The sequence below is a fragment of the Pseudoramibacter alactolyticus ATCC 23263 genome (assembly GCF_000185505.1).
GTDB lineage: Bacteria > Bacillota > Clostridia > Eubacteriales > Eubacteriaceae > Pseudoramibacter > Pseudoramibacter alactolyticus.
The window spans coordinates 1,332,100-1,376,459 of the sequence record NZ_GL622359.1; the positions used below are offsets into that span (position 1 = coordinate 1,332,100).

Annotated in this window: 38 protein-coding genes, 1 pseudogene and 1 riboswitch; of the genes and pseudogenes, 3 read left to right on the plus strand and 36 right to left on the minus strand. The window is 51.2% G+C overall.

The annotated features are described in order from the left end of the window. Positions 1-25 precede the first annotated feature (25 nt). The 6 genes from HMPREF0721_RS06360 to HMPREF0721_RS06385 all read right to left on the minus strand — a co-directional run bounded on the left by HMPREF0721_RS06360 (position 26) and on the right by HMPREF0721_RS06385 (position 5,472). A complete protein-coding gene (locus HMPREF0721_RS06360; protein WP_006598823.1) occupies positions 26-1,399 on the minus strand; it encodes a cation:proton antiporter in 1,374 nt (457 codons plus the stop codon). Positions 1,400-1,490: 91 nt separating this feature from the next. Further along, positions 1,491-2,345, minus strand: coding sequence for an ADP-ribosylglycohydrolase family protein (locus HMPREF0721_RS06365; protein ID WP_006598824.1), 855 nt, complete (start codon positions 2,343-2,345; stop codon positions 1,491-1,493). A gap of 211 nt (positions 2,346-2,556) precedes the next feature. Beyond that, a complete protein-coding gene (locus tag HMPREF0721_RS06370) occupies positions 2,557-4,140 on the minus strand; it encodes a ClC family H(+)/Cl(-) exchange transporter (RefSeq protein ID WP_050786972.1) in 1,584 nt (527 codons plus the stop codon). 49 nt (positions 4,141-4,189) lie between these two features. Beyond that, a complete protein-coding gene (locus tag HMPREF0721_RS06375) occupies positions 4,190-4,633 on the minus strand; it encodes a PaaI family thioesterase (protein ID WP_006598826.1) in 444 nt (147 codons plus the stop codon). Positions 4,634-4,799: 166 nt separating this feature from the next. Beyond that, on the minus strand, positions 4,800-5,033 hold the full coding sequence (locus HMPREF0721_RS06380; protein ID WP_040639961.1) for an SGNH/GDSL hydrolase family protein: 234 nt from the start codon (positions 5,031-5,033) through the stop codon (positions 4,800-4,802). Continuing rightward, positions 4,993-5,472: a GDSL-type esterase/lipase family protein gene (locus tag HMPREF0721_RS06385; RefSeq protein WP_006598828.1), complete on the minus strand. Its 480-nt coding sequence runs from the start codon at positions 5,470-5,472 to the stop codon at positions 4,993-4,995. The genes HMPREF0721_RS06380 and HMPREF0721_RS06385 overlap by 41 nt, the downstream gene beginning before the upstream one ends. Positions 5,473-5,551: 79 nt before the next feature. On the opposite strand from HMPREF0721_RS06385, the gene HMPREF0721_RS06390 reads away from it, so the two are divergent. After that, on the plus strand, positions 5,552-6,073 hold the full coding sequence (locus HMPREF0721_RS06390) for a flavodoxin family protein (RefSeq protein ID WP_006598829.1): 522 nt from the start codon (positions 5,552-5,554) through the stop codon (positions 6,071-6,073). Here HMPREF0721_RS06390 and HMPREF0721_RS06395 read toward each other — a convergent pair. The 26 genes and pseudogenes from HMPREF0721_RS06395 to HMPREF0721_RS06520 all read right to left on the minus strand — a co-directional run bounded on the left by HMPREF0721_RS06395 (position 6,070) and on the right by HMPREF0721_RS06520 (position 38,058). Next, positions 6,070-6,612, minus strand: coding sequence for an O-acetyl-ADP-ribose deacetylase (locus tag HMPREF0721_RS06395; protein ID WP_083798150.1), 543 nt, complete (start codon positions 6,610-6,612; stop codon positions 6,070-6,072). The genes HMPREF0721_RS06390 and HMPREF0721_RS06395 overlap by 4 nt on opposite strands. 646 nt (positions 6,613-7,258) lie before the next feature. Beyond that, positions 7,259-7,810 carry a 4'-phosphopantetheinyl transferase family protein gene (locus HMPREF0721_RS06400; RefSeq protein WP_207635240.1) on the minus strand — a complete coding sequence of 184 codons (552 nt, stop codon included), beginning with the start codon at positions 7,808-7,810 and terminating at the stop codon, positions 7,259-7,261. Positions 7,811-7,911: 101 nt separating this feature from the next. Continuing rightward, positions 7,912-8,679, minus strand: coding sequence for a thioesterase II family protein (locus HMPREF0721_RS06405; protein WP_006598834.1), 768 nt, complete (start codon positions 8,677-8,679; stop codon positions 7,912-7,914). Next, positions 8,676-8,906 carry an acyl carrier protein gene (locus HMPREF0721_RS06410; RefSeq protein WP_006598835.1) on the minus strand — a complete coding sequence of 77 codons (231 nt, stop codon included), beginning with the start codon at positions 8,904-8,906 and terminating at the stop codon, positions 8,676-8,678. Before HMPREF0721_RS06410 ends, HMPREF0721_RS06405 begins: the two co-directional genes overlap by 4 nt. A 14-nt stretch (positions 8,907-8,920) precedes the next feature. Beyond that, positions 8,921-10,165 (minus strand): condensation domain-containing protein, encoded by a 1,245-nt coding sequence (locus HMPREF0721_RS06415; RefSeq protein WP_006598836.1) that lies wholly within the window; start codon positions 10,163-10,165, stop codon positions 8,921-8,923. Between the two features lie 26 nt (positions 10,166-10,191). Next, positions 10,192-11,007: a thioesterase II family protein gene (locus HMPREF0721_RS06420; RefSeq protein WP_006598837.1), complete on the minus strand. Its 816-nt coding sequence runs from the start codon at positions 11,005-11,007 to the stop codon at positions 10,192-10,194. Then, positions 11,004-16,478: a non-ribosomal peptide synthetase gene (locus HMPREF0721_RS06425; protein WP_006598838.1), complete on the minus strand. Its 5,475-nt coding sequence runs from the start codon at positions 16,476-16,478 to the stop codon at positions 11,004-11,006. The genes HMPREF0721_RS06420 and HMPREF0721_RS06425 overlap by 4 nt, the downstream gene beginning before the upstream one ends. 64 nt (positions 16,479-16,542) lie before the next feature. Next, the gene (locus tag HMPREF0721_RS06430; RefSeq protein ID WP_006598839.1) at positions 16,543-16,965 is read right to left on the minus strand and encodes an AMP-binding protein; all 423 of its coding nucleotides are present in this window, start codon (positions 16,963-16,965) and stop codon (positions 16,543-16,545) included. Further along, complete coding sequence (locus HMPREF0721_RS06435) at positions 16,965-17,648, minus strand: class I adenylate-forming enzyme family protein (protein ID WP_006598840.1); 684 nt, start codon at positions 17,646-17,648, stop codon at positions 16,965-16,967. Before HMPREF0721_RS06435 ends, HMPREF0721_RS06430 begins: the two co-directional genes overlap by 1 nt. Positions 17,649-17,678: 30 nt before the next feature. After that, a complete protein-coding gene (locus tag HMPREF0721_RS06440; RefSeq protein ID WP_083798152.1) occupies positions 17,679-19,859 on the minus strand; it encodes a non-ribosomal peptide synthetase in 2,181 nt (726 codons plus the stop codon). Then, positions 19,805-20,452: a condensation domain-containing protein gene (locus tag HMPREF0721_RS06445; protein WP_006598842.1), complete on the minus strand. Its 648-nt coding sequence runs from the start codon at positions 20,450-20,452 to the stop codon at positions 19,805-19,807. Before HMPREF0721_RS06445 ends, HMPREF0721_RS06440 begins: the two co-directional genes overlap by 55 nt. 64 nt (positions 20,453-20,516) lie before the next feature. Continuing rightward, complete coding sequence (locus tag HMPREF0721_RS06450) at positions 20,517-20,951, minus strand: condensation domain-containing protein (protein WP_207635241.1); 435 nt, start codon at positions 20,949-20,951, stop codon at positions 20,517-20,519. A 51-nt stretch (positions 20,952-21,002) separates the two neighbouring features. Then, complete coding sequence (locus HMPREF0721_RS06455) at positions 21,003-21,503, minus strand: TubC N-terminal docking domain-related protein (RefSeq protein ID WP_006598844.1); 501 nt, start codon at positions 21,501-21,503, stop codon at positions 21,003-21,005. After that, complete coding sequence (locus HMPREF0721_RS06460) at positions 21,500-22,609, minus strand: Gfo/Idh/MocA family oxidoreductase (protein ID WP_006598845.1); 1,110 nt, start codon at positions 22,607-22,609, stop codon at positions 21,500-21,502. The genes HMPREF0721_RS06455 and HMPREF0721_RS06460 overlap by 4 nt, the downstream gene beginning before the upstream one ends. Beyond that, positions 22,606-23,643: a saccharopine dehydrogenase NADP-binding domain-containing protein gene (locus HMPREF0721_RS06465; protein WP_006598846.1), complete on the minus strand. Its 1,038-nt coding sequence runs from the start codon at positions 23,641-23,643 to the stop codon at positions 22,606-22,608. Before HMPREF0721_RS06465 ends, HMPREF0721_RS06460 begins: the two co-directional genes overlap by 4 nt. A gap of 6 nt (positions 23,644-23,649) precedes the next feature. After that, positions 23,650-26,301 (minus strand): amino acid adenylation domain-containing protein, encoded by a 2,652-nt coding sequence (locus tag HMPREF0721_RS06470; RefSeq protein ID WP_006598847.1) that lies wholly within the window; start codon positions 26,299-26,301, stop codon positions 23,650-23,652. A gap of 195 nt (positions 26,302-26,496) precedes the next feature. Beyond that, the gene (locus HMPREF0721_RS12420) at positions 26,497-28,230 is read right to left on the minus strand and encodes an ABC transporter ATP-binding protein (RefSeq protein ID WP_006598848.1); all 1,734 of its coding nucleotides are present in this window, start codon (positions 28,228-28,230) and stop codon (positions 26,497-26,499) included. After that, a complete protein-coding gene (locus HMPREF0721_RS06480) occupies positions 28,227-29,972 on the minus strand; it encodes an ABC transporter ATP-binding protein (protein ID WP_006598849.1) in 1,746 nt (581 codons plus the stop codon). Before HMPREF0721_RS06480 ends, HMPREF0721_RS12420 begins: the two co-directional genes overlap by 4 nt. A gap of 21 nt (positions 29,973-29,993) precedes the next feature. Next, positions 29,994-30,575 carry an MptD family putative ECF transporter S component gene (locus HMPREF0721_RS06485; protein ID WP_040639963.1) on the minus strand — a complete coding sequence of 194 codons (582 nt, stop codon included), beginning with the start codon at positions 30,573-30,575 and terminating at the stop codon, positions 29,994-29,996. Between the two features lie 13 nt (positions 30,576-30,588). Next, on the minus strand, positions 30,589-30,999 hold the full coding sequence (locus HMPREF0721_RS06490; protein ID WP_006598851.1) for an energy-coupling factor transporter transmembrane component T: 411 nt from the start codon (positions 30,997-30,999) through the stop codon (positions 30,589-30,591). Then, positions 30,989-32,218, minus strand: coding sequence for an ATP-binding cassette domain-containing protein (locus tag HMPREF0721_RS06495; protein ID WP_423219056.1), 1,230 nt, complete (start codon positions 32,216-32,218; stop codon positions 30,989-30,991). The genes HMPREF0721_RS06490 and HMPREF0721_RS06495 overlap by 11 nt, the downstream gene beginning before the upstream one ends. Then, positions 32,192-32,680 (minus strand): annotated as a pseudogene (locus HMPREF0721_RS12595) (ABC transporter ATP-binding protein); the annotation flags it as partial. The gene HMPREF0721_RS06495 and the pseudogene HMPREF0721_RS12595, both read right to left, overlap by 27 nt. Positions 32,681-33,107: 427 nt before the next feature. Beyond that, positions 33,108-34,421: a phosphomethylpyrimidine synthase ThiC gene (gene thiC / locus HMPREF0721_RS06500; protein ID WP_006598854.1), complete on the minus strand. Its 1,314-nt coding sequence runs from the start codon at positions 34,419-34,421 to the stop codon at positions 33,108-33,110. 206 nt (positions 34,422-34,627) lie between these two features. After that, positions 34,628-34,730, minus strand: a riboswitch (TPP riboswitch). A 43-nt stretch (positions 34,731-34,773) separates the two neighbouring features. After that, positions 34,774-37,062 carry an ABC transporter permease gene (locus HMPREF0721_RS06510; protein WP_006598855.1) on the minus strand — a complete coding sequence of 763 codons (2,289 nt, stop codon included), beginning with the start codon at positions 37,060-37,062 and terminating at the stop codon, positions 34,774-34,776. A 4-nt stretch (positions 37,063-37,066) separates the two neighbouring features. Next, complete coding sequence (locus tag HMPREF0721_RS06515; protein WP_006598856.1) at positions 37,067-37,774, minus strand: ABC transporter ATP-binding protein; 708 nt, start codon at positions 37,772-37,774, stop codon at positions 37,067-37,069. A 101-nt stretch (positions 37,775-37,875) separates the two neighbouring features. Further along, positions 37,876-38,058, minus strand: a complete 183-nt coding sequence (locus tag HMPREF0721_RS06520; RefSeq protein WP_006598857.1) for a hypothetical protein — start codon at positions 38,056-38,058, stop codon at positions 37,876-37,878. A gap of 129 nt (positions 38,059-38,187) precedes the next feature. Between HMPREF0721_RS06520 and HMPREF0721_RS06525 the strand changes: the two genes are divergently transcribed. Next, positions 38,188-38,427, plus strand: a complete 240-nt coding sequence (locus tag HMPREF0721_RS06525; protein WP_006598858.1) for a hypothetical protein — start codon at positions 38,188-38,190, stop codon at positions 38,425-38,427. A 245-nt stretch (positions 38,428-38,672) separates the two neighbouring features. Here HMPREF0721_RS06525 and HMPREF0721_RS11525 read toward each other — a convergent pair whose 3' ends face one another. From HMPREF0721_RS11525 to HMPREF0721_RS06545, 4 genes are all read right to left on the minus strand, one after another. Continuing rightward, positions 38,673-39,698 (minus strand): NUDIX domain-containing protein, encoded by a 1,026-nt coding sequence (locus HMPREF0721_RS11525; protein ID WP_006598859.1) that lies wholly within the window; start codon positions 39,696-39,698, stop codon positions 38,673-38,675. A 9-nt stretch (positions 39,699-39,707) separates the two neighbouring features. After that, on the minus strand, positions 39,708-40,811 hold the full coding sequence (mnmA, locus tag HMPREF0721_RS06535; RefSeq protein ID WP_006598860.1) for a tRNA 2-thiouridine(34) synthase MnmA: 1,104 nt from the start codon (positions 40,809-40,811) through the stop codon (positions 39,708-39,710). 57 nt (positions 40,812-40,868) lie between these two features. After that, positions 40,869-41,471, minus strand: a complete 603-nt coding sequence (locus HMPREF0721_RS06540; RefSeq protein ID WP_006598861.1) for an HdeD family acid-resistance protein — start codon at positions 41,469-41,471, stop codon at positions 40,869-40,871. A gap of 89 nt (positions 41,472-41,560) precedes the next feature. Continuing rightward, positions 41,561-42,748, minus strand: a complete 1,188-nt coding sequence (locus HMPREF0721_RS06545) for a YfhO family protein (protein WP_169310222.1) — start codon at positions 42,746-42,748, stop codon at positions 41,561-41,563. 115 nt (positions 42,749-42,863) lie between these two features. On the opposite strand from HMPREF0721_RS06545, the gene pepD reads away from it, so the two are divergent. Beyond that, positions 42,864-44,324 carry a beta-Ala-His dipeptidase gene (pepD, locus tag HMPREF0721_RS06550; RefSeq protein WP_006598863.1) on the plus strand — a complete coding sequence of 487 codons (1,461 nt, stop codon included), beginning with the start codon at positions 42,864-42,866 and terminating at the stop codon, positions 44,322-44,324. The last annotated feature ends 36 nt before the right edge of the window (positions 44,325-44,360 follow it).

Consider the following 44,360-nt stretch of genomic DNA (forward strand, 5'->3'; position numbering starts at 1 on the left):
GGGGGGAGCATATCTTCTGACAATCTCATGTTGATTTTTTCTTTGAATGCGGCGACACGTGATGTTCGTCCCTGAACATGCCGTTATCTTCCAGCTCTCCCACTTTTTCGTAGGTTTTCGCAAAGACATTTTCCCTGTCGACCGCGTCGGGATCCACCACACTGGGATCCACCGCCGCTTCTGCAGCCACTGCCCGGGCGCGCACCATCTGCGGCGTGTATTTCATCGTGCGCATAAACACGGTCTTGAGCATAATCGGCGTCACGATGGTCGTAATGATCACGACGAGCACCACCGGCCCGATAAAATGCGAGCTGATGAACCCGAGCGCCTGACCCTTGCTGGCCACAATCAAAGCCACCTCGCCGCGGGAAATCATCCCAACGCCGATGCGCAGGCTCTGATATTTGCGATAGCCGCAGACCAAAGCGCCCATCCCACAGCCGACAATCTTCGTTACGATGGCAACGAGCACCAATATCACCGAAAACCAAATAATCCGGCTGTCCATCCCGGGAAGCACTACCGAAAGGCCGATGCTGGCAAAGAAAATCGGTGACAAATACAGATTCGACAGGGTGTCAAAACGCGACGCAAGGTAGGCTCGCTTTTCAGTCATCGAGAGCACAAGCCCCGCGACAAACGCGCCGGTAATATCCGCCACGCCGAAAAACTGCTCCGCACAAAAAGAGAGCAACAGACAAAAGACGAAAGCGATAATACTGTGCCGGCGCAATCCCTTTTCTGAATGGCCTGTCCACCAACGATAAAATTTCAGGAACAAAAAACCCACCACGCCGGCAAAGATAAAGAATCCGACAATTTTGAGCATGACAATACCCAACGAAACTGAGGAATCGGCCATGCTGGTAACGATGGTCAGGGCGATAATTCCCAAAATATCGTCGATGATGGCCGCCCCCAAAATCGCATTGCCCGAATGGGTTTTGAGTTTGCCGATTTCCTTTAGGGTTTCAACGGTGATGCTCACTGAGGTTGCCGTTAAAATCACGCCGATGAAAATATTCTGCAGGAAAAGACTCGCGTGCAGCCCGGATGCCATTCCGCGATTGAAATAAGCCGCCACCAGATAACCGCCGATCAAAGGCACGATCACCCCGATTAAGGCGATTACAAACGACGCCTTTCCGCTTTTTTTAAGCTCATTGACATCCGTCTCCATGCCCGCGGTGAACATCAGCACAATCACGCCGATCTCTGCCGAATCCTTGATAAAATTCGTCTGAGAGATCACATTGAGCATTGCCGGCCCCAGAATGAGCCCCGCCAAAAGCGCACCCACTACCTGCGGCATTTGGATGCGCCGGGTAAGCAATCCCAATAATTTTGTCGATAATAATATCAGTGCTAAATCCAATAGAAATTTATAGCTTTCCATATTGAGCCTTCCTACTTTTTGTCTGTTTCAAACAGTTCCACTATATATCATTATACGACTGCCGTTATTTTTTTCAAGCGCCGTTAAAAATTTATCGCATGTTTCTGCCCTTCTGTCCACCAACAGGTGGGTGATCAGCCACGAAAACATCACACGCCCGGAGAATTTCTTTCAGATTGCCGTCCAGTGCGGAAAGCGCCTGCCGTTTAATGGCCTCCGGCATCGGGTAATAGGCTTCGGCGATGCTGCCGGCAATAGCCGCCAGCGTATCCGTGTCCCCGCCCAGCGAAACCGCCAGCCGAATGGTCGATTCAAAATCATCCGCCATCAAAAAACAATCGATGGCCTCGGGCACGGTCGCCTGACAGGATACATGCCCGCGATTGCTCTGGCGGATGGTCGCGTCGTCTCTCCCCAGCGCATAACCATAGTGAGCTTCAATATATTGTCGTATTTTGGCCTTCGCCTCCTGCTGGCGCGCCAGAAAAATCGCTGTCGCCGTGGCCTGTGCCCCTTTGATCCCCTCGGGATGGTCATGGCTGACCTTCGCTGAAATGGCCGCGTATTTTTCCACCAGTGCCAATGAATCGTAAAGCCAGGCCGCACCGGACACCCGCATGGCTGATCCGTTCCCATAACTCCCGTAGGGTTTGGGGTCATCGGCGAAAATCCAACGGATAAAGCGCCCGCCATAACCCACATTCGGATAGCGGCGCCCCAGATGCTGCATCGCCAAAATAATTTCCCGCTCACTGGCATCCGGATTGCCATAACCGCGCATCAACCCCTGAGCCACAGCCAAAGTCATCACCGAATCATCCGTAAAACGAGATCCCGTTCCAAAGATCGGAAAATCCACAGCGCTGTCGTTTCGCACCTGTCGGATAAAATTGCGATCAAATTCATACACAGAGCCAGCAATATCACCAATAATTGCGCCTAACATTTTTCCCCCTGTTCAGCGTTTTGCTTTTGTTTCGTTTCTCACAAACAACCACAAGATCTTGCTTAATGCCCCTTCTCTTAATTATTAATATAGCATTTTTTTGTCCTTTTGTTAATCTTTTTTGTCATTTTTATTCATGATGGTCATTAAAATCTATAGCTCTGTGAAAAACAAGCGCAATTAAAAAGGCGGCCATCGCCGCCCATTCAAATTAAATCCCCGCCGGCCCGTCGGTCATCGCCTTGAGGGCTTCCGCCGCCGGGATCCGCTGATCCTGATCGCAGATTAGAACCAGACGATCCCCCGCAACCAGCACGGTATCGCCATTGGGCGTCAGCTCCCGGTTGCCCCGCTGAACGCTGACCACAAGACTGCCGGGCGGCCAAGCCACCGAAGCAATGGCCGCCTGATCGAGCACCGATCCCAAACTGATACTGGCCATCACCAATACCTTGCTCTGCCCTTCTGATGTGCGGTGCTCTTCTGACCGCTGCTCCGCGATGAGCCGGCCCAGTCCCGCTTCAAACAGCGGCTCAGTTTTGATGAGCGCTGCCGTCAGTTCCGAAATGATCACCACCGCTCCGACATAAATCAAATGATTGAGGCTGCCCGTCAGCTCGCTGGCCAAAACCACCGCGGTCAAGGGCGCCCGCACAATCGCCGCAAAGTAGCCGGCCATTGCCAGAATCACAAAGTTGTTAATCAATCGGGGGGCCACGCTGAAATGCATAACCGCCAAATGTCCGTAGATGCCGCCGACAAAGCCGCCGAGCACCATCATCGGCGCCAGGGAACCGCCCGGCGCCCCCGAGGAAAAACAAAGCATGGAAAATAAAAATTTAACAGTAAAGAGCATCACGATCATCCGAAAGCCAAAGACACCGGCACCAAGATCTTCAAGCATGACATGGCCATCGCCAAGCACCTCGGGCAAAACAAAACCGATCATGCCGGCCAATAAAAAAGGGATCACCGGATGGTATTCCCGCGGCAGCCGGCGCAAATGACTGTAAAAACGGCCGCTCCCCTTTAAACATTGATGGAAAAGCGCCCCTGTCAGCCCGCAAAAAATCCCCAGCAGCAAAACCAGCCACACTTCAGACAGCCCTAACGTCCCCTGAACCGGGATGCGAAACACCGGATTCATCCCGAAGAAAACCTTTGAGACAAAGTCGGCGACGACGGCCGCCGTCATCACCGAAAACAGCATGTTCAGCGAATAATCTTTATAAAATGTTTCAAGAGCAAACATCACCCCGGACAGCGGGCAGTTAAATGCCGCCGATAAGCCCGCGCCCGCACCACAGGTTACCAGATAGCGCTCTTCAAGTTCATCCCGGCGAAACGTCCGGGAAAATCCCTTGCCCGCCATGGCACCCAGCTGCACCGACGGCCCTTCGCGCCCCAGGGATAACCCTCCGACGATCCCCAGCAGACTGCCCGCCAATTTCGCGACGAGCACCCGCCACCAGCACATATCCAAATAGCCCCGCAGCTCACCGCTGACTTCCGAAATTCCGGAGCCGCGAATCCAGGGCTCCCAGCGTATCAGCCTGGCCACCACCATTGCCATCCCTGCGAGCAATAAAGAAAAGACGGCCACTGTCCACCAGCTGTGCATATGGCGCAGCATGGCCATATGAAAGGACAAAGACCAATCCATGGCCCGGCGGTAGGCCACCGCTACCAAGCCGGCCACCACGCCCACCAGCGCGCCCTCTCCGGCCAGGCGCGCGGAAAAAATACGGTGATCTTCCACCATATGATGCAGGGTTTTCTGTGATTGTCTCTGCATGATGCGCCTCCTTTTGCACAAGCCGGCACCCGTTTTCAGGGATGCCGATTCATTTTTTCGCGTGCCTTTCATCGTCGTAGCGCCGCCGCATTTTCGAATAATCGAAAACGCCCATCGCGATCAAGCGATCGTGCTCATCGCTGATTCTCACCTCAACCACGATGATTTTCTTCCCGCTCTTGACGAGCTCCGCCGTGCCAATCAGTTTCTCGCAGTTCATGGCCGGGCGCAGAAAATCCAAGCTGCCCGAAAGCGTCACCACGCGATAACCGTCAGCCGAGGATACCGTTCCGCCGACATTATCGGCCAGGGTATAAATGCATCCGCCGTGCACCGATCCGTTGAGGTTTTTAATTTTATCCGTAATGGCTAATTCCGCCCGCGCCTTGCCCTCGGTCAGGGAGACGGTTTTGATACCCAGTTCATTCGCGAAAGTATTCTCTCTTCCGCGGATCATCAGGATCTTTTCCATTTCTTGTTGATGCCGATCCACTTTTTTCTCCGACTCTTAATTTTCGTTTTATATTTTATTATCATACCCTAACGACACCATCACGGTCAACCGCCGCACCGCGAACAAAAAATAAAAATCCACCTGAGGCAAACATGCTATAATCATGGCATCAGGTGGTGACTCTGCAGCACATCGCCGCTTTGGTTTATGTATTAAAAATGACCTCAACCTTTTTCGCCATCGCCTGCCCAAGGCACACGTGACTTTCCGGCGTTAAGTGCACATGGTCGACGCGGCCGGCGTGTGCATAAAGCCCCGCCTCGATGAACGCCGATCCGTATTTTTTCGCCAGCGCGCGATACATCGGAATCAGCGCCCGGCTCTTGCAATAATAATCGTTAAGCGTGGCTTCGGTCACCGTGTCGGAATACGCCTGCAAAAAAAGGCTCCGCCGGGGTCCGGCCGCCGGCCACTTCGACCGGCGCCGCCAGCAAAATCTGCGGCCCCTTCCGCCACCACGGGCCGGTCAGCGCCTTTTGAATCAGCGTCTCCATATGCGCGGCGATTTGTTCCGGACTGTCCGAGCGGATGCAGTCGTTGCTGCCAAGCATTAAAATCAGCAGGTCCACCGGCGCGCGGCCCGTCATGCTGGTGGTAAAAAAATCTTTGCCGCTGCCATAATAATTCGGATAAATCACCGTGGCAATGGTTCGCCCGTTAAAACCGGCGTTAATCACCTCAAAGCCATCGCCCAGAAGATCCTGCATCACCTCAGGCCAACGGTGCCCGCGATCGTAACGTCCGCCGTCCCGGGGATCAAAGCCAAAGGTGTTCGAATCCCCGTAGCACACAATGCGTTTGATCGTCTTCTCTGTCATTTTCGCTCCTCATGATCGTTTTACTGTTTGATGCCGCCCCACGAAATTGTATTCAGCCATCAACTCGGAAAGGAAGCCCATGTCTGTCATCGCACTTTATATCTCTTCGGTCACCGGCAACACCCGGCAAGTCGCCGACGCCATCCGGAAAGACTTGTTTCCGGCATACGAGGTCATCGTCTGCGACAGCCGCTCGCCGGCCGCTTATCCTAAAGCCGACCTCTGCCTGCTTTGCTTTTGGTGCCGGCGCGCCACACTGGATCCCAACAGCCAAAAGGTTCTGCATTTATATCGCCGCCAGCCGTTTTTGGCCATCGGCACCATGGGCGGTCATCCTAATAGTGCCTACGGCGAGCGTGTCCGCGAGAACGTGCGTCAGGCCGTCGATGCCAACAACCGGTGTCAGGGCATCTTTTTATGCCGGGGCAAAATTCCCGAAGCCCGCACCGAATACCGCCGCGCCTTGCCGAAGGATCACCGGCTTTATCTCGACGACGCCGGCTACGCAAGACATCTGTCGTCCCGCAGTCATCCGGACGCGGCTGATTTGACCCATGCCGTTGCTTTTGTCCGAAACGCACTCAGACGTCTCGATCTTTAAAAGGGATGCGCGTCAAGATACTTCCGGTACGCCTCGTCAATCGCCGCGGTCATCGCGACGAAAAACACCCGCATCGGCACCGCCGGATGCGCCCGAAACCAGGCGCGCACCGTTTCCACGGCGATGGGCACCGCCTTTTCAACCGGATAACCGTAAGCGCCGCAGGAAATCGCCGGAAATGCGATTTCTTCAATGTCATTGGCCGCCGCCAAATCAAGGCTGTTCTTATAACACGCGGCGAGCAGCGGTGCATCCCGCTCGTCATTGCTGTAAATCGGACCCACGGTGTGAATCACATAATCTGCGCCAAGACGGTATCCCCGAGTGATCACGGCCTGCCCGGTGGCACAGCCGCCGATTTTCGCACAGGCGGCTTTGAGTTGGGGCCCGGCCGCCCGATGAATGGCGCCGTCCACGCCACCGCCGCCCAGAAGGGTGGTATTCGCCGCATTGACAATGCAGGCAATCCTCAATGCTGTAATATCTCCCCGCCGGAGCATGGCCCGCCCCCGGGGCTGCCCCTTATCGTGATTGGCCATTTGCTTTTCCTTCTTCCTCAAACTTTCTCAAAAATTCATAACGGCTTTTCTTTAGTATAGCACGAAATCACTGACGGCACCTGTCAATTTTTTGCCATTATGAGAACGAATTCAAGCATAAAACCCAGCCGCGCGTCAAACGCATGGTTATCATCTGACAGACAAAACCCTCTGCCCTTAGCCAACACGTCAAGGGCGTAAACACAATTCGCCCAACGTTCCATCCTTCATCGTACCGCTTTTCCTTTTCAAATCCCCATGGATTTTAACACCCTTTCATTCGCATCGTTTTCTCGACATCTTGCCAATGGTTCGTTTTTCCTCTCGATAAAAAATCATGTGCCTATGTTTGGATGCAATATTTGCAGTTCCATAACATTGCCCACCGGCGGGGCAAAAGCGCGGTGTCAGACGAAAAGCATTTACGCAATAACCAAGAAAGATTTTTTGAAGTCAACATAACTAACCATAAAAGGAGCCGGTGCAAAGAATCGGCTCCTTTCAAATACACACGATATGGCAAAGAACATCCACATTTTTCGGTATTGCTTTTTCTGTGGGCATTCCGAACGATGCGATTCCCATTTTTATGCTTTCTGTCCTCTGAGAGCATCCTTTCTGCCTTTTGGCATCTCTCGGTTTTGTATCAGAACGAATTGATAAGTTCTGCAACGCTTATTGCTTTCATGATAACTTTTTTAGATGCACAAGTACTGATGCAGACATTTTTATACCATCGTGTTGTGACATAAAGCTCAGCGCCTTCAGCATCAAATGCCGTCGTATCGATCAGGAACAGATCGTCTCTGATGCCTGTTCCGAGCATTTTCAGATAAGCTTCTTTTTTTGTCCAAGCCTCGGTGAAAAACGAGCCGGGGTCTGGATGAACGCGATATAACGCTTTCTCGTTTTTAGATAGGACATGATCGGCCAGGTCCTCAAAATGCAAAACTTTCATTTCCGCATCCGCACCAATACTTCCAAAAGCTGTCACGCCGCCGCAAACCGCATCGCGACAATGCGAGACGCTGAAATCAATCCCGGGATCTTCAAGCACGGGTTTTCCATATTTATTGAAGACCGGTCTTTCGGGAAGGGTTGCCGAAAAATATTTTTTCAAAACATACCCCACCAGGAAATACGCCGTGACGCAGTTTATCCGATCGGCACGCCGGCGGTATCTTTCCGCTTTTTCCACGCGATATTTCGGTATCTTTGAGCCCATGAACGCCAGATCGTTATCCGTGATATCCTGTGCGTCAAAAACTGAAAAGAGTATCGTTTTTTCGCCAAATGACGTCATGCGTTCTTTAAAATAAACGCCGAGATCGCGCGGCTGATTTCTTCGACATGGTCGTTGATGAAATAGTGTTTGCCGCTGAATTCCGCAAATTCGATGCGGCTGCCTATATATTCCCGCCATTTCCTCGAGCGCTCTGCAGACACCATTTTATCTTCCGTTCCGTTCATCACCAGTGCAGGGATCTCCATTTTTTTATTGCTGTCGTAAATATAATTCCTGAACATTTCCAAATCGGCTCTGTATATGGGAAAGAAATACCGCTTGAAATCTTCATCCTTCACCAGATCCGCATCTACAAGGTCAAAAAGCAGCAGGTCGTTCAAGATATCCCCATCGGTTATCTGTGAAAAATCAGAGGAGAGCATCAATCTGTCCAGTGCCGATGCCGGCGATTCACAACCGCTGACGATAAAAAACGATGCGGGATTTCCGCTGTCTTTCAGCGCGTATGCCGTCTCGAATCCAATGAGCGCACCCGAACAGTGCCCCCATACTCCCCACGGTTTTGCGGAGAGCATCTTCTTATTTTCGTTTATAAACGTGCGGACAAGTTCATCAACGGTCTTGGGCATCGGCTCGCCCATTCTCTTTTCACGGAAAGGATAAATGACAGGCAAAACATTGATCTCGTCGGAAAAAACATTTTTCCACGAAGAAAAAAATGTGGGGCTGCCTCCCGCGAAAACAAAGCAGAAAAGATTGATCTTTGCGTTTTCGTTGTGCTTATAGTGCGAAAACCACTTGCCCACGCTTCGTTTGATCACTTTGACGCCTCCTGTTTTTTTACTGCCGCGGCAACGATATCCGCGAATCTGTCGCTGATATAAAAATCAGCGATACTGATGGTAAAGCCAAGCTCTTCTTCAAGATCCTGACAAATATATTTTGCGGTTATGGAATTTCCGCCGAGATCAAAAAACGAATCATCCGCTTTCGGCACTATATCAAGTTCAAGTTCCTCCATCCAAAGCTGTGACATCAGTTCTTCCATTTTCACTTTTCCTTTTATTTTACTTTTTTCGTCAGCTGCCCATACGTCATATCCTCGCCGAGCAAAACTTCCATCCCAAGCGCAAAATACGCCTTAAATCTGCGGATCATCTGCTCATCGAATACTTCTTCGTCGTAGCCCACTTTGTAGATGATTTCATCCTGTCCCTCAAAGATCAGCATACTGAAAATATTCCACACTTTGGCTTCGAGAGTGCCCATATAGCTTTCAATGGGCGCTTCGCCCAATTTCATTCCCTCGCTGCCCTTGCCGATAAAATTTTCGTAGGAGAAAATGAACGGCGTCTTCCTTGGCGCGATGACTCTGGAATGATCAAAATTTTCACTGAGTTTTGAAAAAGAATCTGCAAGTGCCTGATAAAGTCCCGTATCTTCCGTGAACCTGACGCGATGAAAAAGGCTTATGGCAAACGTCCCCACCGTTTGGCGGTATTTTCTCAAACGGTTCTGTTCCGCGACATTGATAGCGATGTCATGGTGATTCAGGGCCGCGGAATACGCCAGATGACAAAGAAAAAGATTGACCGAAGCCATACTGACGGAAAACTTTGAAGCGATCTTGCGAACAGATGCCGTCTCTATTTTCTGGAGGATCTTTGCGGCGTATTTCTTACGCCCGCCCGTTGGAAAAACCACCTTGTCTTCGTAACCTTCGCATTCCTTTTCCCAGTATCTTCTCTGGGCCTGAAGCGCTCCGCTCCCGGCAAGCGCGAGAGACTCCTCGATATAATCGATATATGTGTGTTTCTCTTTCTTATTATCGATACCGTTGTAATTGGCTATGATCTTTTTAACGATGATGCTGTTGGACGTTCCGTCGCTGATGATATGGTTGACACAGGAGACGAAAAGGTATTCCTGTGCCGCCATTCGGAACAGGGTAAAATTGAACATAAAGCCGCCGTCAAAATGCGTGTGGTCGTCGATCACGGTGAACATCTGCTTCGCCAGTTCTTTCTGCGGATCTTCGGCGGATGCTACATCGCGAAGATCAAGGGCATAGTTATACCCGTCGCCAAGATGCTGATAAACGTCACCGCTTTCGTCTGTTTCAAAGACCAGGCGAAGGGCGGGATTGTTATCGATAGTTTTTTGAACGGCCGCTTCCAACCTTGCAGCATCTATCTCCCCATGTATCTTGAACATGGCCAGGCAATTCGCGCAGGAGTCCTTTCCCCCCATCATGCCGCGGAGAAGCTGCTGTTCGGTTATGAGTTTATATTTTTTTGTTTCTGACATTTTAATCTCTTCCTTATATCGTATATTTATATCGTTCCCGTTTCACACACCATTTCGGCCGGCATGCGGGAAATCGGCATTTTTAGATCTTTGCAGCAGCAAAGCATGTCCTTCACCACTTGATCGGCCACATTGTTTTTTTGATCAAAAAGATAAAAATGATCGCCGTCAAACTGTCTTATTCTGAATTTCTTTGAAGTCACCTCCTCCCAATGCTGCATGACGTCAACATCCGCATCCCTGTCCTTACTGCCCGAATACGCATAGATCGGTATATCCAGCATCTGGTTCTCATACACAAAGCTTTCGCCGAGCGCGTAATCACTGAATATGGTCGGAATGATAAAATCCAAAAATTCCCGATTCTCCAGAAGTTCGGACGGCGTATGGCCAAGTTTCTTTATCTCCTCAATCAGAGGGGCTATGCCCATGCTTGTTCTGTACGGCGAAGGGTCTTCGTCCTGGGGCGCGTGTCTGCCCGATATCTGAAGACAGCAGGGATGCAGCCTATATTTTTTTCTCAGGATGCAGGCCACGCCAAAGGCGATAATTGCCCCGAGACTATGGCCAAAAAGTGAGAACTCCACAAATTTTTCACCCTGCCCAATTTCGTGAAAGATACACGCTGCGGTCTCCCGACAGATCGACTTGATATCGCTCGAAAGCCGTTCTTTCAGTCTGATGCCACGTCCGGGAAGTTCAACGGGAACGGCATCCACCATTTTGGAATTGATCCAGTGATTAAACACCCTGGCATTTTCGCCGGCATGGTGAAAACAAAAAATAACGGGACGGTCGCCCTTTATCCTGTCAAGGAATATCGACTCTTCTCTGCCTATCATAATTTCTCCCAGTCGTCCGTCACCGCGAGGGTTCTGACCCGCTCAGTGTAATCACTGAACATCTGCTCCAGCATCTTCTCGTCAAAAGCCTGCCTGACATAATCCATGCCAAGAACAAGCTTCCCTCCGCTGTAATAAAGCTGGTGATCAAGAAGCACCTGCGGCGTTCTTGTCTGTGCAAAGATCTCGGTAAATCCTGCCCTGGACAGCATCTCGTGACCCATATCATTATCAACATCGATGAGACTGGTAAAAACATAGGGGACTGCAATCTCATCATCGTATTTCTTGGCAAGTATGCCCAGCATATTGATCACGTTGCAGCTTCGGTACTCAATGGCATTCCACAGCTGACGGCCGATCTTTTTAGTATGGGCCAGGAAGGAGCATTCCTTATGTTTATAACCGATCAGGGCGATATTTGTGAAATCACCCAGCACCTGCTGCACATCGGAATGTACAGGCTGCCGGTTAAACATCGTCAAATTAAGGGTGACATCGGGATTTTCGCTCCATTTAGAAAGACTCATCATATAGGCTGTGCAAAGCACCAAAGAAGGTGTAAGATCATACCTTCTGATCTTCTCCCAAAGCTTCGCACTGAGTTGATCCTCCAAAGTATCGGTCATTCTGGAAAACTCAGGCTTTCTGATCTGTGTCAGCGGCGTCTTCATTGGCAGATGCGGTGCAGGAGGCAGTTTGTTGATCTGCTCCTCCCAGTACTTTCTCGCAAGGCTATAGTACTGCTTTTCTTTCAGCCACTTCTGCTCATCCGCCAGATACTGACGGAAGCTATAATCGGTGGTCACTGCCTCTTTGCCCATATAAGCGGAAAGCAGCTGCGACAGAAACGACCTGATGCTCCAGCCGTCCAGAATCAGGCAATCGATGTCCACATGAACAATTCCCCTGTCCTTATCAAGCATTTTGACTTTGATATCAAACATCGGCCATTGCCCCAGTTCAAACGTATAGGATACCATTTCTTCTCTGAGGTCCCGGCTGCTGTCATCGGGAACCATCTCTATGTGATATCCCGGATTTTCAGCCAGAGCCTTCGCCGTCCCATTGGCATAGATCACCGTCCTCAGTATTTCGTTTTTCCTGACGACTTCATTCAATGCTCTTTCCAAAGCCCTGACATCAAGATTCTCAACTTGATATTCAACATAGTAATTGGCGGTTATATCACCGAGAGCATAACGGTTTTGCCGGCCCACCACATAAGCCGTCTGCAAAGCTGTGAGTTCATTGACCACAATGCCATCCATACTGTCAAGGTACTTTATGAGTTTCTCCCGCGATTCGGACAATCGCTTTTTCAACTCAGAAGTAAGAGCCCCCTTAGGTGCTTTGAATTTAAGCTTGCCGTCTTCCGCCCAGATTGTAATATTCAACGAACGACATTGATTCACAAGCTCCTTCACAGCGGAATCGCAGTCCGTTTCTTCCGTGATCGGCTGTGCATCACCATAGAAATCAATGAGCTGCCGGGCGGTTTCAACCCCGGAAATCTCCTGCACAGAGGGTCTGAAGCCATAGATCAGATCCAACCGGTTGGCAGTTCTGATAACGGCGATGGACGAAAGCCCCACCTCTTTCAGAAGATCCTTTGAACACAGATCCGGTAATTCAAGTTCGTCCCTGAGGACCTCCATAACTGGATGCGCATCGTAAGGATCATCCAAAGATGAAGAAGAAACGTGCGCTTCTTTTTCACAACTGTTTTCCTCGTTGTCGTAGAACGCCAGAAAATCTCTGACATTTTTATATCTGATGATATCGTTGATCCTGGCGCGGCAACCCATTTCGCTTTCAAGCCTATTGGCGAGTTTAATCAGGCTGAGAGAAGTCAGACCAAGCTCGGAAACCGTATCCTCCGGGGATAGATCCGCCATTTTCAGTTCACTGCCGATTATGGATAGTACCTTTCTGTCCTGTTCGCTAAGTCTAACCCCTGCATGCTTCGTATGTCTGCGCCCGACCTTTAGATCCGCCAACAATTTCTTGCGGTCTATCTTGCCGTTGGCCGTCATTGGGAATGCTTTCACCGCCACGACTCTTTTAGGAACAAAATAGTGCGGAAGCAATTCTGTCAGAGCTTTTTTGCACTCGGCTTCAGAAAAAACCTTCGAGCTGCGCACAAAAGCAATCATTTGCTTGGGACTTCCGGCATTGCCGGAAACAACGATGACATTCTCCGGATGACCGAGCTTTTCAAGCGCATTCTGTATCTCTCCAAGTTCAATCCGATATCCGTTGACCTTGATCTGGGCATCCTTTCTGCCCAGAAATACCACACAGCCGTTTTTGTCATACCGCCCATAGTCACCGGTATCATAGAGTCTTTCTCCCCCTATATCTCTGAAGACCTCTGCCGTCAGTTCAGGCTCGTTATAATAGCCCTGCGCGAGACCCTTTCCGCCTATATTGAGCCTGCCCCTGACGCCGCAGGGCAGGAATCTTCCAAAGTCGTCAAGAATGTGGAAGAACTGATTCGGCAGAGGATATCCATAGGGTATCGAACGCCATGTTTCTTCAACCTTCTCCACGGGAAAGTAATTTGACCAAATGGACGCTTCCGTTGCGCCGCCCATGCTTGTAAGCTTTGCAGACGGGATAAACTTTTGCAGCCTGTCAAAAAGATCCATCGGAATCCAGTCCCCAGAAAGAATCACGTCTCTGATTCTCAGTCCGCTTCCATCTGCGGCCTTGAGATTATCAAGAAAAATATCCATAAGCGCGGGAACCGTATTCCACACGGTGACTTTCTGCGCTTTGCACATCGCAAGCCAAGCCGCAGGATCGATGCACTCGGCCTCGGTGGGAACCGCCAAAGACGCCCCTGCGGATAGGGCGCCGAACACGTCATAAACAGAAAGATCGAAGCTGACAGACGAAAGCCCGATCAGGGTATCCGTCCCGTCAAGATCAAGGTAGCGGTTGACCGCCGCAATGGTATTCATCGCCGCGGCATGCGTGATCGCCACTCCTTTCGGTGCCCCTGCGGAACCCGAGGTGAAGATGATATAAGCAAGATCATCGCCCGAAATCTCAGCATCGACAATCTTTCCCTCGAATTGACGAACGGTTTCCGCAGAAAAACGCGGAATAGAGTTATGTGTGGCCACACTGCCGTCAGCAATGATGCCTTTTGCCGAACATTTTCCAAATATCTCCAGTTGGCGGCTCTCCGGCTGATCGAAGGGCATAGGCACATAAACCCCGCCGATGCGGACGATAGCCAGGATAGCCGCAATGAGTTCAAAGGACTTGGGCATCTGAACCATCACCCTGTCCCTTTTCCCCACGCCTGCGCGCATCAACATCTCCCCGTATCGCGCAGAATGCTTTTCAAGCTGCGCATAGGAATACTCGGCTCCCCGATATACCACGGCAATACGATCCCCGTCACCGGAAAAACGGATGAATCCCTCGGTCAGCGACCGCTCCGGAATCGAAGCGGCCGTGTCGTTTGCGGCGTGCTGCACAGCTTTGTCCTCATCGCTTCGGATATCAGTGATCCGACTATGCCAGAAGGGTTCTTCCAAGGCCCGTGTCATCAGCTTTTTATACGCCTCGAACATTGACCGGGCAATCCCGTCTTCAAAAGCTTCTTCAGCGATATCCCAATTCAGTATGACGCCCTCCTCCGACGGGAGCAGCTGATGATCCAGAAGCACCTGCGGCGTACTGGACGCGGAAAAGTCTCTGCTGCTGAAGATGCTTCTTTCACCTGTCAGCTTTTCAAGTCCCAGAAGACTTGTAAAAACAATCGGATATACCACATCCTGATCCGAATGTTCAGCGATCTTTCTCGCGACATCTGCCCCCTTCACCGAAAGGTGAGACATATCTCTGCGAAGATCATCCTGTATCCGTAGCGCGTTATCCAATACCGTGGTGTCACGGCGATGCGCCGCAAAAAGCAATAGCCTGGTAAACTCTCCCGCATCGAACGATCCTGCCGCGTCGCCGATCTTCCTGCCCATAACCGTCACATTCAGTGCCGGTTCACGGCCGGCGCCGTAAGCGGAAAGCAGCTCAACAAACAGCGCCATAAACGCGGCAGAGGGCGTCAGACCCAGTTTTCGCATCAGTGTTTCAAATGCTTTAAACCGGTCTTTTTCAATCAGATACTGATAACGTCTGATCTTTCCGCAAAGGGTTTTCTCACAGAGAGTATTGTAAGGAAGCTGAGGCATAGGCGGAAAATCCGCTGCCTTCTTATCCCAGTATTCAATGTCCTCCAAAAGAGCGGTATCATCAGACGCCGCCACCGATGCAATCTCCGGCAGGGTTTCACCGCTGTAAATGTTTCGCAGATCGTTCCAGAAAACAAGCATACTCATGGCGTCACAGCAGATCATATCTATCCGCAGCTGTATTCTCCAGAGATCTTTCTTCAATTCATGCAGCGCGATTTCAAACAAAGGGGCGTCAAGAGGCAATGCGGTGGATGTCATCCGACCACGCGTTTGTTCAGCGATCTCCGCTATGTTTTCACAAAAATGTTCTGCAGAAACAGGAACGGAAAACACATCTAACGTCTCCATATACGCATTGTCTCTGACAACGCTTCTCAGCATCGGGTGACGTTCCATCAGGGCCTTGACAGCCGCGGTAAAACGGCGTGCATCAAGACCTTTCACATCCCTTTCCGTATAGTACTGACAAGGTACGCCGCCCCAGTCGACTTCATCGCTGCGGCCTGTAATATAGGCGCGCTGGACCGCATTTAACGGGAATTTCTTTTCAATCCCCGAATGCCCGTCATCCCCTGCAGTATCTCCGGCTTTTTCAATCAATTCTTCCAAGGTCTTCGCAGAAAATATATCCGTTATCTTTAGCCCGGTCCTCGCGGCAAGTAGCTGTGCCTGCAGGGAGTTGAGCCAGAGCGTACCGAGCTCGGCGTCGAAAGACACGTCATCCTTCCCCGCAAATGCTTTCAGAAACGAAACGATGCTCTCGCGGGTATCGGTTTTATCCGAAAGAAATTTAAAAACCGGTATGAAAGTTTCGCCGAAAGATTCCCCCAATGCGATCTTTTTCCGTACCTCTTTACGCATCAGCTTGCCCATTTGTGTTCTCGGCAATGATGCCTCTTTCACAAAAACCGCTTTTTTTACTTCGATGGGCAGGCGCTTGATAACGGCTTCATTGATTTTGTCCGCCAGCCGCTGGCTGCCCTTTCCGCTGCATTCGGCAATGATCACAAGTTCTTCGGTGTTTTCTCCCAAAACCGACAGCGCAACGGCTTTGATGATTCTGTCATCAACGTTCTCCACAATCTCCTCCAGCATAAAAGGCGAATACAGCTCGCCTTTTATGTTGAGAATATCCTTGCTTCTCCCGCAGATATAAATTTCCTGCGCTCCGCTGTCGCCGTCAAGTACAAAGCCCACATCGCCGGTCTTATAACAAATATTTCCATCTGCTTCCGCGCTGTCCAGACCCGTGAATTTTTTCATAACAGGATCTACCGTCACGCAGATATTGCCGATGCTGCCGTTCGGCACGGGCAGATCGTTGTCATCAAGGCAGAAAACCTTCCGGCCGCCTGTGACCTCTCCTGCGCAGAATATATCCCGGGTCCGGTACTCGCTGTCCCTTTGAGCCGCGTCGGCTTTTTTTCAGGCCTGAAAAATAGGGTGTGTTCGCGAGGATCATCAGTTCGGTCATTCCGTAACAGACACTGAAACAGCGCGGATCAAAGCCGTGAGGTTTGGCAAGGGAAGCAAATCTGCTGACAGTGTCTGCCTGAATATACTCGCCGCCTATCGTCAGGGCTCTGAGCGAACTGAGATCGCTGCCGGCGACATCGCCGGGGGATCTTTCCATCAAATCCGACAGGACGGAAAGCGTGTAATTCAGAGTCGCCATATGGGTGACTTTATATTTCGTCACAAGTTCAAACCATTTCTTCGGGTCATTTATAAACGTATCGGGCCTGACCACTATGGAAGGTCCGCCGCCCCACAACTGGGGGAAAAGGTGCAGCCGTTGCCGAAAGCATGGTGAATTGGCAAAGCAACGATGGCCGCGGAACTCGGATCACGGTGGAATTTTTTACTGTAAAGTTCCGCGAAACTGCCGATCATCGCATGAGTGTAGATAACCGCCTTCGGCTCACCTGTCGAGCCCGAGGTATACAGCAGCATAAACTCGTCCCCGGGAGAATCGCAAAACTCAGGCTCCCTTTTCGGCCGATAGGACAGGCAGTCGCTCATCTTCACCACTTGTTTGTCCGGGAAAAGCCTTCTCATATCCTCACAGGAACTTTCGGCGAGAATGGTATCCGCCCCTGAATTCTCGGCAATATATTTGCATCTGTTGAACTTATCCGCGACCACATCCGCCTGAACCGGCACTGCCGCCGCGCCTGCCGCCGTCACAGCGAAGAACAATACAATCACGCGGAGCATATCGTCGTCGGATACCACAAGACAGCGACTGCCTTTTCCCGCAAGACCGTTTTCCCTGAGGTACGCACCGGCCCGCATGATACTGTCATAAAATGCCTTGTAGGTCAGGCGCTGTTCGCAGCCGTTTCCGTCAAAACTTATCAGCGCCGTCTTTGAAGACATTTCACTCTCCGAAAAACGTCTGAATCTTGCGGTCAGCGTTTCTTTCTGATCCATTATGATTACTCCTTTGAAGGTCTTATTTATCTATTTATCCAGCATGAAGTCTGCCGCGGCCGCGTCGTCATGGCACCCGGTCACCGTCACATCCCCCATACAGAGCTCTTCCATGATATTTTTTATCTCATCCGCTTCACTGATATCCGACACCGTCAAACCGAAGCGAATATCCCCGGCGTACATTGAACTGAAGTCCGCATCACTTTCCGTTTCGGACTCCAATATATTGACATGTTCCGGTATCACCCCTTTTTCCACCAACGACGAAGCCAGCTCAAGTATTTCTTTAAGACTGCTGTCATAAGCACCGAGCGAAACCGCGCCGTACTTCTTTGCTTTCGCCAAAAGTTCCTTCACATCGGCATCGCGCCCGGCCAAAGCAAGGTCGTCATCAGTACTTTCAAGCCGACTCATCATGTCCGTCGGAACAGCTTCCGTGAAAATGATATTCAACTTGTCCGAACCGTTTTTTTGATACCTTACCGAACGGCCTGCCGTGCTTTCGGCCTTTGCTCCCCCCGCATCTTTGCCGAAATTGTCTATGAACGCAGATACTGCCCTGACATTCGGGGTATTGAGCAAATGCACAAGATAATCATCAAAGGTTATCTGCGGATTGATATTTGAACGCAGCCTGCCTGCTGCCCTTGCGAGAACCAGAGAGTTTGCGCCCTCTTCATACAGATCCCTGTCGGGAGCGATCGAAGATATATCCAATGCATCGCAGATAATCAGGCCGACTTTTTTCTCTGTTTCGCTCAGATCCTCATGGTCCGAAGACAGACTGCCGTTTCTTTCAATGTGTTTATCTACAAGAATACGGACGGCTTTATTGTCGATCTTACCGTTTGCGGTCAAGGGGATATGATCCGCTCTGACAATAACGGTAGGAATCATATAATCGGGCAGCCATGGCGCCAGTCTAACTGCGGCTTCGCCCTCACTTATATCCGTCTTCGATACGACGACAGCGGAAAGCTTTTTGTCATTGGCGCTGCCATGAATCAGGCAGCTAATATTTTCAAGCCCGAAGACTTTCTTCATAACGGTTTCCACTTCTCCAAGCTCGATTCTGTGTCCGCGAAGCTTTACCTGATCGTCGTTTCTGCCCATGAACTCAATATTACCGTCAGGGTGATAGCAGCCTGTGTCACCTGTTTTATACATGCTTATGCCCTTATGAACGATAAACGCCTTTTCAGTCGACTCTTTTTCACCGTAATATCCCTCGGCAAGGCTGTCGCCACTGATATAAAGCTCCCCTCGAACAAAATCAGGACAATCCTGCATCAGCTCGTCTTTGATCATAAAGCCCTGATTCGGAAGCAGCTTTCCGTAGGGAATGCTGGAAAGCGCTCTGTCCGCGGGCGCATACTCATGATAGATCGACCAGATGCCGCCTTCGGTCGCGCCGCCCAGGCTGACGACTTTTATGCCCGCAAAGATTCTTTTGATTTCATCGGGCAGATCGACAGGTATCCAATCCCCTGAAAGCATGGCCAGTCGCAGCGGGCTTAAAACGGCAGACTCGTTATACTGCTTATAGATCACCAGCATCTGCATCAAAGCAGGCACCGTGTTCCAAATTGTCACATTGTAGCGACGCATCATCTCAGCCCAGTGCGCAGGATTCTTATACTGCTCATGATCGGGAATAACAACTGCACCGCCTCTTGCAATAACGCCGAACATGTCATAAACCGACAGATCGAAATTAAGCTGCGAAATGCCGAATATTCTGTCGTTATGATTAACTCCGTACAAATCATTTACCGCTTCGATGGTGTTCACCGCCGCGCGATGGCTGATCTCAACGCCCTTCGGTTCGCCGGTGGACCCTGAGGTGAAGATGATATACGCCGTGTCGCTGTCGGACATCTTTGTTTCAGGCAGACTGCGAATATCATTTTCAAGCTTATCGACGCGAATGATCCTGTGCTCACCCGAAACGGCGATCCTGTACTCGGAATGACACAAAACACAGCTTTCATTGACCTTGTCAAGAATCTTCTCACAGCGTTTTTCGCCGTAGCCCACGTCGACAGGAACATACGCAGCGCCGAGTGAAAGCACAGCCAGGCAGGCGGCGAGCTGCCACCTTGATTTGGGCAGCGCGATAACCACACGGTCCCCCTTTTCAGTCCCATTCTCTTTCAAAGCCGCCGCGATTCTACAGATCTGCTCATAAAGAGCCCGGCACCGCTCCACTCCGCCTGTGCATCCGCCACCGCGAGCGCTTCGGGTGCCGTTTTTATCGCGCCGAGAACGCTTTCGTGGAGAAGATATCGGGGTTGCTTTTTCTGCGTGCTGTTTGCTTCACTGCGTTTTGCCCGCTGATAGGCCGGCAGGGGTATCTCAAAGCCAGGTTCGGTCCAACGCTCTTTATCGGAGGAAAGTTCTGCAAGAAGCCTTTTTAGGGCAAAGCTTATGTCTCTGACGACATTTTCCTTAAACACACCGTCTCTTGTATCGAGATTGATGTTCAGACCCTCAGCGGAATCCATCGCCTGACAATCCATAAAAACCTGCGCGGTCTGGCTGATTCCGTTTGATGTCATGCGTCCGACGAGAGCGCTGCGCTCCGCGGGTATCAGACCGATGGCGCCCGTGAACACATAGGGCATCAGACTGCCCTTGCCGCCGTTTTTCTTTTGAAGCTCGCGAAGAACATTCACGCCTGTAAAAAGCCTGTGATCCAAATCGTCAAAAAGTCTGCGATTTGTTCTGAGCGCCATATCAAGAAAAGAGCCGCCTTGATCCATATTCATTTCCAGGAGACTGCCGGCAGTAAAATCACCCACGATATCATTGACCTCCTCGTGCAAAGGCAGTCTGTTCAGAATGCTCAGATTCAAACAGAACGACTTATTTCTGCTCCACCGGGCAAGAACAATAGGCGGTCATGACAGCCGTTGAAGACGTCACACCAAGGCTCCTGGCGATTTCACAAAAGTGATCCCATTGCGGTTTTAAAAGCTTTATATTCTCACGGGAGAACCTGACATTTTCAGTTACAATGCTTTTGTTTACCGGCAGCTCCGGGGCTTTCGGAAGGGTGTCGATCCGCTTAAGCCAATATTCTCTGTCGCGAAAGAACCCGCTCCCACGGCAGAGCTTTTTATGTGCGATCAGATAATCCCTGAACGTGATGCCCGGCTGTTTCAGCTCCTTCTCAGGGTGAAAATAAATCTGTTCAAATTCATAGAGCAGATGCCAGATACTGGTCCAGTCGGCAACGGCGAATTCCATCGAGAAATGCATGATATCGCCGCTCTCCCTGCTGATCGCAACAGCATACATGGGCCAGCGCCTCGTGTCATAAACACGGTGGTCCATGGCAAGCTTGATATCTCAGCGGCCGTCGGCAATCTCCTCTTCGCTTCTGTCGCGCAGATCGAAGACTTTAACCTGAAATTCAGGGACCGTCTCGGCCACCTGCTGATAACCATCGGTATCCATCGTAACCCGAAGCATGGGGTGGCGCCTGATCAGCCTGTTCCAGGCCGCCTGCGCCTTAACAGGATCAAGCTCGTCATACGCATATTCAAGATAGATATGACAGGCGGTTCCGCCGTATTCAAAGGCCTTGTTTCTGCCAAGAACATAGGCCTGCTGTATTTCCGTCAGGGCAAAAGGATCGTACTGATGTTCTTCATCGTGCTCAATCCTGATCACATCATTTAACAGGCAGTCGATGACCGCCTCCTTGTTTTCTTTCAGGAAAGCCTTATCCTCAGAGGTCAGCGCACCTGCGGCGGCTTTGAATTTAAGCTTGCCCGCCTCCGTCCACAAACGTATATTCTTTCCCCTGAGCGCCGAGAGCTTTTGGGCAATGGGATTTATCTTGTTCATTTTCTTTCCTCCGGCAGCAATGCCTCTTGTTTAAGATTAAGCGCAAGGATCGGCGACTGTTCCAATGTTTCGTTTAACAGTGCATAACCGAACTGCTTTGAAAGATCATTCCAGATCTTTGCGTATTTCTGCTCCTGCTGCGCCTTGCTCATCAAAGCGCGGCGGTCGTCTTTCATGCTTTTCAGTTTTTCAAGGTCGATGGCTATACTGCTGACCCAATCATTTTCCAGCGATATATAATATGGTTTTTCAAATTCCGACTGATCGGGGGTAAGCATGATGACATTCGATTTTCTCACGTGCTCGGGGTAGCCTTCGGGCGTCCCGGGAAAACCACCGTTGTCAAAAACATGCCAGGGTATATTCAAGCGGGGATACCAGATAAGCGGCCCCCGAGAATCAACCAGCTCCAGCCTGCCGGAATCATAGCAGCAGGAAAACGTGTGAAGGATTTGCATATGATTATCCGGATCCCTGGGGTTCATATCGTTGTTAAACTGGAATGAGAAAGGAATGCCGCCGATCTCGCCCATGACCCGCTTGAAACACCCCCGCTGCTGATCCGCCAAAAGAATTTCGGGCCTTCCGCCGTCGGTCAGCCGTCCCAGGATTTCAACAAAGGGATAGAAGGCCTGCACGCTGCTTCCGCAGCGGATATACAAAAGTTTGCTGCCGGCGGCAACCAGTTTTTCGGACACCTGGAGAAAACGCCTGACCTCTTTGAGATTCGCATAGAGATTTCCCGTCATATACGCGCATCTGTTTTTCAGCGCTTCCTTGAAAAGTTTTTTCAGATCTTCATGATGAACAGGTTGCTCAAGAATAACGCTCATACCTCTTTGAAGGCATTGCAGTGCCATATCTGTGCCCCGTCCGCCAAGCATGCTGCTCCTGATGACGACACATACCATATCGATGTCATCCGGCAGCTCGTCAACCCCGGTATAAAGAGGAACGCCGTACTTTTCGGCGCATTTCACGGAACGCACGCTGCCCCTTGCCACAATGGCGGAAAGCTCAAGCTCTACGCTGCGCTTTGCGGCTTCGGCATAGAAGATGCCGAAGCCCGTTCCGCATACGGCGACTTTCCGTTTCCTGCCGCTCATATCTCCCCCGACTCCTCTTCGGACATGGCCGCCAGTGAATAGGGATAGACCTCAAACAATCTGAACGCTTCGGTCTTTTCGACATATTCCCAAATTTTTTCATCGTTTTGCAGCATTGCCAGTCTGACGGGAACATTCTCGGCAATCTCTCCCCGCAGCAGCGCGAGTGCCGCTGCCGCAGCGACTCTGCCCGACACCACGGAGCCAGAGATGCCGTTCAAATATGCGGATACGGTTTTAGGGCGGTTATCTTTCATCCCTTCCATTTCGATAACGAATTTCAGGTAATCCTCCCTGCCGGCCATTGAGATCCGGTAAAGACGGCAAAGTCTTTCAGCCATTTCATCCTTGTCCTTATAGGTGCTGCTGAAAAGTTTCTCGTAATCGTCGGTGTCTCTGACCATATACCAGGAGCTGCTTCTTACATGAAGAAGCGTATCGATGGCCGCGCTTTCCTCGTCGCTGAACTGATAACGGTAAACCTCATCCCCGATCAGCGGGATATTCTCGGTCTTTGCTTTTATCCCCGACGCTTTTCCGTCGGGAAGCTGTGATGCGGTTACCAAATCCCTGGCAGCCGTCAGGGTAAGCATTTCCCGAAGGGCGATATTAACATTCAGAGAATAAATATGATCAAAATCTTCCGCCAGTTTTCTTGGAATAAAACCGATAATCCCCGGCACCGCGCCGCAGGCATAAATCATCCTTTGCCCCTTATTCAACCGGGTTGTCTTCGCATAACAGCGGCTGTGTCCCACATCTATCAGTGAAACCCCGCATTCCAACGCCGCTTCCATCACCTTTTGGCTATAGCGTTCAGATGGGCCGGCGGTATTGATCACGAGCGCGCAGCCTTCCATAAACGCCTTGATATCATTCCTGTCGTCGATGTCCACACAGACCCACTGATTGCCGTCGCTTCTTCTGTTTGAATGATAGCCGCATCTAAGCTGTTCCTGAGGCGCCTTAACGTTCAGTGTCTTTATTATTTCGGAGCCTATTTTTCCGCTCGCTCCTATTATTCCTATCATCATTACCCTTTATAATTCTCCCTCTTCAAATTCATCATCTCTGTTCTTTGAAGCGACGACCTCCGCCATATCGGAAAGAACCGGCGTGTCGAATATCTCTTTCATACTGCATTCGACAGAGAACCTTGCCTTTATGGCCGATATGAGTCTTGTGGAGAGCAGACTGTCTCCACCTGTTTCAAAAAAATTGTCTTCTTGATAAACCTCACCGATGCCAAGTATCTCTTTCCAGATGTTCGCCAGCGCTTTTGCAGTCTCTCCGACAGGGGGTGTCCTTCTGCGGGGGGATGCATGACTGAACATCGCCGTTAACGCGCCGCGGTCTATCTTTCCATTTGCCGTAAGGGGAAATGACAAACAATAGACAAAGCTGTCCGGCACCATATAATAAACAAGCTTGTCGGCGCAGGACGCTTTCAGTTCGTTTGAATTTTTCAGTTCCTTTCCGCTAAAACTGCCGCTGTACATAAACATCTCTGTGCATTTACAAAGAGAAACTTTTATGTCGCTGAACCCTGCCGCGGTCAACTCGCGCTTCCACTCGTCAGGGAGCAGCATGAGCTTGCAAAGCCCCTTGCGTCTATCGGTGTATCTCGAAAAGCCCCGTTCCACCACCGCCGAAGAAATATATCCTGCCGCGGAAAGATAAGCCGGCTCGGTCATGAACAGCCTGCTGTCGCGTTTCATCAGCAGCTTCAGCCAGTCAAGTCCTGCGCCGATGTTCGTAAAGAGATGCAGTCCGTTCAAGGAAATCACGCTGTCTGCACAAGCCGCAAAATCTCCGCTCAGGAAACTGCCGTCCGTGTTGATATAAACCGTCTCGATTCCGCAGTCCTCCAGCTTTTTCCTGGCCGCCGCAAGGATGCCCATGCCATTCTCAAAATAAAGAATCCTGCGGATAGCGGTTTTTTCCTTCAGCTTCTCAATCAGTTTTGCCGCGAGTATGCCTTCTCTGCCGGAGACAAATGCGATCACGTCGCTCTTTTTACTCGCCGCGATCAATTCAGCCATATTCTCAAGATCGTCATCAAGGTCAAGCATGGCCATAAGCTTCTCAGGAGCAAGCATTTCATCACTCAGCAGTTCAATGGGCTGACGCCTTCCGGTAAAAATATCAGCCATAAGCGCTTTCTTTTCCGCAAGAGCAGAGCCAAAATTCTCCGCCTGCGGGTCCGTCTCCGGAAAAGGAGGCATACCGGCAAGCTTTTTCTTCCAAAGCGCCATAACGGGTTTCATTTCATCCGTGATATTTTCTTCAAAGACCGTTTCAGCTACTTCTTTCATAAAACGGAAAATAACACCGTCAAAAGCTGTTCCCTCTTTGACCTCAAAACCTGTGGATACGGCCTCTTCCGCCGACTGCAGAAGAACAGGTTCCATGGCTGCGCAGATCTTCTTTCTTCCATTTCGTTTGTCCGCCAGAGCAACTGCCCTCCGGATACCATCGAGGCCGTTGAGCTGATGCTCGATCTCCCCCAGCTCAATCCGGAAGCCGTTGACCTTGACCTGATTATCCAACCTGCCGAGAAAAATGATATTTCCGTCACCGCGGTAATAGCCCATATCGCCTGTTCTGTACCAACGCTTTCCGTCCTCGTCATAAACAAAAGCAGCCGCCGTTTTTTCAGGATCCCCGGTATAACCCTTCGCAAGACCCTTTCCGCCGATCCACAGCTCGCCTGTCTGCCCCTGCTCTGCGTCTTTTCCGTCTTTAATGATGCGGAACTGCTGATTTGCCAGGGGCTTGCCATAGGGGATATTGGTGTTGGGATCTTCCCCTCCGTTAACAACATAGCAATTTGACCAGATTGCCGCCTCGGTGGCACCGCCCAGAGCAATGAGCCTGCAGGCCGCATTATGCTCTTTGAGCATGGAAAACAGCTCTGGCATAACATAATCCCCGGACAGCAGCACATTCCTCAAAGAATGTATATCATCTGTCTGCTCAAGAGACTGCATGAACATCTCAAACAGCGCGGGAGCACTATTCCAGAGCGTGACATCCTCAGCCGCAATAAGCTTCTTCCACGCTGCGGGATCCTTATAACTGTCATCAGAAAGAAGGATGATTCTGCCGCCGCAGGACAGCATCGCGAAAAGATCAAAAACACTCAGGTCAAAATCCAGTGACGAAACATTCAAACAACAGTCGCTTTCATCTATGCCCAGACGATCCATTACATCCTCGATTGTGTTCCATGCGGCGCCATGGGCAATCTCAACCCCCTTCGGTTCGCCCGTTGAGCCTGAAGTAAAAATGATATAAGCCGTATTTTCTGCGGATACCTCCGCCGGGATGAATTTTTCTGCAATTTCCGATATCTCTTCCGCAAGGATTAACGCCGCCCCGTTGTTTTCCGCTGCGGCAGTGCCTTTGGCGGTGATGCAACATCTAATATCCGCTTTTTTATATATATTTTGCCTGCGCTCTGCAGGCTGCGCATGATTTAGGGGAACATAAACACCCCCTGTCAGCAGCACGCCAAGAACGGCGCAGACCATATCGATACTTCTCGGCAGGCTGATCGCCACCCTGTCGCCTTTTCGGACACCCTTTGCCGCCAGGGCCTCTGCAAAAGCGCAGGCCCTGCTGTAAATCTGCTGATACGATCTTTTTTCATCGTTCCATACCAGCGCCGTCTTATCTTGATATCTCTTCACGTTTTCCAGAAAGCTTTCGTGCAGGGGCTTTTCTGCGATCGCTTTATCTGTCCTATTTTCCTATCTTTGCCATTTCCTATATGCGTTTCCCATTCCTATACCTCTATGATGGCCAGCGACCGCCAACCGCATCTGATACGGCGCTCTCGTACCAGATTCTGCGGCGGCTCGTATTATTCATGCGGGCCGCCCTGTTTATCTTATCGTCCACTCTCTTGCTTTTTCACGGTTCGAGATGAACCTTCTGTAAAGTCCGCTTTCTTTTATGAGCTGCTCGTGGGCGCCCTCCTGAACGATTCTGCCTTTTTCCAATGCCAGGATCTTGTCGGCACTGCGAACCGTCTTCATGCGGTGGGCGATCATAATGACCGTCTTGTTTCTGGTAAGTCTGCTGACCGCTTCAATCACCGACTTTTCGTTTTCCGCATCGAGAGCATTGGTTGCTTCGTCAAGGATGACGATAGGAGCATCTTTAAGCATGGCTCTTGCAATGGAGATCCTTTGCTTTTCACCCCCCGAGAGGCTCCCGCCTCCTTCGGCGACCACGGTATCGTATCCCTCGGGCAGTTGCGAGATAAACTCATCACAACTTGCCGCCGTCGCGGCTGCAACGATTTCTTCATGGGAAGCATCCGGCCGGCCTATCCGGATATTGTTTTCGATGGTATCTTCAAAAAGGTAGACTTTCTGAAACACCATGCTTATATTGGCCATCAGCTCGGTATCGTCAATATGCCTGATATCCGTTCCGCCGATTGAGATGCTGCCGGAATCCACGTTCCAAAATCTTGCAATCAGCTGACACAGCGTTGATTTGCCCGAACCCGAAGGTCCGATGATCGCCGTTGTGGTATGCGGCTTTATGTCAAGATTGATATCGTGGAGAACTTCATTATCGTCATAGGAGAAGTGCATATCTCTGAAGACAATTTCCTGATCTTTCATGTGCCCCTCCGGCTGCATGATTGCCAGTTGTTCGGTATTCTCCAGCTCATTCACTTCGTCAATGGCGGTTTCAAGAAGGCCGATCATGGAAAGGCTTATCCCTGCCTGATTCATTGAAGAGAAGACAAAAAAACTGATGACGAGAATCACAATCGCTTTATCTACAGATATACTGCCAAATTTCATATAAAGCAGAAGATCTGCAATGATTATCAATATCTCGAAAAGGGCGATGCAGATATTTCCGGCAAACTGCGACGGCATAGCCACATCGGTCAGCCGGCGATTGGCTTTACAGGAAGCTTCAATCCCTTCCCTTATTGATTTATCGCCATCCTGAACATTAAAGGCCTTGGTCACCTTTATGCCCTGCACAAAAGTAATCGTCGCACGAATCAGCCGGTTCATCGCTTCGTGCTGTGCAGGTACGTTTTTCTTTGAAACGCGCATCTGCCAGCTGATGACGCCATAATAAGCCAGCATGCCCGCCGAAGCGATGCCGGCAATCCGCAAATCGTAGAAAACCAGCATCGTCAGGGTCACGGCGGTGGAAATAAAACCCCCAAGTATGCCGGATATTGTATAAGCGGCAGAAAGTTCAACCGAAGAAAGCGTTGACGTAAGCGTTGCGCTGATATTTTCCGCTTTGTTGCCGCTGAAAATACCAAGCGGCACCCTTTTAAGAATGTTGCCAATACCGATACGCTTATCCTCCACCATTTTGAAATCCGTTGTCAGAATGGCCACCTGTTCGGCATAGGCCGTCGCAAACGAACCGATCATACAGATCAGGGTCAGCGTCGCAAGTTTTATGATCGTTATGTCCTTAGGGGCGTCGTTCATCAGGGCATCCATCAGGATAATAATGCCGCAGATCTGTATGATGCCAAAACAATGCTTCAGCAGCGTGAAGATGAGCGACTTAAGAAAAGTCTTCTTATTGTCGCCGCAAAAATTGAATATTTTTTTCAGTGATCTTATCATTTTACTGCCTCCCCATTGCCCGACATTTCCCACATTTTTCTGTATTCAGGAACGTTGTTCAGCAGTTCCTTGTGCGTACCCCGGGCGATTACACAGCCCTTATCAATCACCGCGATTTGATCCGCATGAACGATAGTATTAAGCCGATGGGCAACAACGATAAGCGTTTTCCCTTTTGTGGAAACAGACATGGCCTGCTGTATGGCAGCTTCATTTTCGGGGTCGGCGCTTGAGGTGGCTTCGTCCATAATCATAATGGGCGCATTCTTGACCATGGCCCTGATGATGGCTATTCTCTGACGTTCACCGCCCGACAGCATCTCTCCTGCCATTCCCGCCTGGGTCTGATACCCCTCCGGCAGCGCCCGTATGAAATCATCGCAGCCCGCAGCCTTTGCGGCTTCAATGATCTCTTCATCGGTCGCATCTCTTCTGCCCACACGAATATTTTCCATAATCGAAGTGTTGTAGAGAAATGTTTCCTGATCCACATAGGCGATGAGCTTATTGAGTTCATCCTGGGCGTATTCATTGATGTCCCTGCCGCCGATATCGATCCGGCCGGCCTGCTTGTCCCAGTATCCCACCATCAGCTTTGCGATCGTGGATTTACCGCTTCCCGAAGCGCCGACCAGGGCAAGCATGGTACCCGATTGCACATGAAACGAAACATCGTTTAACGCCGCGGGGCTCTCTTCCGAGTAGGAAAAGCTCACGTGCTCGAGCCTGATATCGGGAGCCCCCGATATTTTTTCACCCCCTCTGACAAGTTCCTTACTGTCAAGTATTTCGCGGATCTCCTGCGCTACCGTTCCCATCGACGCGAAGGAATCCATATAGCTCACGGCCTTGTAAACAGGAGAAAACACGCCCAGCGCAAGCAGTATAAGCAGAAACAGCGAGGAAAGTTCAAGGCTGCCGTCGCTGACAAAGAGAAAACCCGAGACAAGTACGGGAAAGACCGAAAAAGGCGCTACAGAAAGCGTTAAAGTTGAATAAAGCAGCGTATCCTTCTGCCAGCTCAGGCTGTTTTTCCTATGCTCGATAACAGCGTCTTCCAATCTGCGGAAAGACGACGCTGTTCGGTTGAAGTTCTTGATCACTTCAATGCCGCCCACATACTCGACAATGGCCTGATTCATATTTTTTTCAGCGTTCGTGTAGCTTTTGAAACGTTCCTCATAATCCTTCATCATTCCGCCTGAAAGCGCGAGTCCGAGAGCGAACCAGATCAGCATACAAAGCGTGACCCGCCAGTCAATGACGAAAGACCAGATGATCATCGCCGCCGGTATGAGGATATTGGCCGTCATCTCGGGGAGCAGATGCGCAAGAGTCTTCTCCACTGATTCAACACGGTCTACCAGCGTCGTCTTCAGACGGCCTGTGCCGTTTTCTTCAAAGTAACCCAAAGGGAGCTTCAACATTTTATCGCTCAGTGCAAACCGAATATCTTTCAGGGTCTTAAAAGCCGCACCGTGCGATACCCATGTGGATACGTTGATCAATATGCCGTAAAGTATTTTGAGAATCGCAGCGGCCATCACCATCGCGATTACGTTCGACAGCTCTTTCTCCCCGGCAAAAATTTCGCCAGCAATCTTGCCCACCGTCGCATAGGACAGCATGTTGCAGAGAACGCCCGTCATGCTGATGATCACGGACATGGCATACCCCGTTCTGTACGGTACGATAAACTCCTTTAGATCACTAAAAAATGAACCTGATTTCTTTTGATTCATAGGGTATACAGCCTCCGTTTGTTATCTGTTTACGACGTGTTTTTTCATCATTTTGCTTCCAATGAAAGCGCCGAGAAGTACGGCCGCACCCGTTGCCGCAAGGATCAGCGCAATCGGAGCGCCTGCGAGCATCTGACTGGCCTTTTCATAAAGCGCAATATCCGCGCCTGTTTTCGCAATCATTTCTTTCGTAGACTCGAAAGCGATGGCATAGGGGTAAACCGTGCTGGTGAAAGCATTGATCACCTGCATGATCACGTAGATAATGCCAAGGGTTTTCATTTTTCCATAGCCTGTTTTAGCCAGCAGCACCTCGCCGATGATGCCTGCAGCAATCGATCCCAAGGCATAGATAAGATTCATCCCCGCGACACCCGAAATGATCGCATAAAGAAGGATCGCGCCTTTTTTGGGGACTTTAATCCCGATCATCATAAAGAATATTCCCTGAACAAGCGAAACAAAAACGGAAAAAAGCAGGATAAACACAGGAATTACATATAGGAAACTAAACGCAAAAAAGATCACCGCGCTGCACAGCGATAACAGGGTAACCGTTATGATGTCTCTGACTTTCATGTTGCCGATTTTTGAATTTTCCATAATCATTTCTCCTTTATTTTATAATTTGATAAACCGCCATAAGAACAGGAAGAATTATGATAAGAACGTAATCCCGGGCTGTCATTTTGCAGTCTATATACGAATGTTTTCTGCATTCCAGCGATATTCCCCTCGTTCCCGCAGAAGCCGATAAAAACTCTGCTATTCTGATAACTCTGAACATCATCGGAACCACCAACATCTCCACGTAAGCTGGGATCCTTTTTATTTTGTCCGAAGGCTTCGGGAAAAAACTCCGAGTCCTCAACGCCTGCATGGCTATCTTCATATCATTCCGGATCACCGGAAAGAACCGGAAGATCACCGACAGGATCAGAATCGCTTTCTCCGATACCCGCATTTTTCTCATGGCAGCAATCAGTTTTGATGCGCCGTCCCCCGCAAACAACATATCAATTGCCATCCCCACAGGGATGAAGCGCAGAAAAAAAATTAGAGATGATATTAAGCAGAAGCGCCTTTGTGATCCACGGAACCGCTGCCAAGAGAATAAAGACCGGAACATACGTCACAATCTGCCTGAACTGCCGGTTCACCAACGCAAGAATCAGCAGACCGGTCGTGATCGCCCCATGAATGAGCGTGTTCCCCGCAAAGCAAAACACCAGGGAAACGATCAAATAGGCAAGATAAACGCGTATATCCGTAAAAACCCTTGCGGCCTGTTTCGCAACTTTTCTCACGTTATCTCCAAGACTGAAAGAACGCTTCATATAGTCCCGCAGACGGGCGAATGCGCCGTCGCCGCCAAGGACAAAGCGATGGTTTATTTCCCCTTCCCGGATAGATATACAGTCCGTGCACACCCTGGCGATCAATTCTATATCGTGGGTGATTATGAAGATCATCCTCGTCTTCGCCATTTCCTTTATCAACGCGGCGCAGGCCTTTAAGCTCCGGCGATCCATCCCCGCCGTAGGCTCGTCCAGCACGACGATCTTTTTTCGGGAAAAATACGCCAGTATCAGCGTCAGTTTTTGCATCTGGCCGCCGGAGAGGGAAAAAGGATGTCGGTTTCTGCACGCCCACAGATTCATTTTTTTCAGGATCTGCTCTACCTGCAGCTCCATAGACGCATCATTCTTCCATACGTTCTTTATTTCATTCATGACAGAATTCGAGAAAAACTGAAACTCCGATTCCTGCATGACCAACATTGACTTTTCTGTCATCTCCTGTTGTTTTATCGGCACGCCGTTAAAGGAATATTCCCCTTTCCCGGCTTTCAGCAGTCCGCTGATGCACTTGCCGAAAGTTGTTTTTCCGCTTCCGTTAGCGCCGATCACCCCGGTGACGCTGCCTGTACGGCATTTATATGAAACATCGGACAATATAGCGTTATCGGAATCGTATCCAAAGGACAATCCTCTGATTTCAAAAACATCTTCAACTGTATGGTCTTGATTTTGTTGTGATCTTTGGGGAAGGATGTCATCGAGATCCGTGCTTCTCAGGCCAAGTTCATCCAGTTCTTTTTCTGAGAGCCTGCCGAATTCCGCCGCACTATACTTGCGGCGTATTTCTCCGTTTTTCATATACCAGTATTCATCCGTCAGATCTTTCAGAAAATAGAGTCTGTGTTCGCTGATCACAAGGGTCTTTCCTGTTTCCTTGATGTCCATCAGTAGCCGGGAAAGCCGCTTAATTGCAGCGGTGTCAAGATTCGCCGTCGGTTCGTCAAGCAGAATCGTATCCGTATCCATAACCATCGCCGAGAGAATGGCAATCAGCTGTCTTTCTCCGCTCGAAAGCATGAAAACAGAACAGCCTCGCAGTTTTTCAAGACCGAATCTTCTGAAAACTTCATCTGTCTTTCGAACAATCTCAGCATGAGACAAGCCGGTGTTTTCCAATCCGAAAGCTACCTCTGTCGTGCTGTTCACCGTAAAGAACTGACTTCTCGGATCCTGAAATACCGAAGACACCTTTTTGCTCACCTCACCGATGGAACACTTTGAAATATCTTCCCCGCCAACCCAGACAACACCTGTAAGCTTGCCCTCATAAAATTCCGGAACCAGGTGAATGATGCATCTGAGCAAGGTTGATTTCCCACAGCCGCTCTCGCCACAGAAGCATGTACATCTGCCTTTTTTATATTTCCGTCAACGCCGTTCAACGTGTTTTTTTCGTCATTTGAATATTTAAAACCTATGTTGAACTCCACTGAATTTTCATCCATTATCGCCTTTCCTCTGATATTAGGTATATCTAATTTATGTTTTAAAAAAAAGAAGGGCCGACATTCCCTTATATATTTTTTAACATTTGAACTGCAAAATGTCAATGTCAACCACAGACCTGAAATGTTCAAAGACCGTGTTTCTCATAACGCCCCTCCTAAAATGATCTTTTGGCAAATAATCATTTTGGAAGATTCTCCCTACCACCTATCTTTTACCGCACCCTATTTCTTTAAGATCGCTGGAGCCCGCATTTAACGCATCGTTTTCTTCATACAAAAAACACCGGCATCAAAATGTCGGTGTTTTTACGGATCGGTCACGGGCATTACAAAATATCGATGATCTCCCCGGAAAGGGCTTTGTTCATGCTGCGCACGGCACAGAATTTACCGCACATGCTGCAGGCCTCGCTGTGATCGTCCTCCGGCGCGCGGCTGTCGCGAATGGCCCGGGCCGTTTCGGGATCCAGGGCCTCAGCAAACTGTGCCTCCCAATCTAGAGCCCGTCTGGCATCTCCCATGCGGTCATCCTGATCGCGGGCGCCGGGCACGCCCTTGGCAATGTCCGCCGCGTGAGCCGCGATGCGGCTGGCAATAATGCCCTGGCGCACATCCTCCCGATTGGGCAGCGCCAAATGCTCCGCCGGCGTCACATAACACAGAAACGCCGCGCCGTTCATGGCGGCTGCCGCGCCGCCGATGGCCGCCGTAATGTGATCGTATCCCGGAGCAATATCCGTCACCAGAGGCCCAAGCACGTAAAAAGGTGCCCCCAGGCAAAGCGTCTGCTGAATTTGCATATTGGCCGCCACCTGGTTCAGCGGCACGTGGCCCGGCCCTTCCACCATCACCTGCACATCCTTGGCCCAGGCGCGGCGCGTCAGCTCGCCCAAGCGCACCAGTTCGTCAATCTGACAGATATCGGAAGCGTCCGCCAGACACCCCGGCCGGCACGCATCTCCGAGACTCACCGTCACATCGTGTTCCCGGCAGATGTCCAAAATTTCGTCGTAATATTCGTAAAAGGGATTTTCTTCACCGGTCATGCTCATCCAGGCAAACACCAGGCTGCCGCCCCGGCTGACGATGTTCATCTTGCGGGCGTTGCCCTTGATCTGCGCGATGGTATTGCGGGTGATGCCGCAGTGCAACGTCACAAAATCCACGCCGTCCTCCGCGTGCAGGCGCACCACGTCGATAAAATCCCGGGCCGTGAGCGTGCCGAGATCACGCTGATAATGAATCACCGCGTCATAAACCGGCACGGTGCCGATCATCGCCGGACATTCCGTGCAGAGCTTGCGCCGGAAAGGCTGGGTATTTCCGTGACTCGACAGATCCATAATGGCATGGGTCCCAAGATTCACCGCATCCATCACCTTGTCCATCTCTGCGTCATAATCCGCCACGTCGCGGCTGACGCCCAGATTCACGTTGATCTTAGTGGTCAGCATGCTGCCGATGCCATTGGGATCAAGCCCCCGGTGACCTGGATTGGCCGGGATTACCACTTTGCCTGCCGCCATCAGCGCCAAAAGTTCCTCGACCGTGCGCTTTTCTTTTTGAGCCACGGCCTCAAGCTCCGGCGTCACCACGCCGAGCCGCGCCGCTTCCATTTGTGTGTGATACATTTTTGCCATGATTGCCTCCTGCTTCTCGTGCTTAACCGTTAACGATTGAAGGCCCCGGAAGCAGCGGCCGGGAGCGATCCCCCGCAGATTGCGTTTCCGGCGCCTGGCCGAGATCCGGCCTGCCGCGCGCGCTGCGCACGGTTTTTTGCGGCCAAAAGTGGTGCCCCCGGTTGACCGCGCACAGCAAAAAAGGATACACCTGAACAGGCATATCCTCAAAGTTCCACGATGGTCCCTCCGTTGGCATTATCCAAATCAGGTGTATGGGTCGAAGCGAATGCTTCCTCTCAGCCGTTGCCAGCTCCCCTTTTTCTGTATTTACCGATTTTATTGTAACCCTTCTAATCCCGGATATCAAGCCTCAATCCATATTTTTAAGCGCGGTATCCATCGGAATTTTGCGGATACGCCTGAAATCGAGCACGGTCACGGCGGCATAGCCCGCAAAAACAGCGATGAACATTTTAATTTGCGCGCTCGACGGCATATAAAAACTGAACCAGCCATCCATCGTGTTGATATAAGCCACCCAGATCAGCCGGATCAAAAATCCGGCAACCAAAAGACCGATCAGCTCTGCCAGCACGATGACCCAGGTCGTCGCAATCAGATACAAAGCGGCAATTTCCCGATCCTTATAGCCTAAGATCTTAACCATGGAGATGGCACTGGTGTTGCGCTCAATAATAAGCTTGGTCAGCAGATAAATGAGCAGCGCCGCAGCCACGACGCAGGCGTATTGGAAATAGAGCATATAATTGCCCATGGAGTGATTGAGCTGACGACTGATTTTCGTCACGCCGCCGCGGTCAATGGTCGTCGCAATAAGGCGGCTGTCGATGTCTTTAACCTTTCGATTGGAAAAGTAGCCGTTAAAATGGTTCGTGTCGTAACCGAAAACGGTGTTAAAGCGCCGGTTCGGCATGAAGACCGCCATGGTGCTCCCGCCCTTGGTAAAGCCCGCAACCTTAAAATGGTAGCGCTTGTGCTCATATTTTGCCGAAAGCGTCACGCGATCGCCCTTGCGATAGCCGAACTTTTTCCGAAAGCCTTCGGACAGATAGACCTCGCGGCCCTTCAGGCGGCCGATCGCAGAGACATAATGCGAATGGGGAGCGATGCCGTACGCCGTGATCGTTTCCCCCTTGCGCACGCCGGACACCGTCTCCAATTCCGTCATCGAGAAAACTTCCGCCCCTTTGGTTGCCGTCAGCACCGGCGCTTTTAAAATCGTCTGGTAATCGGCGATCATCGTCCCGGGGGCCTCCTGCTGATAATGCCTCAGCGTCGAGGGAAAGCCCGTCGCAAGATACAGGAGCAGCATCACAAAGGTAATGCCCAAAACAAGCACCAGATAGCCTGGCAGGTTCTGCAAAATGATGCGCAGCCGAAAGCGGCGGATAAACCGAATGCGCGGCAGCCGTATGGCGCGTTTTTTCTGTTTTCGGGTCAGATCGCCGCGGAGAAAAGCCAGAGGGGAAAAGCTGAGCTTCTGTGCCAGCACCGCCACGTTGATGAGCATCATCAAAATAATGGGCACCACCGTCGTCATCACGAAAGCGTCGCTGCTGATGAGCGGCACAAAGGTCGGCAGGCTGTAACTATTGTAATACATCCCTTCGATAACGCCCTTGAGCACCGTGTAGCCCAACGCGTTACCGACCGCCGCCGCCGCCAGGGTGACGATCAGCGGCATGGTCAGGTAATGGCGCAATAGCTCTCCCCGGCTATAGCCCGAGGCGCGCAGGGTGCCGATGGCCGCCGATTCCTTGGTTACCGTATTGCTGATGGTCACCGCGAAGATAAACGCCAGCACCACCACCAGGATATCGAGCATGATGCCGGCCATCGTCCGGTCGCTGCCCATGTCGTCGATGGTAAAATTGATCGCCTGGTTTAAATAACGGGGCACAAAATCCGTCAGACGGTTCCCCGAAAGTGCCGCTTCCTTAGCGATGGTATTCATCAGCTTGTCGGCGCGCACTTTTTCCTTGTTATCGTTTTTCGGCGCGCCGCGGTAAATCCAGGCATAATTATAGTGCGTGCTCTGGGGCAGGGCGTCAAAGGTTTCGGCCGTGACCACGGCCACGTCAAAATTGATGGCGTCGAACATCGGATCCGTGTTGTTTTCAAAGAGCGCGGAATAATCGCTGTGGGCCACCAGTCCGGTGACCTTCATCTTTCTGCCGCCGATTCGGATGCGATCCCCCACGGCAATGCCGTTGTTATTTGCGTGCATTCGGTCGATGGCAATTTCGTCGGTTTTTTTGGGCAGACGGCCGGCCATCACATCGGCCTTATTCACCTGACGCCGGACCGCATAAACGCGCACGCGGCCCTGGCGACGTCCGTTTTTCTCGCTGAGCATTTTATAAAAATCAGGATAGAGCCTGATCCTCTGATTTCGCAAGGTTGAAAGCAAGCCGCCATCCGCCGCGTGATCGAGCGCGAAGTGTCCGCTCTCGATGCGATAACGCGAAAAGCTTTCTTTCGATGTCTTGAGCATGCTCCCATTGGCCACATACACCCCCGAGACGAAACCGATGGTGATCACCAGAAAGGCGAAAATCACAAAATATTTTCCAAAATCCGTTTTCAGCTCTCGAAGCAGCCGTTTGCGCAGAGGGTTCGAAATGGTACGTTTTCTCATGGCACTACCAGCTCAGATCGGCAGCGGCCACACGGCTGGCGTTGCGCGTATCTTTTCGAATCCGTCCGTCGAGCAGCGTCACCACGTGATCCGCCATATGCCGGATGGCTTCGTTGTGGGTCACCATGATGACCGTACTGCCAAAACGCCGATTCACGTTCTCGATCAGACCCAAAATTTCCTTGGATGTTTTATAATCGAGGGCGCCCGTGGGCTCGTCGCAAAGCAAAATATCCGGATTTTTAACCACGGCCCGGCCGATGGCCGTGCGCTGCTGCTGTCCGCCGGAGAGCTGGCTCGGCAGCTTGTGCCGATGCTCGGTGAGGCCGAGGGTCTCAAGCAATGCTTCGAGGGGCAATGGATCATCGGCAAGATAAGCGCCGACCTCAATGTTTTCCTCCACATTCAAATTGGAGATCAAATTATACATTTGAAACACATAGCCCAGATGTCTGCGCCGATACTGCGTCAACGCCTTTTCGTTCATCGCGACGGTGCGCTCGCCGTCGATGCCCACAAAACCGCTGTCTGCCGTATCGATGCCGCCGATCACATTGAGCAGCGTCGATTTGCCGGAACCCGACGGTCCAAGCAGCACGCAAAATTCCCCCCGGGCCACCGAAAAATTCAAATCGTGGAGCACTTCGGTCCGCATATCGCCTTCACCGAAGCTTTTACTCAAATGCGCGATATTCAAAAAATCCTTTTCCATTTTCTGTCTCCCGTCTGTTAGCTTTATCTCACTTCATTATACCGTAAAAAAATGATTTCGCAAATCAAATTGTCGTTCCAATAAATGAATAACAGACTACCCTATATTAAGCCTTCTTTTTTAATCAATGCCGCATTGACAGCACGGCAAAAAATCCGGCCACCCCTTTGGGCGCGACCAGATGCTTTAATTCGCAATTGCTCGGCAATCAATCCTTTCATCCGCCTTTTATCTTTTTCAATACGCACATAATTCAAGACCGCGGCGCATTTTCGCCCTTTCATCTTTATTAGGCACTCATTTCGCTGAGAAGTTGCTCATTTTCGAAATTTTTTAAATTTTCTTTTCAAAAGGGCATCGATGGTTTATCATTAAAAAATCTTTTCACCGTCGGCAAAGGAGATGACCATGCAATGCCCACCCAATACGCCTTCAAAAAAGTATCAGCTGTTTTCAGGTGCGGCGTTAAAGCGCCCGGCACCGATAGCCATGCTTTTGGACCATGGGGCAAGGCTTTGCTCACAAATCCTTCACGGATTCCCGGCGGTTTTGTTTTAGCCACGGTTTTTAAAATTCCGGGACGCTTTGCCTTTTATCTATTCCGCAATCTGCCGCCGGTTGGCGCCCTGACCGGAAACGCTATTTTATTTTAAGGACCCTGGTCCTTTCCTGCCTTCGGCCCGACCATCTTATATAACGGCCGGCGCGGCCGACGGCTGAAATGGCTCAACTATCGGGCTTGTCCGGTTCATCTTTTGGTTTTGGGGCTGCTGCGGCTCTGGTTTTTTTAATCGCGCTATTTTCATCCCGTCATTTATTCAACCGCGTATTAAATAATGCAATGACTTTTATTCGCAAAAAAATAAATCCGATCAACGGATTTACTTTTTTGACGCCGCTATTCAAAATCATCGGCACCGAGATAGGCCCGGACCATTTCAAGCTCGTCCTCATAAATGCAGTTAGGAAGGCTGCCGTCATGCATGCCGGCCAGACAGGCATCCATCCCCATCCAGCGCACCGCGGCGACCTCCTCCGGCTGCAGCGTTAAATCATCGACGGTTACCGGATTGGTATAAACAAAGACATGGCTGAGCTCGTTATCCCAAAAAGGATGCCCGTGAAAGCGCGACCTAAATCCCCCGCGATGCGGCCCTAAATAGTGCAGCTCTTCCGGCCTCACGGTCAAGCCCAATTCTTCGCGCATTTCCCGCACGGCCGCATCCATCACTTCGCCGCCGGCCACAATGTGCCCCGCCGACGAAATATCGTAGCAGCCAGGATTCGAATCCTTGCTCTGCGCGCGCCTCTGGAGCAGTACCTCCGGCCCGGCTTCCCCCCGGCGCACGACCCACATGTGCACCGTGCCGTGCAGACTGCCGTCCCGATGGGCAACCCCGCGCTCGCGCACCACGCCGGTCTTGCGGCCGTTCTCGTCCAGCACGTCAAAAAGTTCCATCGGCTTGCCGTTCAGCGCCGCATAGGCCAGCCGATCATGCCCGTCATACATCAGCTTCAATGAAAAAAATCTTTCCGTCTCCATCAGCAGCCGAAAAAATACCCGGTCGCCCTCCCAGAGGTTGAGCCCCCACACGGCATCGCGGTCCACCCAGACCAGTTCCCCTTCGTCACAAGGATGCGGCTCGCCGCTAAAACCGTCGGCCGTAAATAAATGCATGTATTCCGTAACGCCGCCGCCGGAAACAAAGGTCACGATACCCCGAAACCGCCAGGCCGTCAGCGTATAGCCGGTTTCCTCCCAGACTTCGCGCAGCAGGCACTCTTCCGGGCTTTCATCCGTCTCAAAATGCCCGCCGACGCCGATCCACTTGCCGCGGTTCACATCGCGTTCTTTCACCGTTCGGTGCAGCATCAGCACCTGATCGCCCTGCAAAAGATAACAGAGCGTGCTCATTCGCGTCATAGCCGCCTCCTATCGCTGCAAACGGCCATCGACCATGGTCACTTCGTCGATGGTTGCTCCGCCCAGGCAGATCTCGCCGTCGTAAAGCACCACTTCCTGACCCGGCGTCACCGCGCGCTGGAGCTTCTCAAAATCCACAGCAATCGTCGTATCCGATCTCGGCGTGACACGCACCGCCTGATCGGGCTGCCGATAGCGAAATTTAGCCGTGCAGCCAAAGGATGCAGCCGGGGTTTCACCGGCGATCCAATTCATCGCCGAGGCCCGCAAACTGGTGGAATACAGCGCCGGATGCCCCGCCCCCTGCACCACATAAAGCACGTTCTCCGAAAGATCCTTGCGCACCACAAACCAGGGCTCGCCGGTGCCCTGCCCGCCGATGCCCAGCCCCCGGCGCTGCCCCAGGGTGTAATACATCAGGCCGTTGTGTCGCCCCTTCACATTGCCGGAAAGATCTTTGATCAAGCCGGGCTTGGCCGGCAGATACCGACTCAAAAACTGCCGGAAATTGCGTTCGCCGATAAAACAGATCCCGGTGGAGTCTTTTTTCCCGGCGGTAATCAGATGATGCGCTTCTGCCAGACGGCGCACCTCGCTTTTGGGCAAATCCCCAATGGGAAAAAGCGTCTTTTCGAGCTGAGCCTGCCCCAGCTGACAAAGAAAATAAGTTTGATCCTTACCCGTATCTATCCCTTTAAGCATCCGGAAGACCCCGCTCGCCGGGTCGCGGTCGATGCGGGCATAGTGCCCAGTGGCCAGTTTGTCGGCACCCGCGACTTTCATCGCGTAATCCATGAACGCCTTGAATTTGATCTCCTTGTTGCACAACACGTCGGGGTTGGGGGTGCGCCCCCGTTTGTATTCCGCCAGAAAATAGGCAAATACCCGGTCCTGATACTCTTTTTCAAAATTCACCGTGTAATAGGGGATGGCCAGCGCCTCCGACACCCGTTTCACGTCCTCGTAATCTTCCGTCGCCGTGCACACGCCATTTTCATCGGTTTCATCCCAATTCTTCATAAAAATACCGATCACGTCGTGACCGGCTCGCTTTAACTGCAATGCCGCGACGGAGGAATCCACCCCGCCGGACATGCCCACCACAATGCGCATGGTTTATCCTTTCCGCCCTTCCGCGATTTTAAAAATTTCCAGATTCTTTTGTTGCCGTTATTCGACCGTATAATCCGTATAACCCTCCACGTCTTTTTGCCACGCTTCGATCTCTTTATGCAATCTTTGCGAACGGCCGATCATCCAAATGCCAACGACGATGCAGATGACCGCCAAAATCGTCACAAAAAACTGGATGAATCCCTTCGGATTGAAGATGGCCGCCAAGCCAAATCCAATGAGCACCGCCGCTGTCATCACGCGCAGCGTTCCCCAAAAGGGGCTCAGCGCTGCGCCGGCCAGCAGCATGCCGATGCCCAGCGCCATGGCCCAGAATCCGACCAGCGCCAGAAAGAAACCGACGATGAATCCCGGCATCACCGCCAGTATCAAACCGATCACCAAATTAAAGACTCCCCGCCCGGTCGACCATTCTCCGCCCGGCCGTCTGGCGGCGATCAACGCGATCACTCCGACGATCAGCCGCTCGATCCCGATCAGCCGGATCACCACCGACAAAATATGAAAGCCCGGCAGCAATAAAATAGCCGCTCCCAGCACCACCATCATGATGCCCTCGGTTAAAAGGGACTGCCATTGCCCAAACCATTTTTTTATAAAACGCGGCGCGCCGCTGCCTGAAGGCCCTTGTCCGTTCATTGTTTACTCCCTTTGTTTTGATACGTGCCCTTATTATAGAAAAAAGCGGTGACAATGGCAAATTTTTCGCTTTCCTAATTTTTTTGCTTTCAGCCGGCGCTAAGCCGGTTTTTCCTTTTTAAGACCTCATAGCACACCAGTGCGCTTAAAGTCAGCAGACTGATAACCCCGCCGATCTTAAACATCGGAACGCGGTAGTGCATTTCGATCTTATTTTTTCCAGATTGTAACGGAATTGAAATGAAGCAATCAGCAAAAGTATCCGCTGTTATTTTCTTACCGTTTCTTGTAATCCGCCAGCCGGCCTTATCCTCTGGAACGGACAAAAATAACGCTTCGTCCGTTTTGCCGTCTATTTCGCAAAAAATACTCTTGTTTTTCACTTGAATCTTTTGGGCTGCTCGGCGATTGATTACGGCTGAAGCCTTTCGGAAACGGGACAAGTCGAGCACGAAAAGCTGCTCATCTTTAAAAATAAAGTTTCGGGGCATTGTGACCGTGATTTTCGCCGTGGTTTCGCCTGCCTTTGTCGGAACATAAACCACTGAAGGCGAAAGCCAGCAGGCATAGGCTATCTTTTTGCAGCCGTTTAAATCGATTTGAACGCCGTTATTTTCTTTTTTCCATGGAAAATAAACATAAAGCAAGCCATCTTTAGGAACCTCAATCTGATAAATCTTTTTAAGACCTTTTTTAGTCTTTCTAGTCTCTGCATGATAAACCGCCGGCGTGTAATATTCAGCTTCGATTCCACTTGCCGAGCTGATAATTTTATTTTGATAACCAAAAGGATTCGCAGCGGCCTGCCGCTTTATCTTCTGGACAGGCCGATACGAAAACGCAAAGGGAAAAACATAGGGATTTTGATACACCGTTTTATGATTGTATCTGCCAACACCTTCAACCCGTTTAAATCCTTTAATCGGATAGGACGACAAGACATATTTGGTTCCTGTCAGCGCATCGATCGGAACGACGGAATCATTCACGGCATTCATCGCCTTTGCCCATTCTTTATATCCGGCCCGATCATAAAAGTCAACGACATTCCCGTCATTGGTCGAAGAATACCCTGCATTCGAGGCATAGGCATTGACGAATGCTTCGTTATAATTGGCTGTCGTTCCGGCTCCGCTTTCCCTCATGCGCCGCGTGCTCGTTTCGCCGATCCGATAAAACGATCCGCGATCATAAGTTTTGAGCGCCCGGATCTGCCTGCTGCTGGACTGCACATATTGATGATAAATCCTCACCGTATCCACGTGATATGTTTTCATTAAAATCTTGCGCTGCAGGCCAGCGCACACAGTAACGCAACCCGTTAACCAAATTTCAAGCTTTGCTGTGCTATAATCACCCATTATCCAATGAAAGCCAAGAGGAGTTCCACCCATGAAAAATATTTTAAAAGATTTCGAACCGAAAAATCTGTTTGATGCCTTTGAACAGATCACCCGCATCCCCCACCCGTCTTACAACACCGCGGCCCTGGCCGATTACATTTTGGATTACGCCGCGGCTCACGGCGTCGACGCGCACCAAGACGGCGCGGGCAACGTCATCGCGACGTTGCCCGCCAGTAAAGGCCACGAAGCTGCGAAGCCTGTGATCCTCCAGGCTCATCTCGATATGGTGGCCGACAAGGTGCCGGATTCCCCCCACGACTTTACCAAGGATCCACTGATACTGATCGTCCGGGATGACGATCTTTATGCCGACGGCACGACCCTGGGCGCCGACGACGGCGCGGGCATCGCCATGTGTCTGGCCATCATGGCCGAGCCCGGGCTCGTACATCCCAAGCTTTACATGATTTTCACCGTCGAGGAGGAAGTCGGCATGGACGGCGCCTATGCCCTGAATATGACACCCTTTGCCGACGCGGCCAGCATGATCAACCTCGACTCGGAGAATGAAGGCGAAGCCACTGTCGGCTGTGCCGGCGGCGCCAAAATCCAATGCGTGTTTCCCCTGCGCCGCGTGAAAGCCAAGGGGCTCGCCGCCACCATTACCCTTTCCGGCCTTGCCGGCGGCCATTCCGGCGACGCCATCGATCAGTTCGGTCTCAACGCCAACGTCGCCATGGGGCAGATCCTCGCGACCATCGGCAAAACAATTGACTTCAGCATCATCGATTTAAACGGCGGCACCAAAGAGAACGCCATTCCGACCGCCTGCACCGCCAAACTGATGATCGGCCCCTACGAACGCCTCGAACTCGACCAGTATATCAATGCCCTGCAGCAGACCCTCCGGGAAATCGCCGGCGCCCGGGACCGCAATCTGGCCCTGGCCGTCACCTACGGCGAAAACAAACAGCAGGAGGCCGAAGTTCTTGGGCCGGATTCGGAGGCGCTTCTGCTCTACGCGTTGACCACAGCGCCCAACGGCGTTCAGGCCATGGGCCGTGCCGTTCCCGGCGCGGTGGATACTTCCCTCAACCTGGGGATCGCCGCCACAGAGGGCAAACGCTTCACCATGACCTTCAGCGTCCGCTCGGTCCATAATGCGGCCCGGGATCTGCTTTGCGACAGGCTCATCAACTTCGCCGATTATCTCGGCGGCCGCTCCACGATGACCGGACAATACCCGGCCTGGCCCAGCCGCGCCGATTCGCCCCTGTTTAACACGATGAATGCCATCTGGCAGGCGCGCACCGGCGCGCCCCTCAAACGCGTCACCATCCACGGCGGGCTGGAATGCAGCCTCTTCGCCGACAAACTGCCGAACCTCGACATCGTCTCCATCGGACCGGACAATATGGATATTCACACGCCGAACGAACACATGTCCATCCCTTCTTTTAAACGTACCTATGCTTTCCTTTGTGAAACCATCAGCGCCCTGGCATGACCGGCGCACCAAAAAACCCCTTCGCGGCAAATGGTG

Bases quoted from the DNA above. Each gene is read 5' to 3' on its own strand.
- HMPREF0721_RS06510 (WP_006598855.1), bottom strand. From the start codon at position 37,062: ATGAGAAAACGTACCATTTCGAACCCTCTGCGCAAACGGCTGCTTCGA.
- HMPREF0721_RS06490 (WP_006598851.1), bottom strand. From the start codon at position 30,999: ATGGCAATTGATATGTTGTTTGCGGGGGACGGCGCATCAAAACTGATT.
- thiC (WP_006598854.1), bottom strand. From the start codon at position 34,421: ATGGCAAAAATGTATCACACACAAATGGAAGCGGCGCGGCTCGGCGTG.
- HMPREF0721_RS06485 (WP_040639963.1), bottom strand. From the start codon at position 30,575: ATGGAAAATTCAAAAATCGGCAACATGAAAGTCAGAGACATCATAACG.
- HMPREF0721_RS06435 (WP_006598840.1), bottom strand. From the start codon at position 17,648: ATGGATCAGAAAGAAACGCTGACCGCAAGATTCAGACGTTTTTCGGAG.
- HMPREF0721_RS06410 (WP_006598835.1), bottom strand. From the start codon at position 8,906: ATGGAAGAACTGATGTCACAGCTTTGGATGGAGGAACTTGAACTTGAT.
- HMPREF0721_RS06495 (WP_423219056.1), bottom strand. From the start codon at position 32,218: ATGGACATCAAGGAAACAGGAAAGACCCTTGTGATCAGCGAACACAGA.
- HMPREF0721_RS06455 (WP_006598844.1), bottom strand. From the start codon at position 21,503: ATGAACAAGATAAATCCCATTGCCCAAAAGCTCTCGGCGCTCAGGGGA.
- HMPREF0721_RS12420 (WP_006598848.1), bottom strand. From the start codon at position 28,230: ATGATAAGATCACTGAAAAAAATATTCAATTTTTGCGGCGACAATAAG.
- HMPREF0721_RS06425 (WP_006598838.1), bottom strand. From the start codon at position 16,478: ATGAAAAAATTCACGGGTCTGGACAGCGCGGAAGCAGATGGAAATATT.
- HMPREF0721_RS06465 (WP_006598846.1), bottom strand. From the start codon at position 23,643: ATGATGATAGGAATAATAGGAGCGAGCGGAAAAATAGGCTCCGAAATA.
- HMPREF0721_RS06360 (WP_006598823.1), bottom strand. From the start codon at position 1,399: ATGGAAAGCTATAAATTTCTATTGGATTTAGCACTGATATTATTATCG.
- HMPREF0721_RS06450 (WP_207635241.1), bottom strand. From the start codon at position 20,951: ATGTATGCTGTTGCGATCAGCAGGGAGAGCGGCGATATCATGCATTTC.
- HMPREF0721_RS06540 (WP_006598861.1), bottom strand. From the start codon at position 41,471: ATGAACGGACAAGGGCCTTCAGGCAGCGGCGCGCCGCGTTTTATAAAA.
- HMPREF0721_RS06515 (WP_006598856.1), bottom strand. From the start codon at position 37,774: ATGGAAAAGGATTTTTTGAATATCGCGCATTTGAGTAAAAGCTTCGGT.
- HMPREF0721_RS11525 (WP_006598859.1), bottom strand. From the start codon at position 39,698: ATGACGCGAATGAGCACGCTCTGTTATCTTTTGCAGGGCGATCAGGTG.
- HMPREF0721_RS06545 (WP_169310222.1), bottom strand. From the start codon at position 42,748: ATGAAAACATATCACGTGGATACGGTGAGGATTTATCATCAATATGTG.
- HMPREF0721_RS06370 (WP_050786972.1), bottom strand. From the start codon at position 4,140: ATGCAGAGACAATCACAGAAAACCCTGCATCATATGGTGGAAGATCAC.
- pepD (WP_006598863.1), top strand. From the start codon at position 42,864: ATGAAAAATATTTTAAAAGATTTCGAACCGAAAAATCTGTTTGATGCC.
- HMPREF0721_RS06525 (WP_006598858.1), top strand. From the start codon at position 38,188: ATGCCCACCCAATACGCCTTCAAAAAAGTATCAGCTGTTTTCAGGTGC.
- HMPREF0721_RS06385 (WP_006598828.1), bottom strand. From the start codon at position 5,472: ATGACAGAGAAGACGATCAAACGCATTGTGTGCTACGGGGATTCGAAC.
- HMPREF0721_RS06480 (WP_006598849.1), bottom strand. From the start codon at position 29,972: ATGAATCAAAAGAAATCAGGTTCATTTTTTAGTGATCTAAAGGAGTTT.
- HMPREF0721_RS06395 (WP_083798150.1), bottom strand. From the start codon at position 6,612: ATGGCCAATCACGATAAGGGGCAGCCCCGGGGGCGGGCCATGCTCCGG.
- HMPREF0721_RS06420 (WP_006598837.1), bottom strand. From the start codon at position 11,007: ATGATAGGCAGAGAAGAGTCGATATTCCTTGACAGGATAAAGGGCGAC.
- mnmA (WP_006598860.1), bottom strand. From the start codon at position 40,811: ATGCGCATTGTGGTGGGCATGTCCGGCGGGGTGGATTCCTCCGTCGCG.
- HMPREF0721_RS06415 (WP_006598836.1), bottom strand. From the start codon at position 10,165: ATGTCAGAAACAAAAAAATATAAACTCATAACCGAACAGCAGCTTCTC.
- HMPREF0721_RS06365 (WP_006598824.1), bottom strand. From the start codon at position 2,345: ATGTTAGGCGCAATTATTGGTGATATTGCTGGCTCTGTGTATGAATTT.
- HMPREF0721_RS06390 (WP_006598829.1), top strand. From the start codon at position 5,552: ATGTCTGTCATCGCACTTTATATCTCTTCGGTCACCGGCAACACCCGG.
- HMPREF0721_RS06520 (WP_006598857.1), bottom strand. From the start codon at position 38,058: ATGAAAGGGCGAAAATGCGCCGCGGTCTTGAATTATGTGCGTATTGAA.
- HMPREF0721_RS06460 (WP_006598845.1), bottom strand. From the start codon at position 22,609: ATGAGCGGCAGGAAACGGAAAGTCGCCGTATGCGGAACGGGCTTCGGC.